Origin of the sequence: Klebsiella sp. 1SOBk10mer (assembly GCF_046602535.1) — a bacterium.
Taxonomy (GTDB): domain Bacteria; phylum Pseudomonadota; class Gammaproteobacteria; order Enterobacterales; family Enterobacteriaceae; genus Klebsiella; species Klebsiella quasipneumoniae.
On sequence record NZ_JBKIUP010000001.1, the window covers coordinates 115,344 to 171,241 of the forward strand.

Below are 55,898 nucleotides of genomic sequence, written 5' to 3' on the forward strand. Positions count from 1 at the left end.
GTTTCTTCGACTGGTCGTGCTTCGGCCAGTCGTCGTCATCGTCCCATTTATCGTTAAAATCACGGTGCGGCGGCAGATCGGGTTTGTTGTTGAGGAATTTTTTGTGGTCAACGCGGTTTAGATCTTTAATCACGTTGATAATTACCCCCACCAAAAAGACCAGCACCAGAATCCACCAGTGTTTAATAAGCCATTCCATGCGCGCTTCCTCTTTACGTCAGTACGTCAGGCGACCAGCTGTTCCATTACGCGTTGATACATCCGCGCCAGCAGCTGCAGGTCGGCGGCGTTCACACATTCATTAATTTTGTGAATTGTGGCGTTCACGGGGCCCAGCTCAACCACCTGCGCCCCCATGCGCGCGATAAACCGTCCGTCTGAGGTGCCGCCGTTGGTTAACAGCTGCGGTTTGATCTCATTATAGTGCTCAATGGCATTGACGACCGCATCCACCAGCTTGCCCCGTCCGGTAAGGAACGGCTGTCCGGAGAGCCACCACTCCACGCTGTAACGCAGCTGGTATTTTTCCAGCAGGGCGACCACCCGGGCTTTGATCGTCTCGTCAGTCAGTTCCGTACTGAAGCGGAAGTTGAACTGGACGAACATATCGCCAGGGATCACGTTGTTGCTGCCGGTACCGGACTGCACGTTGGCAATCTGCATGCTGGTCGGCGGGAAGTATTCATTGCCTTTATCCCACTCGATATTGACCAGCTCCGCCAGCATCGACGCGGCGCGATGGACGGGGTTATCGGCAAGGTGCGGATAGGCGACGTGGCCCTGTACGCCGTGAATGGTCAGGTTGCAGGTCAGCGAGCCGCGGCGGCCGTTTTTCACCACATCGCCGACCACTTCGGTACTGGAGGGTTCGCCGACCAGACAGTAGTCCAGACGCTCGTTACGCGCCATCAGCGTCTCCACCACTTTGACGGTGCCGTTTTTCGCGCTGGCCTCTTCATCAGAGGTGATCAAAAACGCCAGCCGGCCCCGATGGTTCGGGTACTGCGCGACAAAACGCTCTGCGGCAACCACCATCGCCGCCAGCGAGCCTTTCATATCCGCCGCCCCGCGGCCAAACAGCATCCCGTCGCGGATGGTGGGTTCGAACGGGGGGTTGATCCAGCGGTCGGCGTCGCCTGCCGGGACCACGTCGGTGTGGCCGGCGAAGGCCAGCGTCTCGCCGTGGCCGCGCCAGGCCCAGAAGTTCTGCGTATCGCCGAAATCCATCGGTTCAACGGTAAAGCCGATCGCACGCAGGCGTTCAATCATTAACGCCTGGCATCCCGCATCATCGGGGCTAAGGGAAGGGCGGCGAATAAGCTGCTGAGCCAGCTCAATGACCGGGCAAGACATAGACTATACCTCGTTAAACTGCTGATAACTTGCTTCACTAAAACCCAGCAGCATAGGACGACCGGGCGCGCAGAGCAATGGGCGTTTGATGATCGCCGGCATTTCCAGCATCAATGCGGCGGCGGCATCGGCATTATCGATGCTGTTGCGCAGCGATTCGTCCAGTTTGCGCCAGGTGGTGCCGCGGGTGTTCAGCAGCGCCTGCCAGCCCAGTTCGGCAATAAAGGTATCCAGTTGCGCGCGGTCGAGGCCATCGGTGCGGTAGTCATGGAAGCGATAGTCAATCTGATGTGCTTCCAGCCAGCGGCGGGCTTTTTTAATGGTATCGCAGTTTTTAATTCCGTACATGGTGAGCATAGATAAACCTTTAACATTCAATTAAGCGGTTAACTCAGATATTTCCGAATATATAAGCCTTGTTGAAATAATACGTGATTCAGATGAATAAATATAACCTTTTACCGGGTATCTCATGCAATGCGTTAGGGTGATTAAAATTCGCCCAGCCGCGGGCATGATGTGAGGGCATTAACAATATTACGAAAATGTTGCTTGATGGTGCTCTGTATCACATAATTTTTACATACGAGACGGCATAGTGGCGGCAACCAGAGGTTTTATCTCTGTCAGCGGTCCACAAGACAATCAGAGCAATAGGGGAGCACAACTTCCCATCAGCAATGAAGTTATATAGAATCGACCATAATAATAAGAGAGGCTATTATGATTGAACATGAACTGGGGAACTGGAAAGATTTTATTGAAGGCATGCTTCGTAAATAAATTTCCGCAATGTGAGCAGGGGAATAACGCGACGTAAATAAGCGCGCCATAGTTCTGAACACATAAAGAAGGCGACCATCCAGGTCGCCTTTTCTGTTATTACGGCTCGCCGCCCACGTCCGAGGGTTTATTGCGGACGCTCCTTCAGCGGAAAGCGGCGACGCACCAGCACAAAGAACAGCGGTACGAAAAAGATGGCCAGCACGGTGGCGGAGATCATCCCGCCCATCACCCCGGTGCCGACCGCATGCTGGCTGCCGGAACCGGCGCCGGTGCTGGTGGCCATCGGCAGCACGCCGAAGATAAACGCCAGCGAGGTCATCAGGATAGGGCGCAGGCGCTGACGGCAGGCCGACAGCGTGGCGCTGAGCAGATCCTGGCCTTTCTCGTTAAGCTCATTGGCGAACTCGACGATCAGAATGGCGTTTTTCGCCGACAGGCCGATCACCGTCAACAGGCCCACCTGAAAATAAACGTCATTCTCCAGGCCGCGCATCCAGGTCGCCAGCAGAGCGCCAATCACCCCGAGCGGAACCACCAGCATCACCGAGAACGGCACCGACCAGCTCTCGTACAGCGCCGCCAGGCACAGGAACACCACCAGCAGGGAAATCGCGTACAGGGCCGGCGCCTGAGCGCCGGAGAGGCGTTCCTGATAGGACATGGCGGTCCATTCGAGGCCAAAGCCGGTCGGCAGCTGCGCGGCCAGCTTCTCCATCATGTCCATCGCGGTACCGGTACTGATGCCCGGCGCCGCTTCACCGACGATCTCCACCGCCGAGTAGCCATTGTAGCGCTCCAGGCGCGGCGAACCGGTCTCCCAGTGCGAGGTGGCGAAGGCCGAGAACGGCACCATCGTGCCGCTGCTGTTGCGGACGTACCAGAGATTGATATCGTCAGGCAGCATCCGATATTTCGCCGCCGCCTGGACGTAGACTTTCTTCACCCTCCCGCGATCCATAAAGTCGTTGACGTAGCTCGACCCCCAGGCGGTTTGCAGCGTATCGTTGATGTCATCAATGGAGACGCCCAGCGCCTGAGCTTTACGCTGATCGATATCGACCTGCAGCTGCGGGCTGTCGTCGAGCCCGTTATGCCGGACGCGGGTCAACAGCGGGTTTTTAGCCGCCAGCTCAAGCAGCGTATCGCGCGCCGCCATCAGCGCATCGTGCCCCTTACCGGCGTGATCTTCCAGCTCCATGTCGAAGCCTGCCGAACTGCCGAGGCCGCTGATTGCCGGCGGGCTGCTGGCGATGACCCGGGCTTCGTTGATCTGATTAAACGCTTTGGTGGCGCGTTCAATAATGGCAAAGGAGGAGCCGGTTTGCGGATCGCGCTGGTCCCAGTCTTTGAGGCGCACAAACATGCGGGCTACGTTCTGCCCGTTGCCGCCGGGGCCGGAGCCAACGGTAGCAAACACTGACTCGACGTTCTGCTTCTCGTTATTGAGGAAGTAATCTTCCGCTTTCTGTACCACTTTCAGCGTCTGCTGTTGGGTGCTGCCGCTCGGCAACTGTACCGAGGTGGTGAACATCCCCCGATCCTCCAGCGGCAGGAACGAAGTGGGCAGATGCAGGAACAAGAACACCATCCCGCCGAGCAGGACGATGTAGATCAGCATCCAGCGCAGCGAGCGGTGAAGGATCTTGCCGACGAAAGTTTCATAGCGGCTGGCGCTGCGGTTAAAGGTGCGGTTGAACCAGCCGAAGAAGCCTTTTCGCTCATGGGATTCACCTGGTTTAATCGGCTTGAGCAGGGTAGCGCAAAGGGCCGGGGTGAGGATCATGGCCACCAGCACCGAGAGGACCATCGCCGCGACAATCGTAATAGAGAACTGGCGATAGATAGCGCCGGTGGTGCCGCCGAAGAAGGCCATCGGCACAAACACCGCCGACAGCACCATCGCGATCCCCACCAGCGCGCCCTGAATTTGTCCCATCGATTTGCGGGTGGCTTCCCGCGGCGACAGTCCTTCCTCGCTCATGATGCGCTCAACGTTCTCCACCACCACGATGGCGTCATCCACCAGCAGGCCGATCGCCAGCACCATCGCGAACATCGTCAGGGTGTTGATGCTGTAACCACAGGCATAGAGCACCGCGAAGGTGCCCATCAGCACCACCGGTACGGCGATGGTCGGGATCAGAGTGGCGCGGAAGTTCTGCAGGAAAAGATACATCACGAGGAAAACCAGCAGGATCGCCTCCAGCAGGGTTTTCACCACGTCGGTAATAGAAGCCTTCACGAAGGAGGTGGTCTCGTAGGCGACTTTATATTCCAGCCCGTGCGGGAAATACTGCGAGAGCTCATTGAGGCGAGCGATCACGCGCTCCGCGGTGGCCATTTCGTTGGCGCCGGAGGCGAGCTTAATTCCCAGGCCAGAGGCGGCCTGGCGATTGTAGCGGCTAAGATAGTCATACTTCTCCGCCCCCATCTCCACGGTAGCGACATCGCCGAGGGTCACCTCTGAGCCATCCTGATTGACGCGCAGGGTGATATTGCGGAACTGTTCGGGGGTTTGCAGCAGAGATTGCGCGTTGATGGTGGCGTTCAGCGCCTGCTTATCCACGGAAGGCGTGCCGCCGAGCTGGCCGACGGCAATCTGGGCGTTCTGCGAACTGATAGCGTCGGTAACATCCTTGGTGGTCAGCTGGAAGCTATTGAGCTTTGCCGGATCGAGCCAGATGCGCATTGAGTATTGCGAGCCGTAGGCGTCGATATCCCCCACGCCGTTGACGCGACTGAGCGGGTCCTGAATGTTACTGGCGACGTAGTCGGCGATATCCTGTTTATCCATACTGCCGTCGGTGGAGACGAAGGCGAGGGTCAGGATATTGGTATCGCCGGTCTTGCGTACCGTAACCCCCTGGTTTTGCACCGCCTGCGGCAGTTTACGCATCGCCGACTGCAGCTGGTTTTGCACCTGCTGTACCGCTTCGTCCGGGTCGGTACCGGCGGTAAAACTGAGGGTGATGGTCGCCTGGCCGGTGGCGCTGCTCTGGGATGACATATACATCAGGTTATCGAGGCCGGTCATATTCTGTTCGATAACCTGGGTGACGGTATTCTCCAGGGTTTGTGCGGAGGCGCCAGGATAGTTGGCTGTAACCCGTACATTCGGCGGGGCCAGATCGGGATACTGTTCAACTGGCAGCGACAAAATGGCAAGGGTGCCCGTCAGGCATAACAGGATTGCCAGCACCCACGCAAAAATGGGGCGATCGATAAAGAAATTCGCCATCAGAATGAAAACCTCATATGCACATGTTCTTGTTATTGCACAGCCTGTGCCACTTTAGCGCCAGCGCCTCCGGCAATCGTGGAGAAATTAAGGAGATAGTGTAATTTATCATGTTGCTTTTGCCGTATCGTAAAGAAACATCGACCTTTCGTGCCGCCAGGTCGGCCACACCGCTTCGCCCGCCGCACCCGGGGACGCATTATCCCTTGCCGGTGTGAAACCTGATTTCATATAAGTCAAAAAAATTGATCCAAAACGGATTCTTTCCAGAAAAAGGGTATCCTGGGCAAATGAACATTGTTCCGGCCTCGTCTTGTCGGGTAATAAATAGGCATGCGAATTAAGGGGTTATTCACCAATAAGACAAAAGGAAGCCATGAACCACTTTATATTGAGCGATAGCCGAAAATGTATCGGTTGCCAGGCCTGCGAAGTGGCCTGCGTAATGGCGCATAACGAGGAGCAACATGCGCTGACCCCGCAGCGCTTTTTGCCACGTATCACCGTGATTAAAGCAGAGGGGCAGCGTAACGCCATCACCTGCCGCCACTGCGAAGACGCCCCCTGCCTCCGCAGCTGCCCCAACGGCGCCATCGCCCAGACTGGCGACAGCGTTCAGGTCTGTCAGGAGAAATGCATTGGCTGTAAATCCTGCATGGTGGCCTGCCCGTTCGGGGTGATGGAGGTGGTGGTGACGCCGCAGGCCGCAGGCCAGGTGAAAGCCAGCGCGCAGAAATGCGATCTGTGCGCGGGCCGCGAGGCGGGACCGGCCTGTGTGGAAAACTGTCCGGCGCAGGCGCTGACCCTCGCCGACGATGAGACATTGACCACGATGGCCAGGCAGCGGCGTCTGCGTTCGGCCTGCCAGGAGGCGCAGCCGTGGCAGCGCGGCGCGGCCCCCGCCAGACAGCCCGACGCCGGCGAGAAGGTCAGGCAGATGGCGATGACGCCGCCGCGCGGAGAGCCGGATAAGCTGCCGGCGGAGGTGCGCAAGAACCACTTTGAGGAGATCTATCAGCCGTTCAGCCCGACCCAGGCCCGGCAGCAGGCCGCCCGCTGCCTGAAATGTGGAGAACACAGCATCTGTGAATGGACCTGCCCGCTACATAACACTATTCCGCAGTGGGTCGAGCTGGTGAAGGCAGGGGATATCGCCGCCGCGGTCGCCCTGTCCCATCAGACCAACTGTCTGCCGGAGATCACCGGCCGCGTCTGCCCCCAGGACCGGCTGTGTGAGGGCGCCTGCACCCTGCGCGAGGAAAGCGGTGCGGTCACCATCGGCAATATTGAGCGATTTATATCCGACCAGGCGCTGGCCAGCGGCTGGCGTCCGGACCTCTCGCAGGTTAAGCCGAACGGTAAACGAGTGGCGATTATCGGCGCCGGGCCGGCCGGTCTGGCCTGCGCCGATGTGCTTGTGCGCCACGGCGTGCAGCCGGTGGTCTTTGACCGTCATCCGGAGATCGGCGGTCTGCTGACCTTCGGCATTCCGGCGTTCAAGCTGGATAAGTCGCTGCTGACCCGGCGGCGGGCGATTTTCAGCGAGATGGGCGTCCGCTTTGAGCTCAACTGCGAGGTGGGGAAAGATATCCCTCTGGCGACGCTGCTGGCCGAGTATGACGCGGTGTTTGTCGGCGCCGGAACCTATCGCTCCATGAAGGCCGGCCTGCCGAATGAAGAGGCCCCCGGGGTCTACGATGCGCTGCCGTTTCTTATCGCCAACACCAAACAGGTGATGGGTCTGGCGGAATCGGCGCAGGAGCCTTATGTCAACACCGCCGGGCTGAACGTGGTGGTGCTGGGGGGCGGCGATACGGCAATGGACTGCGTGCGTACCGCGCTGCGCCATGGCGCCCGCCAGGTGACCTGCGCCTATCGGCGGGATGAAGCCAACATGCCGGGCTCGAAAAAAGAGGTCAAAAACGCCCGCGAAGAGGGGGCGCTTTTTGAGTTTAACGTCCAGCCAGTGACGCTTGAGCTGGACGAGAACGGGCGAGTGAACGGGGTTCGCTTTTTGCGCACCGAGCTGGGTGCTCCGGACGCCGGGGGAAGACGCCGCCCGACGCCGATCCCCGGCAGCGAGTTTGTTATGCCGGCAGATGCGGTGATCATGGCCTTTGGCTTCCACCCGCACCGCATGCCCTGGCTGGAAGCGGCGGGGGTGGCGCTGGACAGCCAGGGGCGTATTAAAGCCGGAGTGGAGAGCCGTTACCGTTATCAGACCAGCCAGGAGAAGATTTTTGCCGGCGGCGATGCCGTGCGCGGCGCAGACCTTGTAGTGACGGCGATGGCGGAAGGCCGTCACGCGGCGCAGGGGATCCTTGACTATCTGGGGCTGAAAACGACGCCGCTTCACTGACGACAAACCCGGCTCCGCAGCGTAGTATGAGGGCGTCCTTTTACGCTGTGGGGTCGGTATGTCACTCAATATTCACGTCATTAAAGATAAAATCCTCTCTGAGAACTGGTTCGTACTACGCAACATGACCTATGAGCTGACGCGGGCGGACGGCAGCGTCGTGCGCCACAAGCGCGAGGTCTACGATCGCGGCAATGGCGCCACCGTGCTGCTCTATAACCGCCATAAGCAGACGGTGGTCCTGGTGCGTCAGTTTCGGGTCGCCACCTGGGTCAATGGCAATCATGACGGCATGCTGATTGAAACCTGCGCCGGGCTGCTGGACAACGACGAGCCGGAGGCCTGCATTCGTAAAGAGGCAGTGGAAGAGACCGGCTATGAAGTGGGCGAGGTGCGAAAGCTGTTTGAGCTGTTTATGTCGCCAGGGGGCGTCACCGAAGTGGTGCATTTCTTTATCGCTGAGTACAGCGACGCGCAGCGAACGACCAGCGGCGGCGGGGTGGATGACGAAGCCATCGAGGTGCTGGAGCTGCCCTTTAGCCAGGCGCTGCAGATGGTCGCTGACGGGGAGATCCGCGACGGGAAAGCGGTCATTCTGCTGCAGTATTTGCAAACCTCTGGCCTGATGTCGGGGAACTCTGACAAATCCGATTGAGTCAGCGGCTGCCGTTGTCCAGGATAGGCGCCGTGGTTGGGTTTATCTGGGGTCGGGCGGTTCATGCTTTTTCGCATCATTTTTTTCCTCTTTCTGGCGGTGCTGCCTTGCTCACAGGCATGGTCGGCACCGGCGCAGCAGCGCTTCAACGACTGGCAGGTCACCTGTAATAACCAAAACTTCTGCGTCACCCGCAACGTGGGGCTGCATTATGGTCTGGTGATGACCCTCAGCCGCAGCGCCGGGGCGGCTACTGATGCCAGCCTGCGTATCGAACTGGGCGGCACCGGCAATCCGGTGGCGACGCTCGCGCCGATAGCGCCGCGCTTGCTGCTGGATGGTAAACCGCTGTCCCTGACCGACAAGCGCTGGCGCATTGAAGATAAACTCATTAAAACTGACGACAGCGTGACGATCGATGCGTTCCTCCAGCGGGTACAGGAGGGAAAAACCCTCTCGTTGGCCAACGGCCTGCAGACTATCTCCCTGCAGGGGCTGAAAGCGGCCCTGTTTTTTATCGACGCCCGGCAAAAGCGGGTGGGCAGCGAAACGGCCTGGGTTGGCAAAGGGGAGGAGCCGCCGCTCAGCGTACCGCCGGCGCCGGCGCTGCGCGCGGTGGCGAGCGCAGACATGGCGCAGTCGCCGCTGGGGCGTGATGAGCTCAACGATCTGATGGACTATGGCAATGAGCGGATGAGCAACAGTAACTGCTCCCTCGATCCGTTCCGCCGCGAAATTCGCGTCACTGCCCTGACGGATGACAAAGTGCTGCTGATGACCAGCTGCGAATCCGGGGCGTACAACACCGTCTGGCTGGCCTGGCTGGTCTCCCGCCAGCGCACGTATGTCGCCCGCCAGGTGCGGCTAACGCTGCCATTTCAGCCGCCGGGCGAGGCGCCGCGGGAGATAGAGCTTATTAACGCCAGCTATGATGACCGCCGCCATGAGCTGGTGACCCTGGACAAGGGGCGCGCGTCTGGCGATTGCGGGATCCAGACCCGCTGGCGTTTTGACGGCCAGCGGTTCAGCCTCTCCCGCTACGCGCAGCAGCCGACGTGCGACAACTGGCAGGGGCCAGACGCCTGGCCCACGCTGTGGATCACCCGTTAAGCACCTGTTCGGCGGTGGCGACGATATGGTCGACCGTAAAGCCAAAGAACGGGAACAGCTGCTCCGCCGGGGCGGATTCACCGTAGCCGGTCATGCCGACAATCTTGCCTTTTAAGCCGACATATTTATACCAGTAGTCCGCTATCCCGGCCTCGACCGCCACCCGGGCGCTGACGTCCGACGGCAGCACCGACTCGCGCCAGGCCTCGTCCTGAGCGTCAAACACATCGGTGGAGGGGAGCGAAACCACTCGCACATTCACCCCGTTGGCCAACAGTTTTTCCGCCGCCAGGACGGTGATCTCCACTTCCGAGCCGGTAGCGATGAGGATCAGGTCGGGTTTGCCTCCGGCATCCTTCAGCACGTAGCCGCCCCGGGCGATATCCTGCACCTGTTGCGGGGTGCGCGGCATCTGCGCCAGGTTTTGTCGCGACAGGATCAGCGCCGTCGGTCCGCCCTGACGCGCGATGGCCGCCTGCCAGGCGACAGCGGTCTCCACCTGGTCGCATGGGCGCCAGGTGCTGAAGTTGGGCGTCAGCCGCAGACTGGCCAGCTGTTCCACCGCCTGGTGGGTCGGACCGTCTTCCCCCAGACCGATGGAGTCATGGGTATAGACCATGATCTGCCGGGCCTTCATCAGCGCCGCCATGCGCGCGGCGTTGCGGGCGTATTCCACAAACATCAGGAAGGTCGAGGTATAGGGGATGAATCCCCCGTGTAGGGCGATGCCGTTGGCCACCGCGGTCATGCCGAATTCGCGCACGCCGTAGTGAATATAGTTGCCCGCGGCATCCTCTTTAATCGATGTCGAGCCAGACCATATGGTCAGGTTACTCGGCGCCAGATCCGCCGAACCGCCCAGCAGCTCCGGGAGGTGCGGGCCATACGCGTTCAGCGCGTTCTGCGAGGCTTTCCGGCTGGCGATCTTCGCCGGCTCGGCCTGCAGCTTCGCCACGTAGTCGCGGGCGGTCGCGGCAAAATCCTCCGGCAGGGCGCCATCCATGCGGCGGGTCAGCTCAGCGGCCAGCTCCGGGAACTGCTGCCGGTAGGCGGCGAATTTCTCGTTCCAGGCGTGCTCGGCTTTTTCGCCGCGTGGACGCGCATCCCAGCCCTGATAGATCTCTTTCGGGATCTCAAAGGGGGGATGTTTCCAGCCCAGCTGCTGGCGGGCCAGGGCCACCTCTTTTTCACCCAGCGCCGCGCCGTGCGACTCCTCTGAGCCGGCTTTGTTGGGCGAACCGAAGCCGATGATGGTCCGACAGATGATCAGCGACGGCTTATCTTTCACCGCCTGCGCTTCCGTAATGGCCTGTTTGATGGCCTGAGGATCGTGGCCGTCAATGTCGCCGATCACGTGCCAGTGGTAGGCGCGGAACCGTTCTGCCGTATCATCGGTAAACCAGCCGTCGGTTTTGCCGTCGATGGAGATGCCGTTGTGGTCGTAAAAACCGATCAGCTTGCCCAGTCCGAGCGTGCCTGCCAGCGAACAGGCCTCATGGGAGATCCCCTCCATCAGACAACCATCGCCCATGAAAACCCAGGTGTGATGGTCGATAATCTCATGACCGGGGCGGTTAAACTGCGCCGCCAGGGTGCGTTCGGCGATGGCCATACCGACGGCGTTCGCCAGCCCCTGGCCCAGCGGGCCGGTGGTGGTCTCCACCCCGGGGGTATAGCCATGCTCCGGGTGACCCGGCGTTTTAGAGTGCAGCTGGCGGAACTGCTTCAGCTCTGACAGCGGCAGATCGTAGCCGGACAGGTGCAGCAGACTGTAGAGCAGCATCGACGCGTGGCCGTTGGACAGAATAAAACGGTCGCGGTCCACCCAGCCAGGGTTCTGCGGATTGTGCTTGAGAAAATCGTTCCACAGCACTTCGGCAATGTCTGCCATCCCCATTGGCGCACCGGGGTGGCCGGAATTGGCTTTCTGCACCGCGTCCATGCTCAGGGCGCGGATGGCGTTGGCAAGCTCTCTTCGGGACATAGTTTTCTCCGTGAGACTAAAGTGACAGTTTGGCGGCAAGCAGATCTTCCAGTTTGCGTTGATCGACGGCGAACAGGCGGATACCCTCCGCCAGCTTTTCGACCGCCATCGGATCCTGATTATGTTCCCAGCGGAACTCCGCCTCGCTGAGCGGCACCGGGCGCGGCAGGATCTGGCTGGCAGGGATCAGTTTGCGCACCACCGGGGCGTCGCTGGCCTGCAGCTCTTTTAACAGGGGCGGGGCGATGGTCAGCCGGTCGCAGCCGACCAGGGCGAGGATCTGCTCGGTGCGGCGGAAGCTGGCGCCCATCACGATGGTGTTGTATTTATGCTGTTTGAAGTAGTCATAGATATTGCGCACGGATTTCACCCCGGGATCTTCCTCAACCACGTAAGGATCCAGCGGTTTGCGCGCCTGATACCAGTCATAAATACGTCCGACGAAAGGGGAGATCAGATAGACCCCGGCCTCGGCGCAGGCCCGGGCCTGGGCGAAGGAAAACAGCAGCGTCAGGTTGCAGTGGATCCCCTCTTTTTCCAGGGTCTCGGCGGCGCGGATCCCCTCCCAGGTGGAGGCCAGCTTGATCAGGATCCGCGACTTATCAATGCCCATCTCCTGATACAGCGCCACCAGATGGCGCGCTTTCTCGATGCTCTTCTCCCGGTTGAAGGAGAGCCGGGCGTCCACCTCGGTGGAGACCCGGCCAGGAATGCTTTTGAGGATCTCCGCGCCAAAATTGACCGCCAGCTTATCGCAGGCGTGAGTCACCTGCGCTTCACGGCCGCCTCCTTGCTTTTTCGCCCAGGCGATCGCGTCGTCAATGAGTCCGCTATAGGACGCCAGGCCGGCGGCCTTCAGCAGCAGGGAGGGGTTAGTGGTGGCATCTTCCGGATGGTAGTGGCGGATGGATTCGATGTCGCCGCTGTCGGCGACCACGGTGGTGAACTGCTTGATACTGTCTAGCTGATTCATAGATAAGTCCTCCTGGAACAAGGTGTTACATGAGTGCTTGCCGGTATGCGGTATAAATATTGATGAGGTACATAACCAAAAAGCATAGCAGACGGGGCTATTATTGGCGGCGAATCCGGGTAACATAACCGCTATAAATTGATAACAACCAGATCATAGCGATGGCCAGAGTTTGGCGGTGTTCAAAGTTTATCGCCCCGCCAGGAGGGATACTGTCTGCCACTGAAAGGTGAACGACAGGATGGTCATCACGCTTTTTCCCTACGAACGATACGTGAAAGAAAGGAATATAAAATGGATGAGCAGTTAAAACAGAGCGCCCTCGACTTCCACGAATTTCCGGTTCCCGGAAAAATCCAGGTCTCGCCGACCAAACCTCTCGCCACCCAGCGCGATCTGGCGCTGGCCTACTCGCCGGGCGTCGCGGCCCCCTGTCTGGAAATTGAAAAAGATCCGCTGGCGGCCTACAAATATACCGCCCGCGGCAACCTGGTGGCGGTGGTCTCCAACGGCACCGCGGTGCTGGGACTCGGCAACATCGGCGCGCTGGCCGGCAAGCCGGTGATGGAGGGCAAAGGCGTCCTGTTTAAGAAATTCGCCGGCATCGATGTGTTTGATATCGAAGTCGATGAGCTGGACCCGGATAAATTCATTAACGTCGTCGCCGCCCTCGAGCCGACCTTCGGCGGTATCAACCTCGAAGATATTAAAGCGCCTGAGTGTTTCTACATTGAGCAGCAGCTGCGCGAGCGGATGAATATTCCGGTTTTCCACGACGATCAGCACGGCACGGCGATCATCAGCACCGCGGCGATCCTCAACGGCCTGCGCGTCGTTGAGAAGAATCTGTCCGACGTGCGGATGGTGGTCTCCGGCGCCGGGGCGGCGGCAATTGCCTGCATGAACCTGCTGGTGGCGCTGGGGATGCAAAAGCACAACATCGTGGTCTGCGATTCGAAAGGCGTTATCTATAAGGATCGTGAGCCCAACATGGCGGAAACCAAAGCGGCCTATGCAGTGGAAGACGACGGCAAACGCACCCTCGATGACGTGATCGACGGCGCGGACATTTTCCTCGGCTGCTCCGGTCCGAAAGTGCTGACCCCGGAGATGGTGAAGAAGATGGCGCGCGCGCCGCTGATCCTCGCCCTGGCCAATCCGGAGCCGGAAATTCTGCCGCCGCTGGCGAAGCAGGTCCGCGATGATGCCATCATCTGCACCGGCCGCTCCGACTATCCTAACCAGGTCAACAACGTGCTCTGCTTCCCGTTCATCTTCCGCGGCGCGCTGGACGTCGGCGCGACGGCGATCAACGAAGAGATGAAGCTAGCGGCGGTGCATGCCATTGCCGAGCTGGCCCACGCTGAGCAGAGCGAAGTGGTGGCCTCCGCCTACGGCGATCAGGATTTAAGCTTTGGCCCGGACTACATCATTCCGAAACCGTTCGACCCGCGGCTGATCGTCAAGATCGCCCCCGCGGTGGCGAAGGCGGCGATGGACTCCGGCGTGGCGACGCGCCCGATCGCTGATTTTGACGCCTATATCGAGAAGCTGAGCGAGTTCGTCTATAAGACCAACCTGTTTATGAAGCCTATCTTCTCTCAGGCGCGCAAAGAGCCGAAGCGTGTGGTGCTGGCGGAAGGGGAGGAGACCCGGGTGCTGCACGCCACCCAGGAGCTGGTGTCGCTGGGGCTGGCCAAACCGATTCTGGTGGGCCGCCCAAGCGTGATTGAAATGCGCATCCAGAAGCTGGGCCTGCAGATCAAGGCCGGCGTTGACTTCGAGATCGTCAATAATGAATCCGACCCGCGGTTTAAAGAGTACTGGAGCGAGTACTATCAGCTGATGAAGCGCCGCGGCATTACCCAGGAGCAGGCGCAGCGGGCGGTGATTAGCAACACCACAGTGATTGGCGCCATCATGGTTCACCGTGGCGAAGCGGATGCGATGATCTGCGGGACTATCGGCGAATATCATGACCACTACCGCGTGGTGCAGCCGCTGTTCGGCTATCGCGACGGCGTCAGCACCGCCGGGGCGATGAATGCGCTGCTGCTGCCGAGTGGTAACACTTTTATCGCCGATACCTATGTCAATCACGATCCCTCGCCGGAAGAGCTGGCAGAGATCACCCTGATGGCGGCGGAAAGCGTGCGTCGCTTTGGTATTGAGCCGCGGGTGGCGTTGCTGTCGCACTCCAACTTTGGCTCTGCCGACTGCCCGTCAGCCAGCAAGATGCGTAAAACCCTGGAGCTGGTGAAGGCCCGCGCCCCGGAGCTGATGATCGATGGTGAAATGCATGGCGACGCCGCGCTGGTGGAAAGCATCCGCAACGATCGCATGCCGGACAGCCCGCTGAAGGGGTCGGCCAATATTCTGGTGATGCCGAATATGGAAGCCGCCCGGATCAGCTATAACCTGCTGCGCGTCTCCAGTTCGGAAGGGGTAACCGTCGGGCCGGTGCTGATGGGAGTGGCGAAGCCGGTGCATATTCTGACGCCGATCGCCTCCGTGCGTCGCATCGTGAATATGGTGGCGCTGGCGGTTGTCGAAGCGCAAACCGAACCGCTGTAAACGTCATAAAAAAGCCCCGGTACTCCGGGGCTTTTGGTCTGAATTGGCTTCGTTTAGATCCAAGCTTTCACTTTAATAAACTCGCTCAGCGCCGCTTCGGGGCTGCCGGCCTCCGGCTGGTAATCATATTCCCAGCGTACCAGCGGCGGCATCGACATCAGAATCGATTCCGTCCTACCGCCGGTCTGCAGACCGAACAGGGTGCCGCGGTCCCAGACCAGATTGAATTCGACGTAGCGGCCGCGGCGATAGAGCTGAAAATGGCGCTCGCGCTCGCCGTACGGCGTGGCTTTCCGGCGTTCGACGATGGGTAAATAGGCGTCAGCATAGCCGTTCCCGACCGCCTGCATAAAGGCGAAGCAGTGGTCAAAATCCGGGGTGTTCAGGTCGTCAAAGAACAGACCGCCGATGCCGCGCTGCTCCTGGCGGTGCTTGAGATAGAAGTACTCATCGCACCATTTTTTATAGCGCGGATAGACTTCCTCGCCGAACGGCAGACACAGATCGCGGGCGGTACGATGCCAGTGGACGGCATCCTCTTCAAAGCCGTAGTAGGGGGTTAAATCAAAGCCGCCGCCGAACCACCACACCGGGTCGGCGCCGGGCTTCTCGGCAATAAAGAACCGCACGTTGGCGTGGCTGGTGGGCACATAGGGGTTCAGCGGATGAACTACCAGCGAGACGCCCATGGCTTCAAAGCTGCGTCCGGCCAGCTCTGGGCGGTGGGCGGTGGCGGAGGCAGGCATGGCGTCGCCATGGACGTGGGAGAAGTTGACCCCGGCCTGTTCGAACACATTGCCGTCGCGCAGCACCCGGCTGCGTCCGCCGCCGCCGCCTTCCCGCTGCCAGGCGTCTTCAATAAACGGCGCGCCATCTACGGCGCTCAGCTGCTGACAGAGGCTGTCCTGCAGCTGGAGCAGAAAAGTTTTAACCTGCGCGGCATCGGGTTTCATTAACGTCTCTTCGAATGGGCTTTCTGGTTATCGAACCAGTGGAAATAGCTGATAATGCCGTTGGCAATCGCGGTGGCGATTTTCTGCCGGAAGGCGGTGGTGCCGAGCAGTTTCTCCTCGTTCGGGTTAGTAATGAACGAGGTTTCCACCAGCACGGACGGTATGGACGGCGACTTCAGCACCACGAACGCCGCCTGTTCGGTATTGCGGCTGTGTAGCTTATGCACCGGCTTGATCTTTTTGAGGATATGCGAGCCCAGCGTCAGGCTGTTTTTAATGGTGTCGGTCTGCACCAGATCGAACAGCACCTGCTGCAGCAGATGGTCTTTATCCGTCGCTTTCTTACCGGCGACCTCGTCGGCGCGGTTTTCGCGATCGGAGAGGTATTTCGCCATGGCGCTACTCGCCCCGCGGTTTGACAGGGCGAACACCGAGGCGCCGGCGGCGCTCGGGTTGGTGAAGCCGTCGGCGTGGATCGACATAAACAGATCGGCGCCGTGCTGATGGGCAATCTCCACGCGGTCATACAGCGGGATAAAGGTATCGCCGGTGCGGGTCAAGCGGGCGTCAATGCCGTTGCTGCGCAAGATGCTGCGCACGTTCTTAGCGATCGCCAGTACCACATGCTTCTCTTTCGAGCCATTATGGCCGATAGCCCCGGTGTCGATGCCGCCGTGGCCCGGGTCGAGCATCACAATGCGGCGAGCGCCGGCCTTTTTGGCGGCGGGTTTGCTGTGTCCATTTGATGTTTTCAGTGGCTGCTCTTTTGCGCTGACCTGTGCAGTGACGCCGCTCAGCGTCATGGCAGCCAGCCCGGCTTTCAGCACCTGACGGCGCGAAGCAAGTATTTTTAAGGGTTTAAAAGTGCTCATTCGGCCTGAATTGTAAACAAGTGATGTCCAATGTTATATCGTATCGCGTTTGCCGTTACGACCATTCAAAATAAGAATTGTTTTACTTTTCATTTCAATACATGACAAAGTCATATTATGCCATTTTTTGTCGCTGATTTCGCCTGATATTGGCTATCAGTCATATTCGCGCCATAATCACTGTTTTTAACCGTCAATGGTGGGGAATACCATGGAGATTCGCGTTTTTCGCCAGCAGGATTTCGAAGAGGTTGTGACGCTGTGGGAGCGTTGCGATCTGCTGCGTCCCTGGAACGATCCGGAGATGGATATTGAGCGCAAGCTGAATCACGATGTCAGCCTGTTCCTGGTGGCGGAAGTGAACGGCGAAGTCGTCGGTACGGTGATGGGCGGATATGACGGCCATCGCGGGTCGGCCTACTATCTGGGGGTCCATCCGGAATATCGCGGCCGGGGGATTGCGAACGCGCTGCTCAACCGGCTCGAGAAAAAGCTGATTGCCCGCGGCTGCCCGAAAATCAACATTATGGTCCGCGAAGATAACGATGTGGTGCAGGGAATGTACGAGCGGCTGGGTTATGAGTACGCCGATGTCCTGACCCTGGGCAAGCGCCTGATCGAAGATGAAGAATACTGAATTTATCCCCGCCGATTTTGATGCCCATGGCCGTCTGCGCCTGCCTTTTCTTTTCTGGTGCGTACTGTTGTTACAGGCCCGCACGTGGGTGCTGTTCTTGATGGCCGGCGCGTCGCGCCAGCAGGGCGACGCGATTCTGAATCTGTTCTATCCCGATCACGACCGCTTCTGGCTCGGTTTACTTCCCGGCGTGCCGGCGGTGCTGGCCTTTCTGCTTAGCGGCTATCGTCAGCGCCTGCCGCGCCTGTGGCGGGCGATGCGCTGGCTGCTGGTGCTATCGCAAGTGCTGCTGTTGCTCTGGCAGCCGATGCTATGGCTGAGCGGCGAATCGCCCTCATCGCTGACCATTGCGCTGCTGGTCGCGGATGGCTATGCCCTGTGGTGGCTGGCAACCAGCCGTCGCCTCGGCGCCTGTTTTCGCCAGACTAGCTTTTAATGGCACTTTTTACCGATCGTGAACTCCAACATGCGTTGAATGACTCAGAAAGGATTGTGAAATGAAATCGCTACGTGTAATGCTCTGCGCGCTTCCGCTGGCGCTCACCGGCTGCTCAACGATGAGCGCGGTCAACTGGTCGGCGGCCTATCCGTGGAACTGGTTTGGTTCTTCCACCGAGGTGACCGAGCAGGGGGTGGGTAAACTGACGGCGTCCACGCCGCTCAACGAACAGGCCATTAGCGATGCCCTGGGGGGCGACTATCGTTTGCGCAGCGGAATGAAGACCGATAAGGGCAATATCGTCCACTACTTTGAAGCGCTGAAAGACAACAGCGTGGCCTTGACCATCAATGGCGACAACGGCGCCATCAGCCGGATTGAGGTGCGTGATGCCGAAATCAAAACCGCCAGCGGCGTGAAAATCGGCACACCGTTCAGCGATCTGTACAGCAAAGCCTTCGGCAACTGCCAGAAAGGCAGCAATGACAACGGGGCGGTCGTCGAGTGTCAGGCCGAGGGGAGCCAGCATATCAGTTACGCCTTCACCGGCCACTGGAGCGGCCCGGACGAACTGATGCCCTCCGACGATACGCTGAAAAACTGGAAGGTCAGCAAAATTATCTGGCGTCGCTAAATTGATCTGAAGAGACACGACGGCCCTGAAAAACGGTTACAATGGCGCGTTAGCAACGCGACAGCGTTGTGGTTGCATCATTTCAGGAGGAGCGATGTCTCAGGTTCAGAGCGGCATTTTGCCGGAACATTGCCGCGCGGCGATTTGGATTGAAGCCAATGTCAAAGGGGACGTTAACGCCCTGCGCGAAGCGAGCAAAATTTTTGTCGATAAAGTGGCCACCTTTCAGGCTAAATTCCCTGACGCCAAACTCGGTGCCGTGGTGGCGTTCGGCAATAACGTCTGGCGTCAGCTGAGCGGCGGCGAAGGGGCGGAAGAGTTAAAAGATTTTCCGGTCTACGGCAAAGGGCTGGCGCCGTCCACCCAGTATGACCTGCTGATTCATATTTTATCCGCCCGCCATGAAGTGAACTTCTCGGTGGCGCAGGCCGCGCTGGCCGCCTTTGGCGACGCTATCGAGGTGAAAGAAGAGATCCACGGCTTCCGCTGGGTGGAAGAGCGTGACCTCAGCGGCTTCGTCGACGGCACCGAAAACCCGGCGGGGGAAGAAACCCGTCGTGAAGTGGCGGTGATCAAAGACGGCGTGGACGCGGGCGGCAGCTACGTGTTCGTCCAGCGCTGGGAGCATAATCTCAAACAGCTGAACCGCATGAGCGTGCCGGATCAGGAGATGATGATCGGCCGCACCAAGGAAGCCAATGAAGAGATCGATGGCGACGAACGTCCGGTCACGTCGCACCTGAGCCGCGTTGACTTAAAAGAAGATGGCAAAGGGCTGAAAATTGTTCGCCAGAGCCTGCCGTATGGCACCGCCAGCGGTACCCATGGCCTCTATTTTTGCGCTTACTGCGCGCGTCTGTACAACATCGAGCAGCAGCTGCTGAGCATGTTCGGCGATACCGACGGCAAACGCGACGCGATGCTGCGCTTCACCAAACCAGTGACCGGCGGCTATTACTTCGCGCCGTCGCTTGAGCGTATTCAGGCGCTGTAATGTTGCCCCTCACCCTAACCCTCTCCCCAAAGGGGAGAGGGGACGGTACGGTGCGGTTATGGAATCTGCGTGTGGACTCTCTTTCTCCCTCTCGCTGAGGGAGAGGGAATCGTTCGGTGCGGTTATGGAATCTGCGTGCGGACTCTCTTTCTCCCTCTCCCTCAGGGAGAGGGGCGGGGTGAGGGCATTGGCGACTCAAGCGCTTCAAGTATCCTCTCCATCACCGCCTCTTCATACTCTTCAAACTCATTATTCCAGAAGCGTAAAACCCGCCATCCCTGACTCTGTAGCCAGCGGGTACGGCGAACATCGTAGACGCGTCTCTGATCGTGTTGACCGCCGTCCAGTTCAATCGCCAGCCGTGTTGCGCAGCAGGCAAAATCGAGAATATAGGGGCCAACGGGATGCTGGCGGCGAAACTTATAGCAAGCAAAACGGCGGTTGCGCAGTAAGTACCATAGTCGACGTTCTGTTGGCGTTAAGCTACGTCTGAGCTGACGAGCAAATATCTGTGTGTTTTTCATATAAACACAGTGCGCGCCTGGCTGCCGTTTGTCACAATGACACGTCTAATCTGCGAGCCGCTTTCAGCTAAGCTTTGCCAGGTGCTTATTCCCTTTTCGACTTCCAAATCGCCAAACGGTATATAAAACCGTTACTCCTTTCGTACCCGTTATAAATATGATGATCATCAGTAAATGATCATTTTTGATAAGGGTGCGCAATGGCCGTTAAATCACTGAAAAAAGGATATCTGGCGCTGGCGGCTTCCCTGCTGCTGGTGGCGCAGGCGCAGGCGACGGAGCTGCTGAACAGCTCCTATGATGTCTCCCGCGAGCTGTTTGCCGCCCTTAACCCGCCTTTTGAGCAGCAGTGGGCGAAGGACAATGGTGGAGACAAGCTGACCATCAAGCAGTCGCACGCCGGTTCTTCCAAGCAGGCGCTGGCGATCCTGCAGGGCCTGAAGGCGGACGTGGTGACCTACAACCAGGTGACGGACGTGCAGATCCTGCATGACAAAGGCAACCTGATCCCGGCCGACTGGCAAAGCCGCCTGCCAAACAACAGCTCGCCGTTCTATTCGACGATGGGCTTCCTGGTGCGCAAAGGCAACCCGAAAAACATTCATGACTGGAACGACCTGGTCCGCTCTGACGTTAAGCTGATCTTCCCGAACCCGAAAACCTCGGGCAACGCGCGGTACACCTACCTGGCGGCCTGGGGCGCGGCGGATAAAGCCGACGGTGGCGATAAAGCCAAAACCGAACAGTTTATGACCCAGTTCCTGAAGAACGTCGAAGTCTTCGACACCGGCGGACGCGGGGCGACCACTACCTTCGCCGAGCGCGGCCTGGGCGATGTGCTGATCAGTTTCGAGTCGGAAGTGAACAATATTCGCAAGCAGTATGAGGCGCAGGGATTTGAAGTGGTGATCCCGAAAACCAACATTCTGGCGGAGTTCCCGGTGGCCTGGGTGGATAAAAACGTCAAAGCCAACGGCACGGAAAAGGCGGCGAAAGCCTATCTGAACTGGCTCTACAGCCCGCAGGCGCAGACCATCATTACCGACTACTACTATCGGGTAAACAACCCGAAAGTGATGGATTCGCTGAAGGATAAATTCCCGCAGACCGAACTGTTCCGCGTGGAGGACAAGTTTGGCTCCTGGCCTGAGGTGATGAAAACCCACTTCGCCAGCGGCGGCGAACTGGACAAACTGCTGGCGGCGGGGCGTAAGTAATGTTTGCTGTGTCGTCCAAGCGCGTGCTGCCGGGCTTTACCCTGAGCCTCGGCACCAGCCTGCTGTTTGTCTGTCTGATTCTGTTATTACCGCTCAGCGCGCTGGTGATGCAGCTGGCGCAGATGAGCTGGGCGCAGTACTGGGATGTGATCACCAACCCGCAGGTGGTGGCGGCCTATAAGGTGACGCTGCTGTCGGCGTTCGTGGCCTCGATTTTTAACGGCGTCTTCGGTCTGCTGATGGCGTGGATCCTTACCCGCTATCGTTTTCCGGGCCGCACGCTGCTGGATGCCTTAATGGACCTGCCGTTTGCGCTGCCGACGGCGGTAGCCGGCCTGACCCTGGCCTCGCTGTTTTCGGTAAACGGCATTTACGGGGAATGGCTGGCGAAGTTCGATATTAAAGTGACCTATACCTGGCTCGGTATCGCCGTGGCGATGGCTTTCACCAGCATCCCGTTCGTGGTGCGTACCGTGCAGCCGGTGCTGGAAGAGCTGGGACCGGAATATGAAGAGGCAGCGGAAACGCTGGGCGCCACGCGCTGGCAGAGTTTCCGCAAGGTGGTCCTGCCGGAGCTGTCACCGGCGCTGCTGGCGGGCATCGCTCTGTCGTTTACCCGCAGCCTCGGCGAATTCGGCGCGGTGATTTTTATCGCCGGCAACATCGCGTGGAAGACGGAAGTGACGTCGCTGATGATCTTTATTCGTCTGCAGGAGTTTGACTATCCGGCGGCGAGCGCCATCGCCTCGGTGATCCTGGCCGCCTCGCTGCTGCTGTTGTTTTCCATCAATACCCTGCAGAGTCGCTTTGGTCGACGCGTGGTAGGTCACTAATGGCGGAAGTTACTCAATTGAAACGCTACGACGCGCCCCGCATCAACTGGGGCAAATGGTTTCTGATTGGCGTCGGGATGCTGGTTTCCGCCTTCATCCTTGTGGTGCCGATGCTCTATATCTTCATCCAGGCCTTCAGCAAAGGGTTAATGCCGGTGCTGGAAAACCTGGCGAACCCGGACATGCTGCACGCTATCTGGCTGACGGTGATGATTGCCTTGATTACCGTGCCGGTGAATCTGGTGTTCGGGACCTTGCTGGCCTGGCTGGTCACGCGCTTTACGTTCCCGGGACGCCAGCTGCTGTTGACGATGCTGGATATCCCGTTCGCCGTCTCGCCGGTAGTCGCGGGTCTGGTTTATCTGCTGTTCTACGGCTCTAACGGTCCGCTGGGCGGCTGGCTTGATGCACATAATCTGCAAATCATGTTCGCCTGGCCGGGCATGGTGCTGGCGACGATCTTTGTCACCTGTCCGTTTGTGGTGCGTGAGCTGGTGCCGGTGATGATGAGTCAGGGCAGCCATGAAGATGAGGCGGCGGTATTGCTGGGGGCTTCCGGATGGCAGATGTTCCGCCGGGTGACGTTGCCCAATATTCGCTGGGCGCTGCTGTACGGCGTGGTGTTGACCAACGCCCGCGCCATCGGCGAATTCGGCGCGGTATCGGTGGTCTCCGGTTCGATCCGCGGAGAAACGCTTTCGCTGCCGCTGCAAATTGAATTACTGGAGCAGGATTACAACACCGTCGGCTCGTTTACCGCCGCGGCCCTGCTGACGTTAATGGCTATTCTGACCCTGTTTTTAAAGAGTATGTTGCAATGGCGTCTGGCCAACCAGGAAAAACGCGCGCAACAGGAGGGAAATCATGAGCATTGAGATTGCCAATATTAAGAAATCGTTTGGTCGCACCCAGGTGCTGAATGATATCTCGCTGGATATCCCTTCCGGACAAATGGTCGCGCTGCTGGGGCCTTCCGGCTCCGGGAAAACTACCCTGCTGCGGATTATCGCCGGGCTGGAGCATCAGACCAGCGGTCATATCCGCTTCCACGGCACCGACGTCAGCCGGATGCACGCCCGCGACCGTAAAGTGGGCTTCGTCTTCCAGCACTATGCGCTGTTCCGCCATATGACGGTGTTCGATAACATCGCTTTTGGCCTGACCGTGCTGCCGCGCAGTGAACGACCCAATGCGGCGGCGATTAAAGCCAAAGTGACCAAACTGCTGGAGATGGTGCAGCTGGCTCACCTGGCGGATCGCTATCCGGCGCAGCTGTCCGGTGGTCAGAAGCAGCGCGTGGCGCTGGCGCGCGCCCTGGCGGTAGAGCCGCAAATTCTGCTGCTGGATGAACCTTTCGGCGCGCTGGATGCGCAGGTGCGTAAAGAGCTGCGCCGCTGGCTGCGTCAGCTGCATGAAGAGCTAAAATTTACCAGCGTGTTCGTCACCCACGATCAGGAAGAGGCGATGGAAGTTGCCGACCGGGTGGTGGTGATGAGCCAGGGCAACATCGAACAAGCCGATGCGCCTGAACGCGTGTGGCGTGAGCCGTCCACCCGCTTCGTGCTGGAGTTCATGGGGGAAGTGAATCGTCTGCAGGGGGTTATCCGCGGCGGACAGTTCCACGTTGGCGCCCACCGCTGGCCGTTAGGCTATACCCCGGCATACCAGGGGCCGGTGGATCTGTTCCTGCGTCCGTGGGAAGTGGACATCAGCCGCCGAACCAGCCTGGATTCGCCGCTGCCGGTGCAGGTCCTGGAGGCCAGTCCGAAAGGACACTACACCCAATTAGTCGTCCAGCCTCTGGGGTGGTATGACGAACCGCTGAGCGTGGTGTTAACGGGCGATGAGGCGCCGTCCCGCGGCGAACGGCTGTTCGTCGGGCTGCAAAATGCGCGCCTGTACAACGGTACCGAGCGTATCGAGCCACGCGGCGAGCTTGCTCTGGCGCAGTCGGCCTGATAGCTTAAATCCATGTGCTTTTGCCGGGTGAGGTTGTGCTTACCCGGTCTGAAATTATCACGCGTCTGGTAGGCCGGGTAAGCGAAGCGCCGCCCGGCTTTTTTATTGAGTAAACATCGTGAATACACTCGAACACACCATCGGCAATACCCCGCTGGTCAAACTTCAGCGTCTCGGACCGGACAACGGCAGCGAAATCTGGGTCAAACTCGAAGGCAATAATCCGGCCGGTTCGGTGAAAGATCGCGCTGCGCTGTCGATGATCGTCGAAGCGGAAAAGCGCGGCGAAATTCAGCCCGGCGACGTGCTGATCGAAGCGACCAGCGGCAACACCGGTATCGCGCTGGCGATGATCGCCGCGCTGAAAGGCTACCGGATGAAGCTGCTGATGCCCGACAACATGAGCCAGGAGCGCCGGGCCGCGATGCGCGCCTACGGCGCCGAGCTGATCCTGGTCACTAAAGAGCAGGGGATGGAGGGGGCTCGCGACCTGGCCCTCGAGATGGCTCAGCGCGGAGAGGGCAAACTGCTCGATCAGTTTAACAACCCGGACAACCCCTACGCCCATTACACCACCACCGGGCCGGAAATCTGGCAGCAGACCGCAGGGCGTATCACCCACTTTGTCTCCAGTATGGGGACCACCGGCACCATTACCGGCGTGTCACGATTTCTGCGCGAACAGAGTAAACCGGTGACCATCGTCGGCCTGCAGCCGGAGGAGGGCAGCAGTATTCCCGGGATCCGCCGCTGGCCGGCAGAGTATATGCCGGGGATCTTTAACGCTTCGCTGGTGGATGCGGTGCTGGATATTCATCAGCAGGATGCCGAGAACACCATGCGTCAGCTGGCGGTGCGGGAAGGCATTTTCTGCGGCGTCAGCTCTGGCGGCGCGGTAGCCGGGGCGTTACGTATCGCCCGCGAAAATCCAGGCGCGGTGGTGGTGGCGATCGTCTGCGATCGCGGCGATCGCTACCTCTCCACCGGCGTGTTCGGCGAGGAACACTTTAGCCAGGGAGCGGGTATTTAATCATCGAGCAGGTCGGTGCCGTAGGAGTTATCGACCGTGCACAACCAGCGCTCCCCCTGCTTCTGAAAGACATAGGTTGCGCGTCGCGTAACCTGTGTTATCCCCTGTGCCGTCGGGATATCCAGCCGGGTCTCCATTATCACCAGCGCATTGCCGCCGCCCTCAATGACCTCCATTTTCCCCTGGGTCACTATCAGCCGGTGCTGGAAATAGTCGGCAATGGCGATAAACGCTTTGCGGATATTCTCTTTCCCTCTGACCACCATGCCCGGTTTGACGACCAGCGCGGCGTCTTCCGCGTAATAGCCCATCAGGGTATCGTAATCTTCCTGCGAGATAGCGCGGTCGCAGGCTTCGATGACTGCTTTTAGGGTCAGGTCAATGTGATGCATCTCTGGTGCTCCTTATTGTGAGCGATGTGTCCGCCACCGTGAGCGTTTCATCCGCTTCGACGATCCGGGCATGCAGGTAAGACTACGCCTGTTTTCGTTTATTTTTACAGTAACTTGTCGGCAGTAGCTACCACTCCCCGATGCGTTCGACGCACTGCCTGCGTCAGGGAGCGTCTAAGACCAGGGCTATATCGGCCGCCAGGCGGGCAATCTCATCGTCATTCAGGCGGCCCAGCGACAGGCGTAGCCCGTGGGAGGGCGTACGAATGCCAAACACCTCCCCCTCGCGGACCAGCCAGCCGGCGCGGGCCAGCCGTAAGGCGTAGGGCTGGCTCGCCGTTGGCAGCGGCAGCCAGAAATTAAGGCCGTCGCCAGGCGTAGCATGGCTGTAGCCGTGCCGGGCCAGCGCTGCCGCCAGTTTCTCATTCTGCTGGCGATAGTGACGGCGGGTCTCCGTCATCGAGGCGATAAACGCCTCATCGGTGAGACAGGCCAGCGTCAGATCCTGCAGCAGATGGCTGACCCACTGGCTGCCGGCGTTAAGCCGCAGGCGCAGCGCCGAGGAGGTGTCGATATCGCTGGCGATAAAGGCCAGCCGCAGGTCGGGCCCGAGGGTTTTTGACATCGAACGCACCACCGCCCAGCGCTGGGTGCTCGCGGGCAGAGGAGAAAACCAGGGCGTAGCCGACAGCAGGGCAAAATGGTCATCGACGATCGCCAGCACCTGCGGATAGCGGGCCAGCACCTCCCGCAGGGCATGCGCTCGGGTTTCCGTCAAGCTACAGCCGGTAGGATTGTGCGCGCGTGGGGTTAAGATCACCGCCCGCGCGCCGTTGCGTAACGCCTCCTCCAGCCCGACAGGATCCATCCCCTCGGCATCCACCGCCACCGGGCAGGGGGTAAAGCCAGCGTAACGCACCATATTGATGCTGCTAAGAAAACAGGGTTCTTCAACCACCACGCCGTCGCCGGGGAGCAGCAAGGCGCACAGCAGACGCTCCAGCGCGTCAATCGCCCCGCTGGCGAGGTTCAGGGCAAAGGGAACGGTTATCTCCCCGGAAAACCATGCCTCAGCCCATTCGCCAAGCCGCGGCTCGATGGGGGCATCGCCATACAGGTGGGGCGTGCGGGCAATTTGGCCCAGATAGCGTGCTAAATCAGGCAGCCTGGCGGGATCCGGATTGCCGCTGGAGAGATCGTTCAGCGGCGTCGTGGGGTCACCGCCCTCCAGCGCCGGCAGCGGATCCCGTGCTTTGATGGCCGTGCCGTTTCGTCCCTGGCTCACGGCCAGACCAGATGTCACCAGCCGTTTATAGGCGGCGGCGACGGTATTGCGATTCACCGCCAGCTGGCTGGCGAGCTCGCGTACCGGCGGCAGAACCTCTCCGGGCTGCAAGCCACCGCTCTGCACCAGATGGCGGATATGATCGAAGATATCGCTGGCGGTTTTTCCGGCAAACATTATTGACCTATGACAAAATGAAATTTAGCATAGGACGAATCATAATCAGAGCGTGACCCGCTGTCCAGCGGGGGGAGAAAAGATGGGCCAGCAAGATGACATACAATCAGTGCTCTTTCACGACAAAAGCCGGGCGTCGGAAGTCGATATCGTCGCCGTGCAGTCGCAGGTAGTTTACGGCAGCGTCGGCAACAGCATCGCGGTACCGGCGATTAAACAGCACGGTTTGCGCGTGCTGGCGGTGCCGACGGTGCTGTTCAGCAATACGCCCCATTATGAGACGTTCTATGGCGGCATTATCCCGGAGGAGTGGTTTGTCGGGTACCTGCAGGCGCTTGAGGAGCGCGACGCGTTGCGCGAACTGCGTGCGGTGACCACCGGCTATATGGGCAACGCCGTGCAAATTGAACGCCTGGCGCAGTGGCTGACGCGGGTCCGCGACCGCCATCCCGATCTCTGTATTCTGGTGGATCCGGTGATTGGCGATGTCGACAGCGGCATCTACGTCAAGGCCGAGATCCCGGAAGCCTATCGTCAGCACCTGCTGCCGCTGGCGCAAGGGATCACCCCTAATCTGTTTGAGCTGGAGACGCTGAGCGGCCGGCGCTGTCGCAATCAGCAGGAGGCGGTCGCCGCGGCGCGAAGCCTGCTGTCGGACAGTCTCAAGTGGGTGGTGATCACCAGCGCGCCAGGAGAGGCCGCTTCGACAATCAATGTGCTGGTGGTGACGGCCGATGCAGTGCAGGTGGTGGTTCACCCGCGGGTGGAGACGGACTTGAAGGGTACCGGCGATCTGTTTTGCGCTGAGCTGGTGAGCGGGTTGCTTTCGGGCCTGGCGCTGGGGGCAGCGACGGAAGCAGCCGCCCAGCGCGTGCTGGAGGTGATGAACTGGACTGCCGCGCAGGGGTGTGACGAACTGATCCTGCCGCCGCTGGAGCAACAGAGATGAAAAGCTATCGGTTAGTGATCCGTCAGCAGGGACGCATTGTTGGTCATTTTGATACCACAGGGGAGGCGGCGCTGGAGGATGCCTGCGTGGCGCGGTCGCTGTTCGGCCTGGCCGGTGGATATCAGTGCGAACTGCTGGTCTCTGACGGCGAGCGGCGCATTCTGGAGAGCACCCCGGAAGGATTGCGTCTCTTATCTCGCGAAAAATGCTATCAGCCGGTGACCCACGCGATATAAAAAAATGGCGCCTTTCGGCGCCATTTCTATGCAGCAATCATTACTTCTTGATGCGGATTACCGGGGTTTCACCCACGGTCACGCTACCGGACAGTTTGATCAGCTCTTTGATCTCGTCCATGTTGGAGATAACCACCGGAGTCAGGGTAGACTTGGCTTTCTCTTCCAGCAGCGGCAGATCGAATTCGATAACCGGGTCGCCGACTTTCACGCGCTGGCCTTCTTCAGCGATACGCTTGAAGCCTTCGCCTTTCAGTTCAACGGTATCAATACCGAAGTGAACGAACAGCTCGATGCCGCTATCAGATTCAATAGAGAACGCATGGTTGGTTTCGAAAATTTTACCAATGGTACCGTCTACCGGCGCGACCATTTTGTTGCCGGTCGGTTTGATGGCAATCCCATCGCCCACAATTTTTTCCGCAAAAACCACATCCGGCACGTCTTCAATGTTGACGATCTCACCGGAGAGGGGAGCAACAATCTCAATAGTTCCGGTGTCTTTCTTGTCATCAGAAACCAGAGATTTCAATTTATCAAACAAACCCATGATCTTCTCCTAAGCAGTAATTTGGGCCGCGCATCTCGTGGATTAGCAGATTGTTTTTTCTTCAATGAACTTGTTAACCAGCGTCATTAACTCGTCCGTTGTCGGTTGAGCAAGAGCCTGCTCTGCTAATACTTTCGCATCTTCGAAGTTCGTGTTACGAATAATCTTCTTGATGCGCGGGATGGAAATGGCGCTCATAGAGAATTCGTCCAGCCCCATACCCAGCAACAGAAGTGTAGCACGTTCATCGCCCGCAAGCTCACCGCACATGCCAGTCCATTTACCTTCAGCGTGAGAAGCATCAATAACTTGCTTAATCAGATTCAGTACAGACGGTGACATCGGCTGGTAAAGATGTGAAATCATATCATTACCACGGTCAACTGCCAGAGTATATTGCGTTAAATCATTGGTGCCGATACTAAAGAAATCAACTTCTTTGGCCAGATGACGAGCAATGGTCGCCGCAGCCGGTGTTTCCACCATCACGCCGATCTCAATGGATTCGTCAAATGCTTTACCTTCGTCACGCAGTTCCTGTTTGTAGATTTCGATCTCTTTCTTCAGCGCACGCACTTCTTCAACAGAGATGATCATCGGGAACATAATGCGCAGCTTACCGAAAGCGGAGGCACGCAGGATGGCGCGAACCTGATCGCGGAGGATCTCTTTACGATCCATGGCGATACGCACGGCACGCCAGCCGAGGAACGGGTTCTCTTCTTTCGGGAAGTTCATGTACGGCAGCTCTTTGTCGCCGCCGATGTCCATGGTACGCACGATAACGGCCTGAGAGCCACAGGCTTCAGCCACCGCTTTATAAGCCGCAAACTGCTCTTCTTCGGTTGGCAGCGCGTCGCGATCCATGAACAGGAATTCAGTACGATACAGGCCTACGCCTTCGGCGCCGTTGCGCTCAGCACCTTCGACGTCGCGAACGGTACCGATGTTGGCGCATACTTCAACCTGATGACCGTCGAGAGTAATCGCCGGCAGATCTTTCAGTTTCGCCAGTTCGGCTTTTTCTTCCGCAACCTGAGCCTGCAGATTACGCAGCGCTTCAATTTGCTCGTTAGACGGGTTGATCAGAACCTGGTTGTTCACCGCGTCGAGAATCAGATAGTCGCCGTTTTTCACCTGCGCCGTGATGCTGCCGGTGCCCACGATGGCCGGCAGTTCCAGGGAACGCGCCATGATGGAGGTGTGGGAGGTACGGCCGCCCGCGTCGGTGATGAAACCCAGCACTTTTTTCAGGTTCAGCTGTGCGGTTTCAGACGGGGTCAGATCGGCGGCGACGAGGATGACTTCATCCTGAATCGCGCTCAGATCGATGATAGCCAGACCAAGGATGTTGCGCAGCAGGCGCTTACCGATATCACGTACGTCAGCCGCACGTTCTTTCAGGTATTCATCGTCCAGCTCTTCCAGGGCAGTGGCCTGACCGTCGATAACTTCATTGGCTGCCGCGTCGGCAGTCATGTGCTTATCTTTAATCAGGGCTATGATTTCCTGCTCAAGCTCCTCATCTTCCAGCAGCATAATATGCCCTTCGAAGATGGCTTCTTTTTCTTCACCGAAAGTTTCACCAGCTTTGGTTTTGATGACCTCCAGCTGGGCGGAGGCCTTGGCGCGGCCGCTCAGGAAACGTTCGACTTCCTGATCAACCTTATCGGCAGAAATTTTCTTCCGGTCGATGACAATTTCATCTTCCTTCAGCAGCAGTGCTTTGCCGAAGGCGATACCCGGGGATGCTAAAATGCCTGAAATCATAACCCTACCTTACTTGTGACTGATATGAAAAAGAACCCGTGAACTTACTCGAGTTCAGCCATCAGTTTAACCAGATGCTCAACAGCTTTCTGCTCATCTTCGCCTTCCGCGGAGAGGGTCACTACGGTGCCCTGGGTCAGGCCCAGAGTCTGCAGTTTGAACAGGCTTTTGGCGCTGGCGCTTTTGCCGTTGGAGGTTACAGTGATCTCAGAAGTGAAGCCTTTAGCTTCTTTAACAAACTGAGCAGCAGGGCGGGTGTGCAGACCGTTCGGAGCGGTAATGGTAACTTCTTGCTGGAACATTATATTTCCCCAACTTATAGGTTTAGTGTTGTGGACCTAAAGTCTAGTCTAACGACTCGACTTTAGCCTGTATTGTTAGCGCCGGCGTTACGTTTCCGGCCTTGGCGTCGGCAGCGCCTGGCGCTGCGAAGACCTGCGGGCCATTGACGTCTAGCACGTCATTAAACATTATGCCGCGAAAGGAAGACTTGAACCAAATCATAAAATCGATTCAGCTGGCGGAAATCCTCTTCTGAATAATTTCGCGCATCAAAATAAATGTGCTGGTTAAATACCAGACCCTACGGGGTGAATCAATGCCAGGAGGGGTAAAACTTTGACGTATGCCACAAAAAAGCACCTGAAAAGGTGCTTTTTTACACATTATTTACAAGCTGGCACTACTGTTGCAGTTCTTTCTCGGTGAAGAGATCGGCAAACAGCGCGGTGCTTAAATAACGCTCACCCGAGGAAGGCAGGATAACCACAATATTCTTATTGGTAAAGGCCTCATCTTCCTGCAGCTTCAGCGCCGCGGCAACGGCGGCCCCGGAAGAGATACCCGCCAGGATGCCTTCTTCTTCCATCAGGCGGCGTGCGGTGGAGATCGCTTCATCATTGGTGATGCCGATTACTTTGTCTACCAGCTTCAGATCCAGGTTGCCAGGAATGAAGCCGGCGCCGATGCCCTGAATTTTGTGCGGGCCCGGCTTGAGCTCTTCCCCCGCCAGCGCCTGGGAGATGACCGGCGAATCGGTCGGTTCAACCGCGACGGTGATCAGATCTTTTTTGCCCTTGGTGTTTTTAATGTAGCGGCTGACGCCGGTCAGCGTACCGCCGGTACCGACGCCGGAGATGAAGACATCCACCTGACCGTCGGTGTCTTCCCAGATTTCCGGGCCGGTGGTCTTTTCGTGGATTTCCGGGTTAGCCGGGTTGCTGAACTGCTGCAGCAGCAGGAATTTTTCCGGGTTGCTGGCGACAATCTCTTCCGCCTTCTGAATGGCGCCTTTCATGCCTTTGGCGCCTTCGGTCAGCACCAGGTTGGCGCCCAGCGCTTTCAGAAGCTTACGACGCTCAATGCTCATGGTTTCCGGCATGGTTAGCGTTAGCTTGTAGCCGCGTGCCGCCGCCACGTAGGCGAGGGCGATACCGGTGTTGCCGCTGGTCGGTTCGACCAGTTCCACGCCAGGTTTCAGCACGCCGCGCTTTTCAGCATCCCAGATCATATTGGCGCCGATACGGCATTTTACGCTAAAGCTCGGGTTACGAGATTCTACCTTTGCCAGGATACGACCGTTACCAATGCGGTTCAGTCGTACCAGCGGCGTATGACCGATAGTCAGGGAGTTGTCTTCAAAAATCTTACTCATGGCCCGTCCTTAACTGTATGAAATTTGGGGGTACGGCATCAGCATACCCGCTTAAAGAATATGCGGAAGTAAGGATTTAGCATATCTATATGCGTAAGGGAAATAATGATGAGCAAGAAGGAATAAGCGGAGATATAAGGAGCGGCGCTCGCCGCTCCCCGGGGGAGGTGTGACGACTACTTCCAGCTGGCGTGTCTGTCGCGATAGCAATCGACCCACATGGCGGTGGCGCCGCAGATAGCCACCGGGAGGATCACCAGGTTTAACACCGGGATCATGGTGAACAGGCTGGTGAGCGCGCCAAACTGCATATTCATCACCTTGCGGCTGCGCAGCGCTTCGCGCATGGTCCTGAAGGGGACCTTGTGGTTATCGAAGGGGTAATCGCAGTATTGAATCGCCAGCATCCATGCGCTGAACAGGAACCAGAGTACCGGAGCCACCGTCTGGCCAACGCCGGGTATAAAGTAGAGCAGCAGCAGCACGATGGCGCGGGGCAGGTACCATGCCAGCTTCTGCCACTCACGCTTCATGATGCGTGGAATATCCTTCATGATGCCAAAGACGCCGACGTCCGGCGGGGTGGCGCCAGTCAGACGCGCTTCCAGCTGTTCCGCCAGCAGGCCGCTGAACGGGGCGGCAATCCAGTTGGCAATAGTAGAAAAGAAGTAGCCAAACACCAGCAGGATCGACAGCACCACCACCGGCCACAGCAGGTAGTTCAGCCACTGCAGCCAGTCAGGTACATGGCTCATCAGCGAAGGGATCCAGCTGTCGAGACGGGTAAACAGCCACCAAAAAGCACCGCCCATCAGCAGCACGTTAACCAGTAAAGGCAGGAAGACATAACGACGTATGCCCGGCAGCCCGATGAGTTTCCAGCCCTGCGAAAAATAGTGTACGCCGCTACGCGGGGTCGGTGCGGATGATGAAACCATAGCCAGGCATTGCTCCTTTTTTAACATCCAGTGTGAATGCTCGCTTATTTTATCGGGTCGTCAGACAATAACCAGTTAGGAAATGTTCGAAAAAACAGCAAAAAGCACGATTTAGTTCATCTTTATGTGGTGAAAGCGACCGACGCACTTGCACTTGAGGTAATCGGCAAATACTCTTAGTGAGTAAATGTTTGCCGTGGTGGCAAGGTGTTAGAACAACAGAGAATATAATGATGCAGGATTTGCGTCTGATATTAATCATTGTTGGCGCGATCGCCATAATCGCTTTACTGGTACATGGTTTCTGGACCAGCCGTAAAGAACGTTCTTCGATGTTTCGCGATCGCCCACTGAAACGTATGAAGTCGCGCGACGATGAGTCGGAAAACGACGACTTTGATGATAATGTTGAAGGCGTAGGTGAAGTCCGCGTTCATCCGGTGACTCACGCTCCGCACGGCGCGCATGGGGAGCATGAAGCCCCTCGTCAGGCGCCGCAGCACCAGTACCAGCCGCCTTACGAGCGCCAGATGCAGCAGCCTGTGCGTCCTGAGGAACCGGTTCGTCAGGCGCCGCCGCCGCGCCAGGCCCCGGTACAACCGCAGGGACAACCGTCTGCGCCGCATGCGGCTCCGCAGCCGGGCTGGCAACAGCCGCAACCCGCGCAGCCGCCCGTGCAACCGCAACACCAGCCGCAGCCTGTTGTGCAACAGCCTGTCGCGCCGCAGCCGGTGACCCCGACCGTCGCCCAGCCGCAGCCGGCCGCTCCGCAGCAGCCTGCGCCACAGCCTGTTGCCGCGCCGCAGCCCGCGGTGGCTGAACCGCAGCCGACAGAGCCGCAGCAGCCTGCAGCGCCGCAGCCGAAAGAGCGTAAAGAGACGGTCATCGTGATGAACGTCGCCGCGCACCATGGCGCGCAGCTTAACGGCGAGGTGCTTATCAATAGCATCCAGCAGGCCGGCTTCAAGTTTGGTGAAATGAATATTTTCCACCGCCATCTGAGCCCGGACGGCAGCGGCCCGGTGCTATTCAGCCTGGCCAACATGGTGAAGCCGGGGACCTTCAATCCGGACAGCATGGCGGATATGATGACCCCTGGGGTGACTATCTTTATGCAGGTCCCTTCCTACGGTGATGAACTGCAGAACTTCAAGCTGATGCTGCAGTCTGCGCAGTATATCGCCGATGAAGTGGGCGGCGTGGTGCTTGACGATCAGCGTCGCATGATGACGCCGCAAAAACTGCGTGAATACCAAGATCGTATTCGCGAAGTGAAAGACGCGAACGCCTGACGTCCCGCGTTATCTCAACTCCTTCTCAACCCCCGCCTGTCGGGGGTTTTTTATCATTGATGGTGTGATATGGAACCGATCGAACAACAACTGACTGAACTGCGAACCACGCTTCGCCATCATGAATACCTGTACCACGTTATGGACGCGCCGGAAGTGCCCGATGCGGAGTATGACCGGCTGATGCGCGAGCTGCGCGAGCTGGAGAGCCAGCATCCGGAGCTGATTACCCCGGATTCGCCGACTCAGCGCGTGGGGGCGGCGCCACTGACCGCCTTCAGCCAGATCCGCCATGAAGTGCCGATGCTGTCACTGGACAACGTGTTTGACGAAGAGAGCTTTCTGGCCTTCAACAAGCGGGTGCAGGATCGCCTGAAAAGCACTGACCCGCTCATCTACTGCTGCGAGCTGAAGCTCGACGGTCTCGCGGTGAGCATTCTCTACGAAAACGGCGTGCTGGTGCAGGCGGCGACCCGCGGCGACGGCACCACCGGCGAGGATATTACCTCTAACGTGCGAACCATCCGCACCATCCCGCTCAGGCTGCATGGCGATAATATCCCCGCACGCCTGGAGGTGCGCGGGGAAGTGTTCCTCCCACAGGCTGGGTTCGAAAAAATCAATGAAGAAGCTCGCCGCACCGGCGGAAAAGTGTTTGCTAACCCGCGCAATGCGGCGGCGGGCTCGTTGCGCCAGCTGGACCCGCGCATCACCGCGAAGCGACCGCTTACTTTCTTCTGCTACGGCGTTGGGGTGCTGGAGGGCGGTGAGCTGCCGGCCAGCCACTCGGCCCGTTTACAGCAGTTCAAAGCATGGGGATTACCGGTGAGCGATCGCGTCACTCTTTGCCATACCCCCGAGGAAGTGCTCACTTACTATCGTAAAGTCGAGGAAGATCGTCCCCATCTGGGCTTTGACATTGATGGCGTGGTGATCAAAGTCGATTCGCTGGCGCTGCAGGAACAGCTGGGTTTCGTCGCCCGCGCGCCGCGCTGGGCCGTGGCCTTTAAGTTCCCGGCCCAGGAGCAGATGACTTTCGTCCGGGACGTGGAGTTCCAGGTGGGTCGCACCGGGGCGATTACGCCGGTGGCGCGCCTGGAGCCGGTCCATGTCGCCGGCGTGCTGGTGAGTAATGCCACTTTGCATAACGCCGATGAGATTGAACGCTTAGGCTTGAAAATCGGCGACAAGGTGGTGATTCGCCGGGCAGGCGACGTGATCCCTCAGGTGGTCAACGTGGTGCTTTCCGAACGTCCGGCAGATGCCCGGGATGTTGAATTCCCGACCCACTGCCCGGTTTGTCAGTCCGACGTTGAGCGAGTGGAAGGCGAGGCGGTAGCCCGCTGTACCGGCGGCCTGATCTGCGGCGCGCAGCGCAAAGAGTCGCTCAAGCACTTTGTCTCCCGTCGCGCGCTGGACGTTGACGGCATGGGCGATAAGATCATCGACCAGCTGGTGGAGAAAGAGTACGTCCATACCCCGGCGGATCTGTTCCGGCTGACCGCAGGGAAACTGACCGGGCTGGATAGGATGGGGCCGAAGTCCGCGCAAAACGTGGTCAACGCTCTCGAGAAAGCCAAAGAGACAACCTTCGCGCGTTTCCTCTACGCCTTGGGCATTCGCGAGGTAGGAGAAGCCACGGCGGCAGGCCTGGCTGCGCATTTTGGCACCCTCGAAGCCCTGGAGCAGGCTTCCATTGAGGAGCTGCAGAAGGTCCCTGATGTCGGCATCGTCGTCGCCACCCATACTTTCAACTTCTTTGCCGAAGAGAGCAACCGCGATGTCATCGCGCAGCTGCTGGCGGAAGGGGTTCACTGGCCGGCGCCGGTGGTGGTGAAGGCGGAAGAGATTGACAGCCCGTTTGCAGGCAAAACCGTCGTCCTGACCGGCAGCCTCAGTCAGTTGTCGCGGGATGATGCCAAAGCGCGTCTGGTGGCGCTGGGGGCGAAGGTGGCGGGCAGCGTGTCGAAGAAAACCGATCTGGTGATTGCAGGCGAAGCGGCGGGTTCTAAGCTGGCGAAAGCGCAGGAGCTCGGCATCGAGGTGATTGACGAAGCCGAAATGATGCGCCTGTTGGGAGAATAACGTGGATAAAGCGCAGCTGGTCGAGATCGCCAATACCGAGATGCCGTTCGGTAAATACAAGGGGCGTCGTTTAATCGATGTCCCGGAGGAGTATTTATTGTGGTTCGCGCGCAAGGATCAATTCCCTGCCGGCCATCTCGGCGAGCTGATGGCGCTGACCCTGCTGATTAAAAGCGAGGGGCTGAGCGATCTGGTCCAGCCCCTGAAGAAAGCGCGTTAGGCTTTGGCGGCGTTAGTTTTTTCCTGAGCGAGACGCGCATCGGTTTGCCGTTTATAGCGCCGCGCCAGCACCGCGCAGACCATCAGCTGGATTTGATGGAAGATCATCAGCGGCAGCACCATGATGCCGAGGATGGAGGTCGGGAAGAGAATATTGGCCATCGGGATGCCGTTGGCCAGGCTCTTTTTCGAACCGCAGAAGACGATGGTAATTTCATCAGCTTTGTTAAAGCCGCAGCGGCGGGCGACGAACACGTTGACCGCGATGACGATGGCCAGCAGCACCAGGCTGACTACCACGATAAACAGCAGCGATCCCAGGCCCACTTTATGCCAGATCCCGTTCACCACCGCCTCGCTAAAGGCGGAGTAGACCACCAGCAGAATCGAGGTCTGGTCGGTCTTACCAATCCACTTCTTATGCTTCGCCACCCAGTTGCCGATCCACGGCCGCGATAAATGGCCGAGCACGAAAGGCAACAGCAGCTGCAGCATGATCTTTCCGACCTGCTCGAGGCTACCGCCTGCGCCGTGAAGGTTCATCAGGACCCCCACCAGCAGTGGTGAAACAAAGATGCCCAACAGGCTGGAGGCCGAAGCTGAGCAGACCGCCGCCGCGACGTTGCCTCCGGCCAGCGAGGTGAAGGCGATGGCGGATTGCACGGTGGCCGGCAGAATGCACAAATAAATAAAGCCGCTGTAGAGCATCGGATCGACCTTCACCGGCGCCCACCAGGCAAACAGAACCCCCAGCACCGGGAAGAGGATAAAGGTGCTGCACATCACCCACAGATGCAAACGCCAGTGGCTGCCGCCGGCGATAATTGCCTCCCGGGAGAGTTTGGCGCCATGCATAAAGAACAGCAGGGCGATGGCGGCGGTGGTGAGATGTTCAAAGAAGGGGACGAAAGCGCCACGGGCCGGGAAGAATGAGGCCAACAGGACAACGGTGACCAGGGTTGCCGTAAACGGATCGAGAATGCGGAAAAGTTTCATAAACGCTCCTGAAAAGAGATGCGCTATTGTGCTTTTTTTGATTTGAGAAATAAAATTGATTTATTGCATCTATTCATGAATTAAAAAGATGAATTACTCTCTGCGTCAGTTAAAAGTATTCGTTACCGTTGCCCGCGCCAGGAGCTTTAGCCGGGCGGGGGAGATGATTGGCTTAAGCCAGTCGGCCGTCAGCCACAGCGTCAAGGAGCTGGAGCATCAGACCGGAGTCCGTCTTCTTGACCGTACCACCCGGGAGGTGGTCCTCACCGAGGCGGGTCAGCAGCTGGCAGGCAGGCTGGAGCGTTTGCTCGATGAGCTTGCGGTGACGCTGCGCGATGCCGGTCGGGTAGGCCAGCAGCTGAGTGGCACCGTTAAGGTCGCCGCCAGCCAGACGATTTCCGCCCACCTTATTCCGCAGTGTATTGCTCACAGTAATCGACGTTATCCTGATATCGATTTTGTGCTGCACGACCGGCCCCAGCAGTGGGTCCTGGAGAGTATTCGCCAGGGAGAAGTGGATTTTGGCATCGTGATTGATCCGGGCCCGGCGGCCGATCTGCAGTGCGAGGTGGTCCTGGCGGAACCTTTTTTGCTGCTCTGCCGGGAGGATCATCCTTTTGCCAGCCTGACTGAAGTGCCGTGGCAGGCGCTACAGAATGAGAGACTGATCCTGCAGGACTATGCTTCCGGCAGCCGTCCGCTGATTGATGCGGCGCTCAGCAGGCTGGCTGTCCGGGCGAACATTGTGCAGGAGATTGGCCATCCGGCAACGTTGTTTCCGATGGTGGAGTCGGGAATTGGCATCAGCGTACTGCCGGCGCTGGCGCTGCCGTTACCGCAGGGAAGCCATCTGGCGGTGAAGCGACTGACTCCGGTAATGGAGCGGCAGCTGATGCTGGCATGCCGGAAAAATCGCTCGCTGTCGACCGCCGCCCAGGCGTTATGGGAAATCGTGCGAGAAGAAGGGGGCAATCTCACCGCCGCCAGGGTTGAAGATCCGCTGTATCAGCGTTGATCGCGGTTTATCGCCACGGGGAAGCTCGTGGCCGGGGCTGTGTTCCACGCATAGCAAAAAGGCGCCTTTAGGGCGCCTTTTTACATTGGTGGGTCGTGCAGGATGACTCGGCTTCGCCTCGCCCTTCGGGCCGTCGCCGCAAGCGGCTCCGTTGTCTCACTGCGTTCGACCCGAACCTGCTGCAGGTTCGAATCGTTGAGTTCGGCGCATAGCAAAAAGGCGCCTTTAGGGCGCCTTTTTACATTGGTGGGTCGTGCAGGATTCGAACCTGCGACCAATTGATTAAAAGTCAACTGCTCTACCAACTGAGCTAACGACCCGAAGTGGTGGGTGATGACGGGATCGAACCGCCGACCCCCTCCTTGTAAGGGAGGTGCTCTCCCAGCTGAGCTAATCACCCACTTCGGTACTTCACATTTTGACAGAAAATTCAGCTGGCGAGAAAGTGGTGGGTGATGACGGGATCGAACCGCCGACCCCCTCCTTGTAAGGGAGGTGCTCTCCCAGCTGAGCTAATCACCCACTTCTCAATTTTCTGTTCTACACGGCGGAGACTACGTTAAGTAGTGGTGGGTGATGACGGGATCGAACCGCCGACCCCCTCCTTGTAAGGGAGGTGCTCTCCCAGCTGAGCTAATCACCCCCGCTGTGTGGAGTCGCATTATAGGGAGAGTTGAAAATGAGTCAACGCCTTTTCTAAAGAATTCGTTCGTTCGTCGTAAAATTAAACAAAGCGATCGTAAAACCGGCGTCATAGCATGATTTATAAACAAAAATGGCAAACCGCGACGTTCCGACGGGAACAACATTGAGGAATCAGCCCACGGTGTTAGAATATTGACCCATAATTTCCACCGGACATTGCCGTCTATCGGCATCTTTATTAAACGTAAGGCCAATTCATGAAAATCAAAACTCGCTTCGCGCCAAGCCCAACCGGCTATCTGCACGTTGGCGGTGCGCGTACTGCTCTCTATTCCTGGCTTTTTGCCCGTAACCACGGCGGTGAGTTTGTACTGCGTATTGAAGACACCGATCTCGAACGCTCCACCCCGGAAGCAATTGAAGCCATCATGGATGGCATGAACTGGCTGAATCTGCAATGGGACGAAGGTCCCTATTACCAGACCAAACGTTTCGATCGTTATAACAACGTGATCGATGAGATGCTGGAAGCCGGTACCGCTTATAAATGCTATTGCTCGAAAGAGCGTCTGGAAGCGTTGCGCGAAGAGCAGATGGCGAACGGTGAGAAGCCGCGTTACGATGGCCGCTGCCGCCATAGCCACGAGCATCATGCCGACGATGAGCCGTGCGTGGTGCGTTTCGCCAACCCGCAGGAAGGGTCAGTTATTTTTGACGATCAGATCCGCGGACCTATCGAGTTCAGCAACCAGGAGCTGGACGATCTGATCATTCGCCGTACCGATGGTTCCCCGACCTACAACTTCTGCGTCGTCGTGGATGACTGGGACATGGCGATCACCCACGTGATCCGTGGTGAAGATCATATCAATAACACGCCGCGCCAGATCAACATCCTTAAAGCGCTGAACGCGCCGGTGCCGGTATACGCGCACGTATCGATGATTAACGGCGACGATGGCAAGAAACTCTCCAAGCGCCACGGGGCGGTCAGCGTGATGCAGTATCGCGACGATGGCTACCTGCCGGAAGCGTTGCTTAACTATCTGGTGCGTCTGGGCTGGTCCCATGGCGATCAGGAGATCTTCACCCGCGAAGAGATGATCGAGTTCTTCTCGCTGGGGGCGGTCAGCAAATCCGCCAGTGCGTTCAACACCGACAAGCTGCTGTGGCTGAACCATCATTACATCAATACGCTGCCAGCGGAGTATGTGGCGACCCATCTGCAGTGGCATATCGAGCAGGAAAATATCGATACCCGCAACGGTCCGCAGCTGGCCGAGTTGGTGAAGCTGCTGGGCGAGCGTTGCAAAACGCTGAAAGAGATTGCCCAGAGCTGCCGCTACTTCTATGAAGAGTTCGCTGAGTTCGACGCCGACGCGGCGAAGAAACATTTGCGTCCGGTAGCGCGTCAGCCGCTGGAAGTCGTCCGCGACAAGCTGGCGGCGATTAGCGACTGGACGGCGGAAAACGTCCACCACGCGATTCAGGCAACCGCTGATGAGCTGGAAGTGGGCATGGGTAAAGTCGGTATGCCGCTGCGCGTGGCCGTTACCGGTGCTGGGCAGTCTCCTGCGCTTGACGTAACCGTCCATGCAATCGGCAAGTCCCGTAGCGTAGAGCGTATCAATAAAGCGCTGGCTTTTATCGCTGAGCGCGAAGGCCAGGCGTCCTGACGGGGACGTAGATGATATAACGGCAGGATATAATCCTGCCGTTTTTTTGTCTGTTACGCCGGGCTGGCGATGCCGAGGCGGGCAAGAAAACCGCTAATCCCTTCCCGGGCCAGCAGGTCGCGGAGCTGCAGCTGTTCTGCCGGAGTCATCAGTTGCAGGGTTTCTGTGATTTGCCGCCAGATCGTGTCCGCCTCATTGACCAGGTAAGCGCCTGGCGATTCCGCGAGATGATTGTCGCTAAACAGATGGCGTCTGGCGGGAATGTTAGTTAAAAACTCACGCACCGGTTGGTCGATGACCACCAGTCGCGCTCGTCCCCCTTTAACGCCGGGTATCGCTTCTGTGCGCCATTTCTTCTCCCGAACCCAGCGATTGATCGTTTGTCTGGCCAGCCCCAGGCAGTCGGCAAGCTCTGCGGGCGTCATTTTATCTTTTAGTTTCATCATGGTTTACCGATCGCGGATCCCTAACCGAAGCAGTAACCCGGTGATCCCCTCGCGCAGCAACAGCGACATAAGCTGCTTCTGCTCGCTGGGGGTGAGTTCTTTACAGAGGGTCAGCAGCAGCGATTCCAGATCGCTGTCGTGGGGAGAATAGGTGCCGGGCGTCTCCGCCACGCGCTGGGCGCTGCGGATAAACTCCCTGACTTGCTCATTGACATGGACCAGGCGCGCCTTGCCGCCCTGGACGCCAGGCCGCGGAGAGGTCTGCCAGCCTTCTTTCCGCACCCACTTATTGATAGTTTGCCGACTGTAGCCGGTCAGATGGGCGATTTCTTCAGGTGTCATTCGTTCCTTGAGCATACTATTTCCTGAGTAAATGTATGGGAATTAGCTGTCCATGTTATAGCATCCTTTTACTGGAAAAGGTGACCTGTTTAACTTCTGGCTGCGATAAGGCTCGCAATGTCAGCAGGTTGCCTGCTTTTTCAGCGATTGAATCGAGAAGGATAATTTTGCCGTTGACACCTGAGCGAGGAATTCATATTATGCCGCCCGTCAACACGACACGCTTTACGTTACGGGGCTATAGCTCAGCTGGGAGAGCGCTTGCATGGCATGCAAGAGGTCAGCGGTTCGATCCCGCTTAGCTCCACCAAATTCTGCACCCAGCGGAATTGGTTCGTAAAGAGGTCCTGTGGGGCTATAGCTCAGCTGGGAGAGCGCTTGCATGGCATGCAAGAGGTCAGCGGTTCGATCCCGCTTAGCTCCACCAAAATTCAGAACCCTCGCTTCGGCGGGGGTTTTTGTTTTTATCTATTTTCATGTAAAGCATTTTCTGCTTAAGTCAGTTAATCTCCAGCAATTAAAATCGAAAGTAATTTCAGACTTTTTCCTGATAAATCACCTTGCCTGCCCTAAATAAGCAACATAACATTTCCCCCATTAAACGTAATGAGGTTGCCGGAGTTTTAATTAACAATAATGGTTGATAAAATTAACATTAATATCAAAAAAACTCTGTTGGCCTTTATCGTCTGTTTAGTCGCTATTCCGCTGGCTCGTTTTATTTCACCGCAAACGGTTATTGATGGCAATCTTATTTATATTGCCTGGCTGCCCATTAGCGTGATGTTTTCTGTTATTTTTATCTTTGGCCGCTATGCGATTGCGCCATTAATCCTCGCATTTGCCATCACCAATTGCTTTCTTATTAAATTAACGCTACCGCAGGCGCTTATCTTACTCTTTTGTCAGCTGTTTGCGGTGTTCTTCTCCTGCGCTATTCTAAGACTGATGGTGGGTAAGCGCTGGCGCTGTGGCCCGACGGCAAAACATATGGGAGCGCGGATCTTCTGGGGCGGCTTCTTCGCGCCGGTGCTGCTGAAACTCACCATGTACCTTGCCGGGCAATATTTTGCTTTTCCCTTATCTATTACCAGCTATTTTGGCAGTATGCCATTGATTTATACCGTAATAGATATTCAAAGTTTAATCAGCGCGGCATTAATTTTTACCACTTTTTTATATTATCCAATGCGGATGATTATCAATCCACGCTACGCCCGACGTTTCTGGCGGCAGGAATGTTTACCGTGGCTGGCAGCAAAATATCGTTCCTTTACGCTATATTGGTTTATTGCGCTGGCGGTGATATTAACGCTATTGTGTGCGCCGTATCAGTCTGAATTTATTGCCGGTTATTTAGTTCCGGTGATTTTTATCGTCTACTTTATCGGGATTAGCCGAATTGGTCATGCGCTGCTGCGTATTTCATGGTCGGTCTCGGCTTTTTTACTGGTGGTGTATAACAAAAACTTTCTCCAGGGCGTCCAAAGCGAGTATTCATTATCCTTTGTGCTCTCAGTGCTGATCTCCTTTACTATCTGTTTGTTTTATATGGCAGACACCTATGCCCGTAGCGACCGCAATAAACGCCGCTGGCGTAGTCAGGCGGAAGAAGATCCGCTGACTGGCTTGCCTAACCTGCGCGCGCTGGAGAGCCATTTACAGAGCTGTCCGCAGCAGGTTATCTGCAGCCTGCGTATTCATAATCTCGACTTTCTCAGCAGGCATTATGGCCTGATGATGGGGGTGGACTGTAAACGGCAGATTATTCGGGCGTTGCAACCGCTGCTGGGGGCGACGGATAAAGTTTTCCAGGTGCCGGGCAGCGAACTGATCCTCGTGCTTGACGGACCGGAGCCTTCGTCCCGTTTGCATCATATGGTCGCGGTTCTCAATCACAAAAAATTCAGCTGGCACAATCAGCCGCTGGATCTGGAGTTTGGCGCGGCCTGGGGCCGCGACGACGGTCAGCGCGAGGGACTTCACCAGATGCTGGGTCAGCTAAGCTGGCTTTCCGAACAGGCGGGTAGCGAACGTCGGGTGCTGGCCCTGGATGAGGAGCAGGAGCTGGTGGTGGATCAAACCACCGAGCAGGTGCGCCTCCTCATGCGCGTCAAGCAGGTGCTCAAAGAGCGGGCGCTGATGCTCTATGCGCAGCCGATTCAGAACAGGGAAGGGGAGGGATATCATGAGATCCTCACCCGCATGCGCTGTGGCGATAGCGTCATTATGCCCGATCAGTTTATCCCGTTGATTGTGCAGTTTAACCTCAGCCAACGTTTCGACATGCTGGTGCTGGAGACCTTGTTCAGCGTGCTTCATCAGCACCCTGGCCAGCGATTCTCGGTCAATCTGCTGCCTGCAACTCTGATGCAAAAGGACAGCGCCGCGCAGATTATCGCGCTGTTTCAACGCTATGCGGTCTCACCAGGCCTTATCACTATTGAAGTCACTGAAGAGCAGGCCTTTTCCAATGCCGACATCAGCCAGCAAAATCTTGAAGCGCTGCGCGCGTTTGGCTGTGCCATCGCCATTGATGACTTTGGCACCGGGTATGCGAACTATGAACGACTGAAGCATCTGCAGGCCGATATCATCAAGATTGACGGCTGCTTCGTTCGCGACATCCTCACTGACCCGCTGGATGCCATTATGGTGAAATCGATTGTTGAGATGGCGCGGGCGAAACAGATGAGCGTGGTGGCGGAATATGTCGAAAGCGAACCGCAAAAAGCGCGCTTGCTGGAGCTGGGGGTGAATTATCTGCAGGGCTACCTGGTGGGCAAGCCCCAGCCGCTGGGCGAATGACGAGTAAAAAAAAGCCGGGCATTGCCCGGCTCAGAGGACTGGCGCCTGTTACAGAACCAGAGCCGCAATTGAAGCAGACAGTACGCTGACCAGCGTGGAGCCGTAAACCAGCTTCAGACCGAAGCGTGAAACCACGTTGCCCTGTTCTTCGTTCAGACCTTTAATCGCCCCGGCGATGATGCCGATAGACGAGAAGTTGGCGAAGGAGACCAGGAAGATAGAGATAATGCCTTCCGCACGCGGGGAGAGCGTCGAGGCGATTTTCTGCAGATCCATCATGGCGACGAATTCATTGGAGACCAGCTTGGTGGCCATAATACTACCCACCTGCAGCGCTTCGCTTGCCGGCACACCCATCACCCAGGCGACCGGGTAGAAGATATAGCCAAGGATCCCCTGGAAGGAGATGCTGTAGCCGAACCAGCCGGTCACGGTGGCGAACAGGGCGTTCAGCGCGGAGATCAGCGCGATGAAGCCGATCAGCATCGCCGCCACGATAATCGCAACTTTAAAGCCCGCCAGAATGTATTCGCCTAGCATCTCGAAGAAGCTTTGACCTTCGTGCAGATTCGACATCTGCAGATTTTCTTCACTCTCTTCCACGCGGTACGGGTTAATCAACGACAGCACGATAAAGGTGCTGAACATGTTGAGCACCAGCGCCGCGACGACGTACTTCGGCTGCAGCATGGTCATATACGCGCCGACGATGGACATCGATACGGTGGACATCGCGGTCGCTGCCATGGTGTACATACGGTTGCGCGACATTTTGCCGAGAATATCTTTATAGGCAATAAAGTTTTCCGACTGGCCGAGGATCAGCGAGCTGACGGCGTTGAAGGACTCCAGTTTGCCCATGCCGTTGATTTTCGACAGCACGGTACCGATGGCGCGGATAACAATCGGCAGGATGCGAATATGCTGCAAAATACCGATCAAAGCGGAAATGAAGACGATAGGGCACAGAACCTTAAGGAAGAAGAAGGCCAGACCTTTGTCGTTCATGCCGCCGAACACGAAGTTTGTCCCTTCGTTGGCAAAGCCGAGAAGTTTTTCAAACATCTCGGAGAAGCCTTTCACAAAACCCAGACCAATATCGGAGTTGAGGAAGAACCAGGCCAGCAGGACTTCAATGACAAGCAGTTGAACAACATAACGAATACGGATCTTTTTACGGTCATGACTGACCAACAGGGCCAGTATAGCCACCACAACGATCGCGAGGACAAAATGCAAGACGCGGTCCATAGTTGCTCCAAATATGAGGCAGGTTAAATTTCCGTGCACATTCTATGCAACGGCTTTAAAGAAAACGAGATCAATTGCACACTATTGCAAGGAACTGTGACCAATGGCAAAAATAGTGATCAAACATCCACTTTTGTTATGTTACGTAAAGGTTTTAAAAGTTGCATTCTTGTACTACTCTTAATATTTGGCGCGATCGGATTTTCTGACGCCCTTTTCCATATCCGGCCAGCAATTGTTCCCTCCTATCACAGCAATTATTATCTCCATTCTAAATGAACTTGATAATCATTCGCATTTTGATAGCATGAAACATAGCAAAGGCTATATTTCCAGAGGCAGAAGATGACTAGCAGTCGCGTTGAGAATAGCAGTAGTCGCGCCGCGCGCAAGGTGAAGTTCGCCTTAATGGGGCCCGCTTTCGTCGCTGCCATTGGCTATATCGATCCGGGTAATTTCGCCACGAATATTCAGGCTGGCGCCAGCTTTGGCTATCAGCTGCTGTGGGTCGTAGTATGGGCCAACCTGATGGCGATGCTGATCCAGGTGCTCTCTGCCAAACTGGGCATTGCCACCGGTAAAAACCTGGCCGAGCAGATCCGCGACCATTACCCGCGCCCGGTGGTGTGGTTTTATTGGGTACAGGCGGAAATCATCGCCATGGCCACCGATCTGGCCGAATTTATCGGCGCTGCGATTGGCTTTAAGCTAGTGCTGGGCGTATCGCTTCTGCAAGGGGCGGTGCTGACCGGGGTGGCGACCTTCCTGATCCTGATGCTGCAGCGGCGCGGGCAAAAACCGCTGGAGAAGGTGATTGGCGGCTTGCTGTTGTTTGTTGCCGTCGCCTATGTCGTTGAATTGATCTTTTCCCAGCCCGCGCTGGCTCCCCTGACCAAAGGGCTGGCGATCCCTACGCTGCCCAACGGCGAGGCGGTATTCTTAGCCGCCGGGGTGCTGGGGGCCACTATTATGCCGCACGTGATCTACTTACACTCCTCGCTTACCCAGCATCTGCACGGCGGGACGCGAAAAGAACGCTATAACGCGACCCGCTGGGATGTGGCGATCGCCATGACCATTGCGGGGTTCGTTAACCTGGCGATGATGGCGACCGCCGCGGCGGCATTCCACTTCAACGGCCATACCGGCGTCGCCGATCTCGATCAGGCTTACAGAACGCTTGAGCCACTGCTGAGCCACGCGGCGGCGACTATCTTTGGCCTCAGCCTGGTCGCTGCAGGTTTATCCTCGACGGTGGTGGGGACTCTCGCAGGCCAGGTGGTCATGCAGGGCTTCATCCGCTTTCATATTCCGCTGTGGTTTCGCCGGGCGGTCACCATGCTGCCGTCGTTTGTCGTCATTCTGCTGGGACTGGATCCAACGCGTATTCTGGTGATGAGTCAGGTGTTGCTCAGCTTTGGTATTGCGCTTGCCCTGGTGCCGCTGCTGATATTTACCAGCAATGCAAAGCTAATGGGAGACCTGGTGAATACCCGTTGGGTGAGAGGCATCGGCTGGGCGATAGTCGCCATCGTGGTGAGCCTGAACGGCTGGTTAATTGTGGGATCGCTGCTCGGGGTGGATTGATGACTTCCTGCTGCGGAATAAAGCAAAGGGGAGCCGATGGGCTCCCCTTTTCGTCTGTTAGTGATGGCCATGTCCATGACCGTGACCGCGTCCGCCGGGACCACGTCCCCAGCCGCCGCGATGGTCGTCGCGGTCGCTCCAGCCCGCGCGATAGCCGCGCTCCCAGGCTTTATCTCTGCCTTTGTACCAGCCTTTGTGCCAGCCGTTGTCATGACGATGCCAACGGTTATCACGCCATTCATAGTGACGACGCCAGTAATCACGGTCGCGCCAGCCGCCACCGTCCCAGTAGTTACCGTAATTGTCACGATCGCCTATTTGTAATTTTACCGATGGCAGCAGGGTGATTTCACCAGCGTTAGCGACTAGTGGCGCTGCGGCCAGCAGTACTGCTGCCAGAATCAGTGACCTGAACATACTCTTCTCCTTCACGATCGGGGCCGTAAGCGGCCTGTTAACCTGATATTACGGGCCGGTAAAGACCCGTCGCATCGGACGAACTCCGAAAGCGCAGAAAAGAGCACTTTTTGCTAAAGTAACATTTGCTTTACAGCGCCAGGATGGCATCAATCGCCGCGCACTCCCCGGCGCTGAAATGACGGTTTTTCAGCATCCCTACCGCATCATCCAGCTGGGCGGTTTTGCTGGCACCGATCAGCACGGAGGTGACTTTCTCCTCGCGCAGCACCCAGGCCAGCGCCATCTGCGACAGCTTCTGCCCGCGGGCTTCCGCCAGCGTATTCAGCTGACGAATTTTTTCTAATTTGGCGCTGGTCAGTTGCTCCGGCTGCAGAAAACGACTGCTGCTGGCGGCGCGTGAGTCTGCCGGAATGCCGTTAAGATAGCGGTCGGTTAGCTGGCCGCCGGACAGCGGTGAAAACGCTATACTTCCCACCCCTTCGGTCTGCAAAAAATCCAGTAATCCCTCTTCCACACCGCGTTCAAACATGGAGTAGCGAGGCTGGTGAATGACGCAGGGGGTGCCGAGGTCGTTAAGGATTTTCACCGCTTCTCGCGCCTGGGCGAGCGGATAGTTAGAGAGGCCGACGTACAACGCTTTACCCTGGCGGACAAGATGATCGAGCGCGCGCATCGTTTCCGTCAGCGGTGTCTCCGGGTCCGGGCGGTGATGATAAAAAATATCGACATACTCCAGCCCCATGCGCCGCAGGCTCTGGTTCAGACTGGCCACCAGGTATTTGCGTGAACCCCAGTCGCCGTAAGGGCCGTCCCACATGGTGTAACCCGCTTTGGTGGAGATGATCAACTCATCGCGATAGGGCAGGAGGGCCTCTTTAAGGATGCGGCCAAAATTGCTCTCCGCCGAGCCCGGCGGCGGCCCATAATTATTGGCCAGGTCGAAATGGGTAATGCCGAGGTCAAACGCGTGCAGGAGCATCTGCCGGCTGGTTTCCACCCGCGTTTCATCGCCAAAGTTATGCCACAGACCGAGAGAAATAGCCGGGAGCTGAAGGCCGCTGCTCCCGCAGCGACGATAGGCCATCGTTTGATATCGCGTGGTGCTTGCCTGGTAAACCATTCTTCCTCCGCAGATAAAATCAGGTGTGTATACGTTTACACTAATCAATGTTTTGCGTGGAGTACACCGCTTTTTAGGCGTAACTATTGCTTTACACCGGCTTTATCGTCCCCCTTCTGGACAGGCGGATCGCTTATTCAATACTCAAATTACACCTGCACCAAAATGAGGATAATGGACATGCAACCGACCTACACTATTGGGGATTATCTGCTGGATCGCCTCGTTGACTGCGGTATTGACCGCTTGTTCGGCGTACCAGGAGATTACAACTTACAGTTTCTCGATCGCGTCATCGCGCACAGCGCCTTGGGGTGGGTCGGCTGCGCCAACGAGCTGAATGCGGCCTATGCTGCTGACGGTTACGCACGCATTAAGGGGGCCGGCGCGTTACTAACAACCTACGGCGTCGGCGAACTAAGCGCCCTGAACGGCGTGGCGGGAAGCTATGCGGAGCATATTCCGGTATTACATATCGTCGGTGCGCCCTCCACTGGCGCTCAGCAGCGCGGCGAACTGCTGCATCACACCCTGGGTGACGGCGATTTCCGCCATTTTGCGCGAATGAGCGAGCAGATCACCTGTAGCCAGGCGCTGCTGACCGCTGGCAACGCCTGCCATGAGATCGACCGTGTTCTGCGCGATATGCTGACGCATCATCGACCTGGCTATCTGATGTTGCCGGCCGATGTCGCCAGAGCGGCAGCGATTGCCCCAGCGCAGCGCTTGCTGGTGGAGGCCGCTCCGGCGGATCAAAACCAGCTCGCCGGATTCTGCGAACATGCCAGCCGCCTGCTGCGGGGCAGTCGACGCATTTCCCTGCTGGCGGACTTCCTCGCGCAACGCTATGGCCTGCAGAACACGCTCCGGGAGTGGATAGCGAAAACCCCCGTCGCCCACGCCACCATGCTCATGGGCAAGGGGCTGTTCGATGAGCAGCAGAGAGGTTTTGTCGGCACCTACAGCGGCATCGCCAGCGCGCCTCAGACCCGGGAGGCTATCGAAAACGCCGACACCATCATCTGCATTGGTACGCGCTTCACCGACACTATCACCGCAGGGTTCACCCAGCATCTGGCGCGGGAGAAGACGATAGAGATCCAGCCTTTCGCGGTCAGGGTGGGCGATCACTGGTTCAGCGGCGTGCCGATGGATCAAGCCCTGGCTGCGCTGATGTCCCTTTCCGCACCGCTGGCGGCGGAGTGGGCGGCGCCTCAGGTCGTGGCGCCGGAAGTGGAAGAGGAGGGCGAAGGCGAGTTAACCCAGAAGAATTTCTGGTCGACAGTGCAGGATGCGCTGCGCCCCGGCGATATTATCCTCGCCGATCAGGGGACGGCGGCATTTGGCATCGCGGCGCTTAAGCTCCCCTCTGAGGCATCGCTGATCGTCCAGCCGCTGTGGGGATCGATTGGTTTTACCCTCCCGGCCGCCTATGGCGCGCAAACCGCGGCGGCAGAGCGGCGGGTGGTGCTGATCGTCGGCGATGGCGCCGCCCAGCTGACGATTCAGGAAATGGGCTCTATGCTGCGCGATAAACAAAAGCCGCTTATTCTGCTGCTTAATAACGAAGGGTATACCGTAGAACGGGCGATTCACGGTCCGGAGCAGCGCTACAATGATATTGCCCTGTGGGACTGGCGGCGCCTGCCGGAAGCCTTCGCCCCGGACGTTGCCTCGCGCTGCTGGCGGGTTACGCACACTGCTGAGCTACGGGAGGCGATGGCGGAGAGTATCACCTCCGATACTCTCACCCTGGTGGAAGTGATGCTGCCGAAAATGGATATTCCCGATTTCCTGCGCGCGGTGACGCAGGCGCTGGAGGAACGAAACAGCCGCGTTTAGTCGGTATGGTGTCTGGCAATCATTAAGGGCCTCCCGGCCAGCAGCAGCCAGGCCGGGAGCATCACAATGCACAGCAGCGGCAGCAGCGTGGTGTCCGGAACCACCACAGCGGCCATAAACAGGCTCAGCCAGCCGTCGCGGGTGACGACCAGCACCATGCCGAGGATCGCGCAGGAGACGGTAATTGCCGCCGGCACGGCGTCCACGTGGGCATGCAGCATCAGCCCCAGCGCCACGCCGACGAAGACCGCGGGGAAAATCCGCCCGCCGCGAAAGCCGCAGGCCGAGGCGAGAACCAGCGCAGCCAGTTTGACCAGCGCAATGAGCAGATAATCCGAGGCGGTCAGCGTCTGGCTGAAGGCCAACTGCTGCATCTCATCCAGCCCCTTAAACAGCGTTAAATGTCCGCCAATGGTTCCAAGGATCCCTAACAGCAAGCCGCCGAGGCCCAGCGTCAGGATTGGGTTTTTCAGGCGATGCATCAGCGTGTGCAGGCGCGGCAGACACCAGACGGCGACCATACCGACAGCGATAGCGATCAGGGCGACGATCATGCCGCTGACGATATCGACGAAGTGCATCTGGCTATAGTGCGCGATCGGCAGCGTGAAGTGGGGGTGGAAAAACAGCCCGGTCGTCAGCGCGCCCGCGGCGGCGGCAAGCATCGGGGCAAAAAGACGATCCCACAGCGGCGACTCGTTGCTGCTGTTCAGGGTTTGCGAAAAAATCAGCGCGGCGGCCACCGGGGTGCCGAAGAGGGCGCCGATGGTGCCTGAGGCCGCGAGAATGGTCCAGTCCAGAGAGCTGACCCGGGGGAACAGTCGGGAGCCGACGGCGACGGCCAGCGCAATATTCACCACCATAATTGGATGCTCCGGGCCCAGGCTGACGCCGCCGGCGAGGCCAAGGATCAGCGCCGCCAGCAGCCCGGGCAGCGCGCCGGTGGCAATAGGCGCGCCGATTAACGACTCGGTCGCCGGGTCCGGCCCGGCGTGCCCCGGGCTGTAACGGACGACCAGGCCCACCGCGATCCCCGTCGCCGTGAGAATGGCGATGATCCACAGCGGGTTGTCGGCGCTCACCCCAAACTGCACAGGCAGATTGCTCCACAGGATGCGCTGCAGCAACGCGGCAACTTTCATCGCGCCGATCAGGATCAAACTGGAGGCGATGCCAATCAGGATAGCTGGCACCGACAGGATCAGCATTGTTCTGGCGCGAGGATGGAGCATGAAAATGTCCTTGTTAAAGTTCAGGAGCACTACTTTGCCTTTGTCGACGGGGACCGTCGATGCAAATGGTGCTGAAACGATAAAGTTAAGGCGGCGTCTGATACCCGTGGCCTCGTTAATAGGCTACTTTGCATTGATTACAAACTAAATGTGACCTGTGTCGCTAAACAAGGGGCGTCCGCGAGTTGGACGTTGTTGTTAAGCCGCCATGAATTTACAGTGTGCCAAAAGATTTATTTTGACTTTAGCGGAGCCGTAACGGAATGACAAAATTTGCTTTAGTAGGAGATGTCGGGGGGACCAACGCCCGCCTGGCGCTGTGTGATCTGGCGAGCGGAGAGATCTCTCGTGCAAAGACCTATTCCGGGCTCGATTACCCCAGTCTGGAGGCGGTGGTGCGCGTCTATCTCGAGGAGCATCAGGTGACGGTCAGCGAAGGCTGTATCGCCATCGCTTGCCCGATCACCGGCGACTGGGTGGCGATGACCAACCATACCTGGGCCTTCTCCATAGCCGAGATGAAGCGCAACCTTGGCTTTGCGCACCTGGAGATTATTAACGATTTCACCGCCGTTTCAATGGCCATCCCGATGCTGAAAGCTGAGCACCTGATTCAGTTCGGCGGCAGCGCGCCGGTAGCCGGCAAACCGATCGCCGTTTATGGCGCCGGAACCGGGCTGGGCGTAGCCCATCTGGTGCACGTTGATAAGCGTTGGGTCAGCCTGCCTGGCGAAGGCGGCCATGTCGATTTTGCGCCGAACAGTGAAGAAGAGGGCATTATTCTGGAAGAGCTGCGCGCTGAACTGGGCCACGTCTCCGCAGAACGCGTGCTCTCGGGGCCTGGTCTGGTCAACCTCTATCGCGCGATAGTCAAATCGGATGGTCGACTGCCGGAGAACCTGCAGCCGCGTGAGGTCACCGAGCGGGCGCTGGCGGATAGCTGCACCGACTGTCGCCGGGCGCTGTCGCTGTTCTGCGTCATTATGGGGCGCTTCGGTGGAAACCTGGCGCTGACCCTGGGGACGTTTGGCGGCGTGTATATCGCCGGCGGCATCGTGCCGCGCTTCCTGGAGTTCTTTAAAGCCTCCGGCTTCCGCGGCGGTTTTGAGGACAAAGGCCGTTTTAAAGCCTATGTCCAGGATATCCCGGTTTACCTGATCGTGCATGACAACCCAGGCCTGCTGGGTTCCGGCGCGCATCTGCGTCAGACGCTGGGTCAGGTGCTGTAAGCGCATTCCTCCCGGGCTACCGCCGTAGCCCGGCAAGGCGGGGCTCCCCGTCGTCTACAGATTCATCAGCTGGCGAAACTCTTTCACTTTACTGCGACTGACCGGAACCTGAAACTCCAGGTCGCGCAGGCGTAGCACGTAGGTATTGTTAAACCATGGCTCAATTTCACGAATTTTGCTGAGATTCACACAGTACGAGCGGTGACAGCGAAAGAAATGTGCGGTGGGCAGTTTGCTGCAGAATTCGGTAATGTTCATCGGCATGACGAAAGACTCCCGGCGAGTGTAGACGAAGGTCATCTTCTCGTGCGCCTCTGCATAATAGATATCATGGATACTGGTGACGATGATCCGCTCATCTTTTATCAGATTGATGGTGTCGTTTTCCCGAGGCGCTGCGCTGGCTAGCCCGGAGGCGGCGTTATTTTGCTGCTGCCAGGCGGCGGTCAGCTTCTGCAGCATATTGATGATGCGCGACTCCTGGTAGGGCTTCAGAATGTAGTCAAACGCCTCCAGCTCAAAGGCTTCCACGGCGTGTTCTTTCCACGCGGTGATAAAAACGATAAAAGGCTTATGGGCGAACTGGCTGATGTTCTGCGCCAGCAGAACGCCGTCCAGCGACGGAATATTGATATCGAGAAAGATGGCGTCGACCTTGTTGTGCTGGAGAAATTTCAGCACGTCCAGGCCGTCGTCAAAGCTGCCGACGATCTCCATCTGGCTGTGGGTGTTGATAAGCCAGGAGAGCTCCTGTTGGGCCAGAAACTCATCCTCCACAATGATAACTTTCATCTTTTCTCCGCTCATGACAACAGAGACTCCGTCAGCGCCTACGGCGTAGAGTGATTGGGGACATAAAAGGCGATTTCCGTTCCTGGCGTCAGGGTGCGGATATGCAGCCCCTCGCCGTAGAGCAGTTTCACCCGATGATGAACGTTGAGCAGGCCGATTTTGTTACCTGGCATTTCATCGGCTTCCACGCGGGCGACCACGGCGGGATCGATGCCGTTGCCGGTGTCGCGAACGCTGATGCGAACCCGATTGCCGCACTCATTGATGCCGATCGTCACCACCCCTTTCCCTTTACACGGCTGAATGCCGTGCACAATGGCATTTTCCACCAGGGGCTGGATAAGCAGGCTCGGGATCACGCAGCTGACGTCGTCGTCAATATCATAGATGACCGTCAGTTTGTCGCCGAATCGGGCCTGTTCAATGGCGATGTAATCTTTGATCTGATACAGCTCTCGTTTGATATCGATCTGCTCATCGTCTTTTAATTCGATGTTATAGCGCAGATAGCGCGACAGATTAAAAATGAGCTGGCGCGCGGTGTCCGGATTAAGGCGAATCGAGGAGGAGATCGCGTTCAGGGCATTGAATAAAAAGTGCGGGTTAATCTTGCTTTGCAGAGCGCGCAGCTCCGCTTTGTTGGCCATCTCCCGCAGCTGTTCGGCGCGGGAAACCTCCAGCTGGGTGGAGATGATTTGTGACAGGCCAATCGCCATCTCCTGCAGCGTCGAGGTGATGCGATGGGCGTGGCAGTAATAGATTTTTAGCGTGCCGGTGACCACCCCCTTTTCCCACAGCGGGATGACCATTAAGGAGTGGATCTCCGGCGTGCGGTGGGCTTCGTCATTGTTTTTTATAATGATCTTTCCATAACGAATGGCCTGTCGGGTAGTGGGGCTGATGACATCGTCATGGTGTTGATAGTTGGCTTCACCGACGCCCACGTAGGCCAGCACGTGTTCCGTATTGGTGATTGCCACCGCGTCGGCGGTAATGTCGCGGCGGATGATGTCGCAAACCTGGCGCAGAGAATCGCTGTTGACCTGACGGAACAGCGGCAGGGTTTTGTTGGCAATGTCGAGCGCCAGTTTCGCCTGCCGCGCGGCGCTGGCCTCCTTTTCCCCTTCCACGCTCTGCACCAGCAGCACGATAAAGCCGATGCAGACGCTGCCAAGGATCATCGGGATACCAATTTTCGAGACGATATCCAGGCCGAGGCTCAGAGAGGGCGCCCAGACTATCACCAGGATCATGGTCAGGGTCTCGCAGACCATGCCGGCCAGAATGCCGATTTTCCAGCGTTGATCGCGGGCCACCTTGCGGTTAATCAACCCCGACAGCAGACCGGCGATGATGCTGGTGATAAAGCAGGGTACGGCGGTCACGCCGTCAATATCAATCAGATAGCGGTGCACACCGGCAATCACCCCGACAATGGCTCCCACCCATGGGCCAAACAGGATCCCGCCGGACATCACGGCGATGATACGCACGTTTACCAGCGATCCTTCCACCGGCACACCGGACCAGGTACTGAAGAGCGCGAACAGCGAGAAGATGGCGGTGACAGCCAGCAGCTCTTTCGGCGTATGCGCTGATTTATGCAGCAGTTCGCGGAACAGGCGCAGGCGAATAAGGAAAAACAGGCAAATAAGCATCAGGGCCGCACGATCATAGACCGCCAGCATCATAGTAAAGATTTCGTGCATGGGTGCGCCGCGTCAGTGGCCAGAAAAGGACATGATAAAAAACCTGACGACAGAAGACCAGCCGCAGAAAAATAATGAGGAAAAGACACAATTTTAAAAGGGGATTGAATCATGGCA

At 57.7% G+C, this 55,898-nt stretch carries 50 protein-coding genes, 6 tRNA genes and 1 other RNA gene (1 of these 57 only partly in view); 27 read left to right on the forward strand and 30 right to left on the reverse strand.

Annotated features, from left to right (window positions below):
- The 3 genes in view from ACLH1I_RS00520 to ACLH1I_RS00530 are tightly spaced (at most 26 nt apart) and all read right to left on the reverse strand, a layout consistent with a single transcriptional unit that may run on beyond the window.
- Window positions 1-199, reverse strand: partial view of a YpfN family protein gene (locus tag ACLH1I_RS00520; RefSeq protein WP_002913768.1) — the 5' portion only. 5 nt of this gene lie to the left of the window's left edge; only the first 199 of its 204 coding nucleotides appear in the window; it begins with the start codon at window positions 197-199; its stop codon lies beyond the left edge, outside the window.
- A gap of 26 nt (window positions 200-225) precedes the next feature.
- Window positions 226-1,353, reverse strand: a complete 1,128-nt coding sequence (gene dapE / locus ACLH1I_RS00525; RefSeq protein WP_198079920.1) for a succinyl-diaminopimelate desuccinylase — start codon at window positions 1,351-1,353, stop codon at window positions 226-228.
- A 3-nt stretch (window positions 1,354-1,356) separates the two neighbouring features.
- On the reverse strand, window positions 1,357-1,710 hold the full coding sequence (locus tag ACLH1I_RS00530; RefSeq protein WP_004201956.1) for an ArsC family reductase: 354 nt from the start codon (window positions 1,708-1,710) through the stop codon (window positions 1,357-1,359).
- 366 nt (window positions 1,711-2,076) lie between these two features.
- Here ACLH1I_RS00530 and ypfM point away from each other — a divergent pair, with 366 nt between their 5' ends.
- Window positions 2,077-2,136 (forward strand): protein YpfM, encoded by a 60-nt coding sequence (ypfM, locus tag ACLH1I_RS00535; protein WP_100181659.1) that lies wholly within the window; start codon window positions 2,077-2,079, stop codon window positions 2,134-2,136.
- A gap of 127 nt (window positions 2,137-2,263) precedes the next feature.
- Here the strand turns inward: ypfM and acrD are convergent, their stop codons facing one another.
- A complete protein-coding gene (gene acrD, locus ACLH1I_RS00540) occupies window positions 2,264-5,377 on the reverse strand; it encodes a multidrug efflux RND transporter permease AcrD (RefSeq protein WP_017900450.1) in 3,114 nt (1,037 codons plus the stop codon).
- A gap of 376 nt (window positions 5,378-5,753) precedes the next feature.
- On the opposite strand from acrD, the gene aegA reads away from it, so the two are divergent.
- The 3 genes from aegA to ACLH1I_RS00555 all read left to right on the forward strand — a co-directional run bounded on the left by aegA (window position 5,754) and on the right by ACLH1I_RS00555 (window position 9,501).
- A complete protein-coding gene (gene aegA, locus ACLH1I_RS00545; protein WP_043520164.1) occupies window positions 5,754-7,736 on the forward strand; it encodes a formate-dependent uric acid utilization protein AegA in 1,983 nt (660 codons plus the stop codon).
- A 58-nt stretch (window positions 7,737-7,794) separates the two neighbouring features.
- On the forward strand, window positions 7,795-8,391 hold the full coding sequence (gene nudK / locus ACLH1I_RS00550; RefSeq protein WP_002913754.1) for a GDP-mannose pyrophosphatase NudK: 597 nt from the start codon (window positions 7,795-7,797) through the stop codon (window positions 8,389-8,391).
- A gap of 63 nt (window positions 8,392-8,454) precedes the next feature.
- Window positions 8,455-9,501, forward strand: a complete 1,047-nt coding sequence (locus ACLH1I_RS00555; protein WP_151628839.1) for a DUF1176 domain-containing protein — start codon at window positions 8,455-8,457, stop codon at window positions 9,499-9,501.
- Here ACLH1I_RS00555 and tkt read toward each other — a convergent pair.
- Window positions 9,491-11,485, reverse strand: coding sequence for a transketolase (tkt, locus tag ACLH1I_RS00560; protein ID WP_023318853.1), 1,995 nt, complete (start codon window positions 11,483-11,485; stop codon window positions 9,491-9,493). The two genes, ACLH1I_RS00555 and tkt, sit on opposite strands and share 11 nt — an antisense overlap.
- A gap of 16 nt (window positions 11,486-11,501) precedes the next feature.
- The gene (tal, locus tag ACLH1I_RS00565; protein WP_004201965.1) at window positions 11,502-12,458 is read right to left on the reverse strand and encodes a transaldolase; all 957 of its coding nucleotides are present in this window, start codon (window positions 12,456-12,458) and stop codon (window positions 11,502-11,504) included.
- Window positions 12,459-12,752: 294 nt separating this feature from the next.
- On the opposite strand from tal, the gene maeB reads away from it, so the two are divergent.
- The gene (gene maeB / locus ACLH1I_RS00570; RefSeq protein ID WP_004201966.1) at window positions 12,753-15,032 is read left to right on the forward strand and encodes an NADP-dependent oxaloacetate-decarboxylating malate dehydrogenase; all 2,280 of its coding nucleotides are present in this window, start codon (window positions 12,753-12,755) and stop codon (window positions 15,030-15,032) included.
- A gap of 53 nt (window positions 15,033-15,085) precedes the next feature.
- Here the strand turns inward: maeB and hemF are convergent, their stop codons facing one another.
- Together hemF and amiA are read right to left on the reverse strand one after the other, a co-directional pair.
- Complete coding sequence (gene hemF / locus ACLH1I_RS00575) at window positions 15,086-15,985, reverse strand: oxygen-dependent coproporphyrinogen oxidase (protein WP_064178309.1); 900 nt, start codon at window positions 15,983-15,985, stop codon at window positions 15,086-15,088.
- Entirely contained in the window at window positions 15,985-16,857 is an 873-nt protein-coding gene (gene amiA / locus ACLH1I_RS00580; protein ID WP_004201984.1) for an N-acetylmuramoyl-L-alanine amidase AmiA, read from the reverse strand. The genes hemF and amiA overlap by 1 nt, the downstream gene beginning before the upstream one ends.
- Window positions 16,858-17,068: 211 nt before the next feature.
- Here amiA and ACLH1I_RS00585 point away from each other — a divergent pair, with 211 nt between their 5' ends.
- The 4 genes from ACLH1I_RS00585 to ACLH1I_RS00600 all read left to right on the forward strand — a co-directional run bounded on the left by ACLH1I_RS00585 (window position 17,069) and on the right by ACLH1I_RS00600 (window position 19,561).
- On the forward strand, window positions 17,069-17,494 hold the full coding sequence (locus ACLH1I_RS00585) for a GNAT family acetyltransferase (protein WP_002913637.1): 426 nt from the start codon (window positions 17,069-17,071) through the stop codon (window positions 17,492-17,494).
- Window positions 17,481-17,930, forward strand: coding sequence for a DUF2919 domain-containing protein (locus ACLH1I_RS00590; protein WP_017900453.1), 450 nt, complete (start codon window positions 17,481-17,483; stop codon window positions 17,928-17,930). Before ACLH1I_RS00585 ends, ACLH1I_RS00590 begins: the two co-directional genes overlap by 14 nt.
- 61 nt (window positions 17,931-17,991) lie before the next feature.
- On the forward strand, window positions 17,992-18,567 hold the full coding sequence (locus tag ACLH1I_RS00595) for an RpoE-regulated lipoprotein (RefSeq protein ID WP_048295270.1): 576 nt from the start codon (window positions 17,992-17,994) through the stop codon (window positions 18,565-18,567).
- 94 nt (window positions 18,568-18,661) lie between these two features.
- Entirely contained in the window at window positions 18,662-19,561 is a 900-nt protein-coding gene (locus tag ACLH1I_RS00600) for a Dyp-type peroxidase (RefSeq protein ID WP_004201987.1), read from the forward strand.
- Window positions 19,562-19,722: 161 nt separating this feature from the next.
- Here the strand turns inward: ACLH1I_RS00600 and ACLH1I_RS00605 are convergent, their stop codons facing one another.
- Entirely contained in the window at window positions 19,723-20,085 is a 363-nt protein-coding gene (locus ACLH1I_RS00605) for an endonuclease domain-containing protein (protein WP_072071552.1), read from the reverse strand.
- Between the two features lie 200 nt (window positions 20,086-20,285).
- Here ACLH1I_RS00605 and cysP point away from each other — a divergent pair, with 200 nt between their 5' ends.
- From cysP to cysM, 5 genes are all read left to right on the forward strand, one after another.
- Window positions 20,286-21,302 carry a thiosulfate/sulfate ABC transporter substrate-binding protein CysP gene (cysP, locus tag ACLH1I_RS00610; protein ID WP_017900457.1) on the forward strand — a complete coding sequence of 339 codons (1,017 nt, stop codon included), beginning with the start codon at window positions 20,286-20,288 and terminating at the stop codon, window positions 21,300-21,302.
- Window positions 21,302-22,135, forward strand: a complete 834-nt coding sequence (gene cysT / locus ACLH1I_RS00615) for a sulfate/thiosulfate ABC transporter permease CysT (protein ID WP_002913626.1) — start codon at window positions 21,302-21,304, stop codon at window positions 22,133-22,135. The genes cysP and cysT overlap by 1 nt, the downstream gene beginning before the upstream one ends.
- The gene (gene cysW / locus ACLH1I_RS00620; RefSeq protein WP_004201990.1) at window positions 22,135-23,010 is read left to right on the forward strand and encodes a sulfate/thiosulfate ABC transporter permease CysW; all 876 of its coding nucleotides are present in this window, start codon (window positions 22,135-22,137) and stop codon (window positions 23,008-23,010) included. The genes cysT and cysW overlap by 1 nt, the downstream gene beginning before the upstream one ends.
- Window positions 23,000-24,094, forward strand: a complete 1,095-nt coding sequence (cysA, locus tag ACLH1I_RS00625) for a sulfate/thiosulfate ABC transporter ATP-binding protein CysA (protein ID WP_151628837.1) — start codon at window positions 23,000-23,002, stop codon at window positions 24,092-24,094. The genes cysW and cysA overlap by 11 nt, the downstream gene beginning before the upstream one ends.
- Window positions 24,095-24,212: 118 nt before the next feature.
- Window positions 24,213-25,124, forward strand: a complete 912-nt coding sequence (gene cysM, locus ACLH1I_RS00630; protein WP_004201992.1) for a cysteine synthase CysM — start codon at window positions 24,213-24,215, stop codon at window positions 25,122-25,124.
- Here the strand turns inward: cysM and ACLH1I_RS00635 are convergent.
- A complete protein-coding gene (locus ACLH1I_RS00635; RefSeq protein WP_004201993.1) occupies window positions 25,121-25,516 on the reverse strand; it encodes a YybH family protein in 396 nt (131 codons plus the stop codon). The two genes, cysM and ACLH1I_RS00635, sit on opposite strands and share 4 nt — an antisense overlap.
- A 163-nt stretch (window positions 25,517-25,679) precedes the next feature.
- Entirely contained in the window at window positions 25,680-26,978 is a 1,299-nt protein-coding gene (gene ptsJ / locus ACLH1I_RS00640; protein ID WP_069135918.1) for a transcriptional regulator PtsJ, read from the reverse strand.
- Window positions 26,979-27,060: 82 nt separating this feature from the next.
- Here ptsJ and pdxK point away from each other — a divergent pair, with 82 nt between their 5' ends.
- Window positions 27,061-27,927 (forward strand): pyridoxine/pyridoxal/pyridoxamine kinase, encoded by an 867-nt coding sequence (gene pdxK / locus ACLH1I_RS00645; RefSeq protein ID WP_017900459.1) that lies wholly within the window; start codon window positions 27,061-27,063, stop codon window positions 27,925-27,927.
- A complete protein-coding gene (locus tag ACLH1I_RS00650) occupies window positions 27,924-28,163 on the forward strand; it encodes a hypothetical protein (protein WP_017900460.1) in 240 nt (79 codons plus the stop codon). Before pdxK ends, ACLH1I_RS00650 begins: the two co-directional genes overlap by 4 nt.
- Window positions 28,164-28,203: 40 nt before the next feature.
- Here ACLH1I_RS00650 and crr read toward each other — a convergent pair whose 3' ends face one another.
- From crr to cysZ, 5 genes are all read right to left on the reverse strand, one after another.
- Window positions 28,204-28,713 (reverse strand): PTS glucose transporter subunit IIA, encoded by a 510-nt coding sequence (gene crr / locus ACLH1I_RS00655; protein ID WP_000522253.1) that lies wholly within the window; start codon window positions 28,711-28,713, stop codon window positions 28,204-28,206.
- 42 nt (window positions 28,714-28,755) lie between these two features.
- Window positions 28,756-30,483: a phosphoenolpyruvate-protein phosphotransferase PtsI gene (gene ptsI, locus ACLH1I_RS00660; protein WP_004201998.1), complete on the reverse strand. Its 1,728-nt coding sequence runs from the start codon at window positions 30,481-30,483 to the stop codon at window positions 28,756-28,758.
- Between the two features lie 44 nt (window positions 30,484-30,527).
- Complete coding sequence (gene ptsH, locus ACLH1I_RS00665; protein ID WP_002913505.1) at window positions 30,528-30,785, reverse strand: phosphocarrier protein Hpr; 258 nt, start codon at window positions 30,783-30,785, stop codon at window positions 30,528-30,530.
- Between the two features lie 380 nt (window positions 30,786-31,165).
- Window positions 31,166-32,137 (reverse strand): cysteine synthase A, encoded by a 972-nt coding sequence (cysK, locus tag ACLH1I_RS00670; protein WP_004202001.1) that lies wholly within the window; start codon window positions 32,135-32,137, stop codon window positions 31,166-31,168.
- A gap of 176 nt (window positions 32,138-32,313) precedes the next feature.
- Entirely contained in the window at window positions 32,314-33,075 is a 762-nt protein-coding gene (gene cysZ / locus ACLH1I_RS00675; protein ID WP_017900461.1) for a sulfate transporter CysZ, read from the reverse strand.
- Between the two features lie 230 nt (window positions 33,076-33,305).
- On the opposite strand from cysZ, the gene zipA reads away from it, so the two are divergent.
- From zipA to ACLH1I_RS00690, 3 genes are all read left to right on the forward strand, one after another.
- Entirely contained in the window at window positions 33,306-34,367 is a 1,062-nt protein-coding gene (gene zipA, locus ACLH1I_RS00680) for a cell division protein ZipA (RefSeq protein ID WP_004202003.1), read from the forward strand.
- A 69-nt stretch (window positions 34,368-34,436) separates the two neighbouring features.
- Entirely contained in the window at window positions 34,437-36,452 is a 2,016-nt protein-coding gene (gene ligA, locus ACLH1I_RS00685) for an NAD-dependent DNA ligase LigA (RefSeq protein ID WP_032453683.1), read from the forward strand.
- A 1-nt stretch (window position 36,453) separates the two neighbouring features.
- On the forward strand, window positions 36,454-36,672 hold the full coding sequence (locus ACLH1I_RS00690; RefSeq protein ID WP_004202007.1) for a DUF3820 family protein: 219 nt from the start codon (window positions 36,454-36,456) through the stop codon (window positions 36,670-36,672).
- On the opposite strand, the gene ACLH1I_RS00695 is transcribed toward ACLH1I_RS00690, so the two are convergent.
- A complete protein-coding gene (locus ACLH1I_RS00695) occupies window positions 36,669-37,667 on the reverse strand; it encodes a bile acid:sodium symporter family protein (protein WP_004202009.1) in 999 nt (332 codons plus the stop codon). The two genes, ACLH1I_RS00690 and ACLH1I_RS00695, sit on opposite strands and share 4 nt — an antisense overlap.
- 88 nt (window positions 37,668-37,755) lie before the next feature.
- On the opposite strand from ACLH1I_RS00695, the gene ACLH1I_RS00700 reads away from it, so the two are divergent.
- The gene (locus tag ACLH1I_RS00700; protein WP_004202013.1) at window positions 37,756-38,682 is read left to right on the forward strand and encodes a LysR family transcriptional regulator; all 927 of its coding nucleotides are present in this window, start codon (window positions 37,756-37,758) and stop codon (window positions 38,680-38,682) included.
- Between the two features lie 86 nt (window positions 38,683-38,768).
- Here ACLH1I_RS00700 and ACLH1I_RS00705 read toward each other — a convergent pair.
- From ACLH1I_RS00705 to ACLH1I_RS00725, 5 genes are all read right to left on the reverse strand, one after another.
- Window positions 38,769-38,904, reverse strand: a non-coding RNA gene (locus tag ACLH1I_RS00705) — RtT sRNA.
- A gap of 22 nt (window positions 38,905-38,926) precedes the next feature.
- A tRNA-Lys gene (locus ACLH1I_RS00710) sits at window positions 38,927-39,002 on the reverse strand.
- A gap of 4 nt (window positions 39,003-39,006) precedes the next feature.
- Window positions 39,007-39,082 (reverse strand) — tRNA-Val (locus tag ACLH1I_RS00715).
- Window positions 39,083-39,128: 46 nt separating this feature from the next.
- A tRNA-Val gene (locus tag ACLH1I_RS00720) sits at window positions 39,129-39,204 on the reverse strand.
- Window positions 39,205-39,249: 45 nt separating this feature from the next.
- A tRNA-Val gene (locus ACLH1I_RS00725) sits at window positions 39,250-39,325 on the reverse strand.
- A gap of 259 nt (window positions 39,326-39,584) precedes the next feature.
- On the opposite strand from ACLH1I_RS00725, the gene gltX reads away from it, so the two are divergent.
- The gene (gene gltX, locus ACLH1I_RS00730; RefSeq protein WP_004202014.1) at window positions 39,585-41,003 is read left to right on the forward strand and encodes a glutamate--tRNA ligase; all 1,419 of its coding nucleotides are present in this window, start codon (window positions 39,585-39,587) and stop codon (window positions 41,001-41,003) included.
- A 53-nt stretch (window positions 41,004-41,056) separates the two neighbouring features.
- Here the strand turns inward: gltX and ACLH1I_RS00735 are convergent, their stop codons facing one another.
- The gene (locus ACLH1I_RS00735) at window positions 41,057-41,449 is read right to left on the reverse strand and encodes a MerR family transcriptional regulator (protein ID WP_114508335.1); all 393 of its coding nucleotides are present in this window, start codon (window positions 41,447-41,449) and stop codon (window positions 41,057-41,059) included.
- A gap of 3 nt (window positions 41,450-41,452) precedes the next feature.
- Window positions 41,453-41,806 carry a YfeC-like transcriptional regulator gene (locus ACLH1I_RS00740; protein ID WP_004202017.1) on the reverse strand — a complete coding sequence of 118 codons (354 nt, stop codon included), beginning with the start codon at window positions 41,804-41,806 and terminating at the stop codon, window positions 41,453-41,455.
- A 219-nt stretch (window positions 41,807-42,025) separates the two neighbouring features.
- On the opposite strand from ACLH1I_RS00740, the gene ACLH1I_RS00745 reads away from it, so the two are divergent.
- The 3 genes from ACLH1I_RS00745 to ACLH1I_RS00755 all read left to right on the forward strand — a co-directional run bounded on the left by ACLH1I_RS00745 (window position 42,026) and on the right by ACLH1I_RS00755 (window position 44,599).
- Window positions 42,026-42,101: transfer RNA gene (locus ACLH1I_RS00745), tRNA-Ala, on the forward strand.
- A gap of 41 nt (window positions 42,102-42,142) precedes the next feature.
- Window positions 42,143-42,218, forward strand: a tRNA-Ala gene (locus ACLH1I_RS00750).
- 209 nt (window positions 42,219-42,427) lie between these two features.
- Window positions 42,428-44,599, forward strand: a complete 2,172-nt coding sequence (locus tag ACLH1I_RS00755; RefSeq protein WP_032456443.1) for an EAL domain-containing protein — start codon at window positions 42,428-42,430, stop codon at window positions 44,597-44,599.
- 48 nt (window positions 44,600-44,647) lie between these two features.
- Here ACLH1I_RS00755 and nupC read toward each other — a convergent pair whose 3' ends face one another.
- A complete protein-coding gene (gene nupC / locus ACLH1I_RS00760; protein ID WP_004202020.1) occupies window positions 44,648-45,850 on the reverse strand; it encodes a nucleoside permease NupC in 1,203 nt (400 codons plus the stop codon).
- Window positions 45,851-46,195: 345 nt separating this feature from the next.
- Between nupC and ACLH1I_RS00765 the strand changes: the two genes are divergently transcribed.
- Complete coding sequence (locus ACLH1I_RS00765) at window positions 46,196-47,437, forward strand: Nramp family divalent metal transporter (RefSeq protein WP_049093299.1); 1,242 nt, start codon at window positions 46,196-46,198, stop codon at window positions 47,435-47,437.
- A 57-nt stretch (window positions 47,438-47,494) separates the two neighbouring features.
- Here the strand turns inward: ACLH1I_RS00765 and ACLH1I_RS00770 are convergent, their stop codons facing one another.
- Entirely contained in the window at window positions 47,495-47,854 is a 360-nt protein-coding gene (locus tag ACLH1I_RS00770) for a DUF2502 domain-containing protein (RefSeq protein WP_023318845.1), read from the reverse strand.
- Between the two features lie 130 nt (window positions 47,855-47,984).
- Window positions 47,985-48,977 (reverse strand): aldo/keto reductase, encoded by a 993-nt coding sequence (locus ACLH1I_RS00775; protein WP_004202023.1) that lies wholly within the window; start codon window positions 48,975-48,977, stop codon window positions 47,985-47,987.
- 180 nt (window positions 48,978-49,157) lie between these two features.
- On the opposite strand from ACLH1I_RS00775, the gene ACLH1I_RS00780 reads away from it, so the two are divergent.
- Complete coding sequence (locus ACLH1I_RS00780) at window positions 49,158-50,819, forward strand: alpha-keto acid decarboxylase family protein (RefSeq protein ID WP_151628835.1); 1,662 nt, start codon at window positions 49,158-49,160, stop codon at window positions 50,817-50,819.
- Here ACLH1I_RS00780 and ACLH1I_RS00785 read toward each other — a convergent pair.
- Window positions 50,816-52,051 carry an ion channel protein gene (locus tag ACLH1I_RS00785; protein ID WP_043520431.1) on the reverse strand — a complete coding sequence of 412 codons (1,236 nt, stop codon included), beginning with the start codon at window positions 52,049-52,051 and terminating at the stop codon, window positions 50,816-50,818. The two genes, ACLH1I_RS00780 and ACLH1I_RS00785, sit on opposite strands and share 4 nt — an antisense overlap.
- A gap of 263 nt (window positions 52,052-52,314) precedes the next feature.
- Here ACLH1I_RS00785 and glk point away from each other — a divergent pair, with 263 nt between their 5' ends.
- The gene (glk, locus tag ACLH1I_RS00790; protein ID WP_004202027.1) at window positions 52,315-53,280 is read left to right on the forward strand and encodes a glucokinase; all 966 of its coding nucleotides are present in this window, start codon (window positions 52,315-52,317) and stop codon (window positions 53,278-53,280) included.
- A gap of 54 nt (window positions 53,281-53,334) precedes the next feature.
- Here the strand turns inward: glk and ACLH1I_RS00795 are convergent, their stop codons facing one another.
- Together ACLH1I_RS00795 and ACLH1I_RS00800 are read right to left on the reverse strand one after the other, a co-directional pair.
- Window positions 53,335-54,072, reverse strand: coding sequence for a LytR/AlgR family response regulator transcription factor (locus ACLH1I_RS00795; protein ID WP_004202028.1), 738 nt, complete (start codon window positions 54,070-54,072; stop codon window positions 53,335-53,337).
- A gap of 38 nt (window positions 54,073-54,110) precedes the next feature.
- Window positions 54,111-55,781: a sensor histidine kinase gene (locus ACLH1I_RS00800; protein WP_048325309.1), complete on the reverse strand. Its 1,671-nt coding sequence runs from the start codon at window positions 55,779-55,781 to the stop codon at window positions 54,111-54,113.
- Window positions 55,782-55,898: the final 117 nt, after the last annotated feature.

What these genes read in the sequence shown, in the direction of transcription:
- ACLH1I_RS00740 (WP_004202017.1), bottom strand. Translation starts at nt 41,806, where the DNA reads ATGCTCAAGGAACGAATGACACCTGAAGAAATCGCCCATCTGACCGGC.
- ACLH1I_RS00795 (WP_004202028.1), bottom strand. Translation starts at nt 54,072, where the DNA reads ATGAAAGTTATCATTGTGGAGGATGAGTTTCTGGCCCAACAGGAGCTC.
- nupC (WP_004202020.1), bottom strand. Translation starts at nt 45,850, where the DNA reads ATGGACCGCGTCTTGCATTTTGTCCTCGCGATCGTTGTGGTGGCTATA.
- zipA (WP_004202003.1), top strand. Translation starts at nt 33,306, where the DNA reads ATGATGCAGGATTTGCGTCTGATATTAATCATTGTTGGCGCGATCGCC.
- ACLH1I_RS00770 (WP_023318845.1), bottom strand. Translation starts at nt 47,854, where the DNA reads ATGTTCAGGTCACTGATTCTGGCAGCAGTACTGCTGGCCGCAGCGCCA.
- ligA (WP_032453683.1), top strand. Translation starts at nt 34,437, where the DNA reads ATGGAACCGATCGAACAACAACTGACTGAACTGCGAACCACGCTTCGC.
- cysA (WP_151628837.1), top strand. Translation starts at nt 23,000, where the DNA reads ATGAGCATTGAGATTGCCAATATTAAGAAATCGTTTGGTCGCACCCAG.
- ACLH1I_RS00775 (WP_004202023.1), bottom strand. Translation starts at nt 48,977, where the DNA reads ATGGTTTACCAGGCAAGCACCACGCGATATCAAACGATGGCCTATCGT.
- ACLH1I_RS00650 (WP_017900460.1), top strand. Translation starts at nt 27,924, where the DNA reads ATGAAAAGCTATCGGTTAGTGATCCGTCAGCAGGGACGCATTGTTGGT.
- cysW (WP_004201990.1), top strand. Translation starts at nt 22,135, where the DNA reads ATGGCGGAAGTTACTCAATTGAAACGCTACGACGCGCCCCGCATCAAC.
- tkt (WP_023318853.1), bottom strand. Translation starts at nt 11,485, where the DNA reads ATGTCCCGAAGAGAGCTTGCCAACGCCATCCGCGCCCTGAGCATGGAC.
- ACLH1I_RS00635 (WP_004201993.1), bottom strand. Translation starts at nt 25,516, where the DNA reads ATGCATCACATTGACCTGACCCTAAAAGCAGTCATCGAAGCCTGCGAC.
- cysT (WP_002913626.1), top strand. Translation starts at nt 21,302, where the DNA reads ATGTTTGCTGTGTCGTCCAAGCGCGTGCTGCCGGGCTTTACCCTGAGC.
- cysK (WP_004202001.1), bottom strand. Translation starts at nt 32,137, where the DNA reads ATGAGTAAGATTTTTGAAGACAACTCCCTGACTATCGGTCATACGCCG.
- ACLH1I_RS00765 (WP_049093299.1), top strand. Translation starts at nt 46,196, where the DNA reads ATGACTAGCAGTCGCGTTGAGAATAGCAGTAGTCGCGCCGCGCGCAAG.
- acrD (WP_017900450.1), bottom strand. Translation starts at nt 5,377, where the DNA reads ATGGCGAATTTCTTTATCGATCGCCCCATTTTTGCGTGGGTGCTGGCA.
- hemF (WP_064178309.1), bottom strand. Translation starts at nt 15,985, where the DNA reads ATGAAACCCGATGCCGCGCAGGTTAAAACTTTTCTGCTCCAGCTGCAG.
- ACLH1I_RS00785 (WP_043520431.1), bottom strand. Translation starts at nt 52,051, where the DNA reads ATGCTCCATCCTCGCGCCAGAACAATGCTGATCCTGTCGGTGCCAGCT.
- cysP (WP_017900457.1), top strand. Translation starts at nt 20,286, where the DNA reads ATGGCCGTTAAATCACTGAAAAAAGGATATCTGGCGCTGGCGGCTTCC.
- glk (WP_004202027.1), top strand. Translation starts at nt 52,315, where the DNA reads ATGACAAAATTTGCTTTAGTAGGAGATGTCGGGGGGACCAACGCCCGC.
- tal (WP_004201965.1), bottom strand. Translation starts at nt 12,458, where the DNA reads ATGAATCAGCTAGACAGTATCAAGCAGTTCACCACCGTGGTCGCCGAC.
- ACLH1I_RS00700 (WP_004202013.1), top strand. Translation starts at nt 37,756, where the DNA reads ATGAATTACTCTCTGCGTCAGTTAAAAGTATTCGTTACCGTTGCCCGC.
- gltX (WP_004202014.1), top strand. Translation starts at nt 39,585, where the DNA reads ATGAAAATCAAAACTCGCTTCGCGCCAAGCCCAACCGGCTATCTGCAC.
- cysZ (WP_017900461.1), bottom strand. Translation starts at nt 33,075, where the DNA reads ATGGTTTCATCATCCGCACCGACCCCGCGTAGCGGCGTACACTATTTT.
- ACLH1I_RS00605 (WP_072071552.1), bottom strand. Translation starts at nt 20,085, where the DNA reads ATGAAAAACACACAGATATTTGCTCGTCAGCTCAGACGTAGCTTAACG.
- dapE (WP_198079920.1), bottom strand. Translation starts at nt 1,353, where the DNA reads ATGTCTTGCCCGGTCATTGAGCTGGCTCAGCAGCTTATTCGCCGCCCT.
- ACLH1I_RS00735 (WP_114508335.1), bottom strand. Translation starts at nt 41,449, where the DNA reads ATGATGAAACTAAAAGATAAAATGACGCCCGCAGAGCTTGCCGACTGC.
- maeB (WP_004201966.1), top strand. Translation starts at nt 12,753, where the DNA reads ATGGATGAGCAGTTAAAACAGAGCGCCCTCGACTTCCACGAATTTCCG.
- ACLH1I_RS00595 (WP_048295270.1), top strand. Translation starts at nt 17,992, where the DNA reads ATGAAATCGCTACGTGTAATGCTCTGCGCGCTTCCGCTGGCGCTCACC.
- ACLH1I_RS00755 (WP_032456443.1), top strand. Translation starts at nt 42,428, where the DNA reads ATGGTTGATAAAATTAACATTAATATCAAAAAAACTCTGTTGGCCTTT.
- nudK (WP_002913754.1), top strand. Translation starts at nt 7,795, where the DNA reads ATGTCACTCAATATTCACGTCATTAAAGATAAAATCCTCTCTGAGAAC.
- ptsI (WP_004201998.1), bottom strand. Translation starts at nt 30,483, where the DNA reads ATGATTTCAGGCATTTTAGCATCCCCGGGTATCGCCTTCGGCAAAGCA.
- pdxK (WP_017900459.1), top strand. Translation starts at nt 27,061, where the DNA reads ATGGGCCAGCAAGATGACATACAATCAGTGCTCTTTCACGACAAAAGC.
- ptsJ (WP_069135918.1), bottom strand. Translation starts at nt 26,978, where the DNA reads ATGTTTGCCGGAAAAACCGCCAGCGATATCTTCGATCATATCCGCCAT.
- ACLH1I_RS00585 (WP_002913637.1), top strand. Translation starts at nt 17,069, where the DNA reads ATGGAGATTCGCGTTTTTCGCCAGCAGGATTTCGAAGAGGTTGTGACG.
- ptsH (WP_002913505.1), bottom strand. Translation starts at nt 30,785, where the DNA reads ATGTTCCAGCAAGAAGTTACCATTACCGCTCCGAACGGTCTGCACACC.
- amiA (WP_004201984.1), bottom strand. Translation starts at nt 16,857, where the DNA reads ATGAGCACTTTTAAACCCTTAAAAATACTTGCTTCGCGCCGTCAGGTG.
- ACLH1I_RS00590 (WP_017900453.1), top strand. Translation starts at nt 17,481, where the DNA reads ATGAAGAATACTGAATTTATCCCCGCCGATTTTGATGCCCATGGCCGT.
- aegA (WP_043520164.1), top strand. Translation starts at nt 5,754, where the DNA reads ATGAACCACTTTATATTGAGCGATAGCCGAAAATGTATCGGTTGCCAG.
- ACLH1I_RS00695 (WP_004202009.1), bottom strand. Translation starts at nt 37,667, where the DNA reads ATGAAACTTTTCCGCATTCTCGATCCGTTTACGGCAACCCTGGTCACC.
- ACLH1I_RS00780 (WP_151628835.1), top strand. Translation starts at nt 49,158, where the DNA reads ATGCAACCGACCTACACTATTGGGGATTATCTGCTGGATCGCCTCGTT.
- ACLH1I_RS00530 (WP_004201956.1), bottom strand. Translation starts at nt 1,710, where the DNA reads ATGCTCACCATGTACGGAATTAAAAACTGCGATACCATTAAAAAAGCC.
- ACLH1I_RS00555 (WP_151628839.1), top strand. Translation starts at nt 8,455, where the DNA reads ATGCTTTTTCGCATCATTTTTTTCCTCTTTCTGGCGGTGCTGCCTTGC.
- crr (WP_000522253.1), bottom strand. Translation starts at nt 28,713, where the DNA reads ATGGGTTTGTTTGATAAATTGAAATCTCTGGTTTCTGATGACAAGAAA.
- ACLH1I_RS00800 (WP_048325309.1), bottom strand. Translation starts at nt 55,781, where the DNA reads ATGCACGAAATCTTTACTATGATGCTGGCGGTCTATGATCGTGCGGCC.
- ACLH1I_RS00600 (WP_004201987.1), top strand. Translation starts at nt 18,662, where the DNA reads ATGTCTCAGGTTCAGAGCGGCATTTTGCCGGAACATTGCCGCGCGGCG.